This window comes from Mesomycoplasma sp. (assembly GCF_056854695.1).
Genome location: NZ_JBXGGF010000001.1, coordinates 1 through 57,671 on the forward strand (window position 1 = coordinate 1; position 57,671 = coordinate 57,671).

Here is a 57,671-nt window from a genome sequence, read left to right on the forward strand (position 1 = left end):
AATTTATTGATGTATTCATCACCTTCTTTGATGAAATCTTCTTTTTGAGGAGCCATTTTGATGTCACTAATCGCAATAGAAGTCCCAGAAATAGTTGAATAATGGAATCCTAAATCTTTAATTTTGTCCATCATTGATGAAACCATATTAATGTATTTGAATCAAATACGTTCTAAAAGTCATACTTTTTCATATTCTTCCATAACTTTGATTGCTGAACCACCACTATGTTTGTGACGACGGAAAAGCTGGTCAAATTCATAAATTGTAAACTCAGCCAACTTAGAAATGTGCGAAATAGGAAGTTTCTCATTTTGATAATCACGCAATTTCTCATAAGCTAAAATACAATTTTGATAATTTTCAAAATCTAATTGATTAATTACATTTGCAACATCTTCTTTGGCCAAAAGTCCATCATAAGTATCAAAAATTTGACGAACAATTTTAGCAATATGTTTTTTAGACAAAGCATTATTAATTGGTGTATTTTTAATTTTTTCAACAAAATTAGTTCCATATGGACAAACATATTTTCTAATTTGGTCTTCGTAATTTAAAAATAATTCATCAACTTTATCATCAAAAATAAATGGAAAGTTTTCAGGAAAAATATTGTTTAAAATGAATTTTCCAACTGTTGAAATAATGTGTCCTGGGTTGTTTTGCCCAATTGTTGGCTTAACTTCCACAAATGGAAGTGCAACACGAGCATGTAACTCTACTGTACCAAATTCATAGGCTTTAATTAACTCATCAAGACTTCCAAAAAATCTACCTTCACCTTTAGCACCTTCTTTTTCTTGGGTTAAATAGTAAAGTCCCAAAATCATATCCTGGCTAGGGTTAACAATTGGTTCTCCATCTTTTGGACCTAAAATGTTTTTGTTTGCAAACATTAATTCTTTAGTTTCACGAATAGCTTCAGGAGAAATTGGCACGTGAACAGCCATTTGGTCACCATCAAAGTCAGCATTAAATCCGGCAGTTACAAGTGGGTGAAGTTGAATAGCTTTTCCACGAACTAAGACAGGTTCAAAAGCTTGAATTGAAAGACGGTGAAGTGTTGGTGCACGGTTTAAAATAATTGGTTTATTTTCAATAACTTTAGCTACTGAAGGTCAAATTTGTGGATTTTGCTCTTCAATCATTTTACGAGCATTTTTAATTGAAGATGCAACTCCATTTTCAATTAAAGCTCGAATAATTCAAGGTTCAAATAAAGTTGCTGCCATACGACGTGGCAACCCTGCTTGATGCATTTTTAATTTTGGACCAACAACAATAACTGAACGCCCTGAATAATCAACACGTTTTCCTAAGAGGTTTTGACGGAATCTACCTTTTTTACCTGTAAGTGAATCAGAAATTGATTTAAGTGGACGGTTGTCTTTGGTTGTAACTTGATTACTTGATTTTTTTTGATTATCAATTAAAGCATCAATCGCTTCTTGTAGCATACGAAGTTCGTTTTGTAAAATTAAAACAGGAGCCTCTGAATCTTTTCATTTTTTAAGACGGTTGTTTCTAATAATAATACGACGATAAAGTTCGTTGCAATCACTAGTTGAGTGACGTGATCCATCCAATTGAACTAAAGGTCTAAGATCGGCAGGAATAACTGGTAAGTTTTTAATAATCATTGATTTTGGATCTTGTCCTGAACTAATGAAATTATTAATAACTTGTAGTCTTTTATAAAGTTTGTCTCTTTTTTGATTCTTTAAAATTAATTTTTTATTTTGACCAATTTGAGAATGAATTTCTTGAATTTCAGCCTCAACTTTATCTCTTTCAGCTTTTAAATCAAGATTATCTAAAAGATATTCTATAGCTTCTGTTCCTGTTGAAATTTTAGCTTCACTGTATTGTTCAACAATCTCATTAAGTTCGTAATAATCAATTCCGTATTCACGCCCAATTTTTGAAGTAACAGTTTCATTTAATTCATCAATAGCATCTGAAATAGAAATATATTGCTCACTACCACTTTCATAACGTGAACGAATTTCAAGAAGCGCATCTCTGTAAATAACACCAGCTTCTGAAATATCAATAATTTTATTTTTTTGCAATGATTTAAGACCACCGGTTTCTAAAACAATGTGAGATTTATAATAAATTAATTGTTCTAAACTGGTTTTAGAAACAGCACTACGTGCTTTTTTATCTTCAGATTCAATAACTTTCAAGCCTAAAAGTTTTGAAATAATGCTATGATCGATTTTGAAATATCAAAGGTGCAAAATAGGTGCATTTAGTTTAATGTGACCCATTGAGTAACGACGAGCAATTTTTGGTAAAATTTGAGATTTATTAATTTGACACTCTTTAGTAGCTGGACAAATTTGATTTTCATTTGATTTTTTATATTTTTTCCCACAAATCGAACACTTATAGTCAACTAGTGGACCAAAAATCAATTCATCAAAAAGACCACCACGCTCTGGTTTGAAGGTCTTATAGTTTATTGTTTCAGGTTTTGTAACTTCCCCTCTTGATCAGTCCAGAACATCTTGAGGTGTAGCTAGTGCTAATGAAATCTTTTCAATGCTATTTTCAGAAATTTTCGCATATTGACGTGAAATTTTTTTATTTTCCATAGTAATTACCTCAATAATTTAATATAAATCTTCTTCAAAATCTTCATTCTCTTCATCTACGTCTTCAAAATCAGATTCTAAGGATGTTCTACCTTCATCACCAAAAGCTTCATCAAATGGGTATTCATCATCAATATGTTCTACAAATTCAACTGGTTTTTTAGTTGGTGAAAGCACATTGAAATCAGCATCAAGTGCATTGTCTTTTTTATGAACTTCTAATTTAATTAACAAACCACGAAGTTCATAAGCTAAAACATTAAAGGATTCAGGAGTTCCTGGACGTGGAAGTTTCCCACCTGAAATTAAGTTGTTATAAAGGCTATTACGTCCAACAATATTATCTGATTTATAGGTTAGAAGCTCAGATAAAACAGTTGTTGCTCCAAAAGATTCAAGGGCTCAGGTTTCCATTTCACCAAATCTTTGACCTCCGTTTTGTGACTTACCTCCAAGTGGTTGTTGAGTTGTAAGTGAGTAAGGACCAACCGCACGGGCATGCATTTTGTCATCCACCATGTGTTGCAATTTAAGCATATACATGTATCCAACAGAAACTTCTTTATCAAAAGCTTTACCAGTAATTCCATCATAAAGTTTAAATTTCCCTGATTCAGGAATTTTAGCTTCTTGGAATAATGATTTCATAGTATCTGGTTTAATCCCATCAAAAACAGGAGTTACAAATCTAGTATTTAGATTTTTAGCAACCATTCCAAGGTGCAACTCAAGAACTTGCCCAATATTCATCCGAGATGGCACCCCTTGTGGATTTAAAAGAATATCCACTGGAGTTCCATCTTCTAAAAATGGCATATCTTCAACTGGCAAGACAATTGAAACAACTCCTTTGTTTCCGTGCCGACCAGCCATTTTATCTCCAACTTTAATTTTACGTTTTTGGGCAATTAAAACTTTAACAAGCATTCCCACACCATCTTCAAGTGTGTCGCCATTTTCGCGTGAAAGAACTTGAACATCAATTACAGTTCCACCTTCTCCGTGTTTTACACGAAGTGAAGTGTCTTTTTGTGCAAGTGCTTTTTTACCTCAAATAGTAACAATCAAACGATCTTCAGGAGTTGGATTGTCTTCACCTTTTGGTGAAGTACGACCAACTAAAATATCACCAGTGTTAACCTCAGAACCAACACGAACAATTCCATTAGCATCAAGATGTGATCTTGATTTTGCTGATGTGTTTGGTACTTCGGCAGTTAAAATATCAGTTCCAGCTTTTGTAGAACGGAATTTAATAGTTTGTTCTTGAATGTGGATTGAAGTAAAGACATCATCTTTAACTAAACGTTCACTAATAATGATGGCATCCTCGTAATTGTAACCATGTCATGTTGTAAAAGCTACTAATACATTTTTTCCAAGAGCTAACTCACCTCGATCTGTTGAAGGACCATCACAAATAAGTTGACCTTTTACAACTTCTTGACCAACTGATACAATAGGTCTTTGTAAAATCAAGGTTTCTTGATTAGATTTTTCAAAATGACGTAAATAGTACAAGTATTCTTTATCTTCTTCATCAGTAATAATGATTTTTTTTGAATCAACATAAGTAACTACTCCGTCTGTTTCAGAACGAATATTTGTTGATGAATAAAGAGCAACATCAGACTCAATACCTGTGGCAACAAAAGGTGCTTCAGCTTTAATTAAAGGCACTGCTTGACGTTGCATGTTAGAACCCATAAGTGCCCGGTTCGCATCGTTGTTTTCCAAAAATGGAATTGCACTTGCTGAAATTGAAGTCATTTGCATTGAAGAAACGTCAATATAATCAATTTCATCGGCATCAACAACAATAAAAGTTTGATTTTTTCTAACAGTTACTTTATCAGCAATAATTTCGTTTTTGTCATTAATTGCTAATGAAGATTGAGCAAAGGTTAGTCCAAATTCTTCAGCAGCTGTCAATCAATGTGGTTGTGAGTAATCAACAACTCTATTATTTACTTTAAAGTAAGGAGTTAAAATAAATCCATAAGGATTAGTTTTTGCAAAAACACTATAGTTTAAAATTAAACCAATGTTTTGACCCTCAGGTGTTTCAACTGGACAAATACGTCCATAGTGAGTTGCATGAACGTCACGAACCTCAAATTGAGCAGTTTCTCTATTAAGACCACCAGGTCCTAAAGATGTAACTCTTCTTTTACTTGCCATTTCACCTAATGGGTTAATTTGATCCATAAATTGTGAAAGTTTAGATGAGTTGAAAAAGTTTTTAAATTGGTTATAAATTGGTTTGTTATTAATAACACTTTTAACTGTAATTTTATCAATTTCGGCTCTAGATGAAATACGCTCTTTGGTATTTTTTTCCATTTTATTAAGAGCAATTAGAAATTGATTTTGTAATAATTCACCAACACCAACAATTCGTTTATTGATTAGCGAATCTGGGTCATCATTTTTACCAATATTTGCAATTAAGTTAAAGTAGTATGAAACAATTGCAACTATATCTGAAATCAAAAGAGTTGTTTCATTTGAAGTTGGATCATTACCAATAACAACTATTGGTTCCTGAGTTTGTGACATAGCTCTTTTATTTGGTCAAACCTTAACAGAAATAATCTTTGTACGACTAGATAAATCGGTATTTCTATTAATTTGTAGTTGACGTCCATAAACAGTTTCATCAATTCCATCAATTGATGAAAATTCAAAAGTTCCATCTTCGAATTTTGCTTGAATGTCTACAGCGATTTGTCTTGTAATAAAGGTTTTTGCCGCATAAACAAGATCGCCATTTTTGTCAAATAAATCTTCCGCTAAATATGTTTGAGTAATACGCTCAATTAAATTGAGTTTATTATTAAGCATATAACGACCAGTTTTGGATAGATTGTAACGACGTTCATTAAAAATTATGGATGGAATAAAGTTTTTTAATCCATCTTCTGTAATTCTGTCGTCCTTGCGAACAATTCTATAAATTTGTTCAAGGTTTTCCTCAACGCCATTCACTTTGTGTTTTTTAAGAGACTCTAAAAGTGGTGCTGATTGGCCAAAATATTTTTTAATAGTTTCATCAACAAAACCAAAAGCTTTTAAAAATGTAATTAAAGGAATATTTTTGTGTTTATCTATTCGAATTTTAACAGTGTCAACACCGTGACCTGTAACTTTATGGAAAATTTCAATTCAAGAACCTAATTGAGGAATTATTTCAACCTTATTGAAAAGATCGTCTGCTTGACGATTTCGAACTCTCTCACGGTAGCAAACTCCAGGAGAACGGATTAATTGTGAAATAACAATTTTTTCAAAACCGTTAATAATAAAAGTTCCACCCTGAGTCATATAAGGGATTTCCCCTAAAAGAATTTCCTGTTCTTCAACTTCTCCATCTTCTGACTGAATTTTTCTAAGTGTAGCATAAACACGGCAAACATATGATTTGCCTTTTTGACGTGCTTCGCGAATGCTCAAAAATTCATTTTTTGGTCTTTCAACTCTAATAGAACCTTGCTTAAAACTAATTTCTAGTTTTCCATTTGTTGAAAAAACTGGATAAATTTTATTAAAAGCTTCAGTAATACCTTCTTCTAAAAACCAATGATATGAATCACGTTGAGAATCTAAAAAATTAGGTGTGGTAAGTGTTTGTTTGGTTTTTGCATAAAACCGTCTTTTAGTGGTTAAACCATAAGTTTTTTCACTATATAAATGATTCATAATATTCCTTTGTTTTTAATAGTGCAAAAATGGCATTATAAAAAACGCCATTTTTATTAATAAATGTATATTTTGCTTGCTTTTTCAAAATTATTAGTTAATTGAAACTTCAGCACCAACTTCTTGAAGTTTTTTAGCAATTTCCTCTGCTTCAGCTGGACTAACATTTTCTTTTAGAACTGCAGGAGCTGAATCAGCAATTTTCTTAGCTTCCATTAATCCTAAATTGAATAATTCTTTAACAACTTTAATAACTTTAACTTTTTCTTGTCCTGCTGATTTTAAGGTAACTGTTACTTCTGATTTTGCTTCAGCTTTTTCAGGAGCAGCTGCAACAGCAACAGCAGATGGATCAATTCCAAACTCGTCTTTTAAAGCTTGAACAAGTTCCATAACCTCTTTAATACTCATTTCTTTTAATGATTCAATAAATTGATCTTTTGTAATTTTTGCCATTTTTGTTCCTTTGAAAATAAAAATTTAAATGTAATATAGTTGTGTAAAATTAAATTTACTGATTAATCTTGCCTTCATCAACCAACATTTTCAAACCAAGTGAAAGTTGTTGTAATGGTGTTTGAAGAGATCTTGCAAGAATTGTAAGAGCCTCGGTGAAGTTAGGAAGTGTTGCCACATCTTTCATTTCACTAGAAGAAATAACTTGTCCCTCATAAATCCCACCTTTTAAAATCAAAAGTGGTTGCTCTTTTGTAGAGTTGAAAATAATTTTTGCAGGTGCAATAGGATCAGAAGTCCCAAATGCAAAAATATTAGGACCAACAAGTTCGGTTTCAATTGAAGAAAAACCTGCTTCTTTTGCCGCTATTTTAAAAAGTCTATTCTTGTAAACTTTTGTAACAACTCCAGCTGCTCTAAACTCATTTCTCAATTGCTCTAATTCAGCAACAGTTAGTCCACGATATTCTGCAATTGCAAGTGAAGAAGAATTTGTTAAAAGTTCTTTGATTTCTTTAACAGTTTCTACTTTTTTAGCACGAAAACTATTCAAATTTGCACTCCTTTCGCTTTTTATTAAAAATAATTAAAAGTGCAATACTATACATTCAAATAACAAATTAAGTTTTTCAACAGTTATTATCTCTATGTATTGCGGTTAATATTTTAACAAATTAAAGTAAAAAAAGCACAAATTTCTTTGCTTTTTGAAATTATATAGAAAACTGTAATAAAAAAAATTCAAAAGCTTTGTTTTCATCTATTACAAATTTTTTAATATCTGAATCTAATTTAGCTAGTCAAACTAACATTTTTTTAACTTTTTCTATTCCTACACTATTGTAAAATTGAACAGCTTTTTTTACTTGAAACACTTTTAAATTAAGTTTATTTGCTATCTCAACATCCTTTAAATGATTTCTATAATTTAAATAAATAATATATGACTGGTATAGTTTGTTGCTAACTTGCGTAACTAGTCAAGATAAGGGGACTCCTGATAACATTTTACTTTTGTAAAATTTAAAAATATTTTGAACATCCCTATTTACAAATGAATTGATAAATCCTCACAAACTTTCTCCTGAATAATCACTAACAAAATTATCTATAATTTCAGAAGATAATTGCAAATTCAAACCTTTTAATTTAGTTAGTTCATTAACAATAATTTGAGCATTTGCAGGCATCATTAACTCAATTTGAATAATTTGACTTTTTGTTAATGTTAATCCCATTTGTTTTGAATATTGTTCAATAAAAAGCCCTTTTTTTGATTCGTCAATACTTTTTGTTTCAAATGTTTCATTACTATTAGAAAACGCTTTATAAATATCCGATTTCAATAATTTGTTTTTTTCACTATTTTCTTCAAATAGGTAAGAAAAAATAAATACATGATTACTGTTTCTTAATTTTTCTATTATTTTTTCATTTTCTTTTTTGTCTTTGCTAAAAAAATAAAAATTTTTAAAAACACAAATTTTTTTATCAATAAATAAAGAATTATTTGTAATTTTATCAACCAATTCATTAATGTCGTCTGTGTTGTAAAAATACTCAATAAACCTTAATCTTGTTTGATCTATAATTGTCTTAATTTTTTCCTGAAGGAAAAAGTAGTCATTTCCATAAACAAAAAACATATTAAAAATATTATATTACTAAAAAATAATCAAGTTTGATTTATTTTTAAATTTATAATTCAAAATGGCAATTCCCTCATAAATTCAACACTTTCTATAAAATATTTACTAATTAATTCCAGTATTTCTTTGTTTCATAAAAAAAATAATAAAACCATGTAAAAAAATGTGAAAAAAGGTGAAAATACCAATAAAGTTAAAGGTGTAAATAAATTAAATTGTTTGTTATAAAAAATAGAAAATACAAAACTAGATAAATTAACAAAAATAAAATTCACTAATATTTTTATTCATTTTTCTTTGTATTGAATTTGATTTACAAACAAAATAATAAAACTTACACCAAAAGATAATATAAATGCTGGCGAATAAATTATAAAAATATTTGAGATTATTAAAATTAGCATTGTTCAAGAAAGTAAAGTCGTTTTGTTAAATTTTTTGTCTAAAAATATTTCATTAATTTCTATTAAAACTCAAAAAATCACACCTCTTAAAAAAGAAATAGGAAAATTTAATAAAAAACTTTGAAAAATAAGAAAAACAAAAAAGATAGATTTATAAATTACTTCTTTTACTTTTAATTTTTGAAATATTCAAAAAATTATTTGTTTAAAAAAATTAATGTGAAAACCTGATATAACAAATAATTGATAAACACCCAAATATATAAGATTTGATTTTAAAAAATTAGTATCTTCAGTCACAGAGCCCAAAAAAACCATAGGAATTAATTTAGAATAATTTTCACCACCTGAAAAAATGTATTTTTTAGTTGTGCTAATAAAATTTGTTGAACTTTGACTATCAATTAATTTGCTATTAACTATTTGATAAAATATGGATTTTGATTTTAAGTAAAGTATAAAAGAAGAATTTTGTTTGTTTTGAACAAAAATATTACTTAGAACTCCTTCGATTTTTACCCAACTATCTATTTCTAAGGATTTTCCTTTAATCAAAAATTTGCTATTTTCAGTTTGTAAAAAAGAACCATATGGATAAGATTCTACAATTTTACCTTCAAATATACGTTGTTTATAATTTAATTCTGGTTTGATTGTCCACATCAATAAAAAACTTATTGCTATAAAAAATAAGGCAAGCGCAACCTTCTTTAACTCACCTAAGAAAAAAAGTAATAAAAAACAAGAAAAAATACCAATCAATCACAAATATTCTTTTTGATCTAAAAACAAAATAAAAAAAATTATAGAAAATACCAATATTAATCAAGAGTAAAATTTACTTGTAATTTGTTTAAAAAGGTAGGTTCAATTTTTAATTTTTCTTGTATTTCAAGTCATGAAATTTTTTTACCTTTATTTTTAATCAAAAATTTTTTTATATTGCTAATTAATTCTTTTGGTATTTTTAATTTTTTTGATTTTTCTAAAGAAATTTTTGATAGATGTTCTTTTTCACTTTCTAACTTCAATTTAAATTCTTTGTCTTCAATAATTTTTTCATTTAAGTTATAACTACCTAAATTTACATCTAAATTAGGTTTGAAAGCAAAGAATATTTCTCTTAAAGTTGTTTCTTTATCAAAAATTTTTGTCCCCGGTTCTCTAACACCTTTCAAAATTGTGATTTTTATTTTGTCTTTATTAACCCTAATCTGTTTAGCATAATAAATAACACTTATAGCTGTAATTACACTAAAAGTCGAAATAATTCCAATAATTTTAATTTTTCTTTTCATATCTATATTTTTATTAAAAAAAATGCAAAAAAGTCTTCAAAATAAAACAAAAAAAAAAAAAAAAAAAGTATAATGTTTTTTTATTAAATTATTTACTATAAATTTAGTGAATTTGTTTTTTATTGTTGTTAAATTGCACAATAATAAAACAAAAAAACATTAAACAAATAACATGTAAAAGAATGTTATTTAAAAATTTTTTTGAATTTAAAATAAAGGAAAACTTAAGTTTATGAAACTAAAAAAAACTCTTTTAGCTTTACCAGTTGTAACAATGGCACCTATTGTTGTTCTCGCTTCTTGCGAAACTAATGATTCAAAAGAAAACAATAAATCTACACAAACAATTCAAACAACAAAAGAAAATGACCAAACAGAACAATCAAGATTAGAGACACAAAAAAGTGTAAACCAACTTGACACAACCGAGCAGTCAAAAAATACATCTACAAATATAGATAATAATTCTGAAAATAATGCAAACAATAATTCTTCAAGCCAATCAACTAGTGTGGGTGGTGCAACAAATGATAATTCTGGAAATGCAGCAACAAATTCAGAAAATAGCACATCTGGAAATACTGCAGAAAATACAACTAATGCTGTATCTGAAAGTAAAACAACCAATAATTCTTCAAGTAAATCGACTAATGCGGATGATTCAACAAATAATAATTCCACAAATGCAGCTACTAAAAAAATATTAGTAAGTGTAGGGAAAGATGCACTGAAAAAAGCAGCAATATCAGAAACTATAAAAGTCATTAAACAAAAAGGGGATATATCAAAAAAAGAAGTTGTAAAAGATTTAGCAATAGGAACATTGAAAAATGCTCCAAAGTCAAGTGTATTAACTCCCGAAAATAAAGAAATACTAAAACAAGCTGCTAAAGATACAGCTGCAACTTTGGCTCAAAAGGCGATAGAAAATCATAAAATTAAAAAAGAACAAAGACAAATTAAAAAAGCCGAGAGACAACAACGAAGAGAATTGAAAAAACACCAAGAAGGAAAAAATTAAAAAACAAAACTAATATCCAAAAAAACCTAGATTAATTTAGGTTTTTTTATTTCTAAAAAGCAATAAAATACTAAGAAAAATTAAAAAGTTTGTATAATTTACATTGCATAAGTCAATCGCTACCACAAGGTAGAGGAAAGTCCGCGCTAGCACTGTCTGAGATGATAGTAGTGTTCATGTTGAATCTAATAAATTCAAGCCTAGACGACTAGTGCCACAGAGACGAGCTTATTAAATTAAGGTGAAACGCGGTAAACTCCATGAGCTAGAAACCCAAATTTTGGTAGGGGAGCTCAACCTAGGAATTCAACAATGGTTGAGAAGTATTTTACTTAGATAAATGGTTGACTAATACAGAACGCGGCTTATTAATGCATACAAAAAGGCACTTTATGTGCCTTTTTGTATTTTTTATTCCAAAAATTTCATTTTTTTAAAGTGAGTTTAAACAAAAAAAATAAACATTAATATATAATTCCAAAATATTTTAAACATTATTTAAGGATTTTTTATGAAGCAACAAGTAGAGAGAGAGAGAGAGATTGGGCTAAATATAGTGAATTAGACAATCAAAAAGCATTTTGAAGTTATTTTGAAAAGGGAGTATACGAAGACCCTGAGCATATTATTTTAGATGAGCCATATTATGAAAAATATTTAATTCAAAGGACTGATGGAATTTATAAAGGTGTTCTTTTTGAATGTAAAAAACGTTTTTCAAATAAACAAACCTTAGAAAGTTCCATAGCACAAGGCATTTATACACTTAAAAAATTTAATGATGGTGGATTAATTCAAATACCAAGATATATTTGTATAGTTCTTTTTGAAACACAAAAATATTGATTAATTGATGCAAATAAATATAAGGATTTTATATATAATGGTGAACCTCTAGATAATTCTCCAAGTGGAGCTAATCCTTTAAGCATCGGAGGTGAGATTCAATATACTAAGGGTGGAGAGTGGTCGAATCCCAAAGAATTAATTAATAAACTTAATATTAATGATTTTTTACCAACCAAAATTAATAAGTTGAATTTTGCAAGAATTAATGATTATTTTTATTCAAATCAACCTGAACAATCTAATCATAATCCTAGTTATTTTATTAAAGATTTAGTTAAAGGTATTGATGTTGATTCAATTATTAATGAATTAAAAAAAGATAACAAGTTTGATTCGCAAAAACTACAAAAATTAAAAGAAAGTTTAATCTTACTTAATGAAGATCCAAAAATATTAAATTGAGTAGAACCTGTTTTTATCACTAATATAAAGAAAATTATTGCTAGCAAATGAGATCACATCGGTAGTAAACAAGTTATTAAGGATAGAGGTGCATTTTTTACACCTGATGTTTATGTTGAAAAAATTACAACTTATGTAAAAAATTTCATTAATGAAGAACCAAATAATCCATATTTAATTATTGATAGATGTGCTGGAACAGGGAATTTAGAAAAATTTTTAAGTGATGATATTTTAGCTAACACCATTTTAAATACTTTTGAATTTGCTGAATGAGTTTATATGGGGGAATTATTTAAAGAAAAAGTGAAAATGATTCGACCACCTTATAATAATGCGAGTTTAATTGATGTTTACATAGGTGATGACATATTAAATTCAGGTGATGCCCTTAGTGAAGGTTTTAATATATGATTGAGTGACTATTTATTAGATTGAAGAGCAAGAAATCCTAATGGTCGTGTTTTGTTTTTAGAAAATCCTCCTTTTAGAGATGAAACTGCAAATTCTCATGGTAGTGGTCATGCTGTTTCTAAAAATTATGTATTAGAACAAATTTATGCTACAAATAAATTTAAAAAATATCAAGTGCGTGACTTATCATTCCAATTTATCTATAGTGCTTCAATGCATATGCGTGAAAACGATCAATATTGTTTAATTTCACCTATTAAATATTGAAAATGAAATTACATTAATTTTGAATTTGTAGAAGGTTATTTATCAAATAGAAAAGATTATAATGCTACTGAGGGTGGTTTGCCTATTATTAGATGAAAAAAAACAAACAAATATAGTAGCACTCTTTATTTAGAAGGGGAAATAGTTATAAAACAAATTAATAAAAGAGTAAATGAATTTCAAATTAGTAATGATAAGAAAGACTGCTATGCTCAACTTTCAATTGGTAATATGTTAGAACCACAAGGAAATATATTAACTAATTTAAATAAAGGTTTAACTAATAAAATTTTTCATGTAAAAAATGATAATATTAAGCAAATTGCAGTTTTACATTGTGCAAATAGTTGGAAATCTAAATCTTATGAAAAAGATTACTTAACTATTATGAAAAGCGCCGATAAGCAAGAGTTAGCATGAAAAGATGAAGTATTTTTAAATGATTGTTTATTATGGATATTGATAAGTGATACAGTTAAATGTTTTAGCTTTCAAGATGATAAAGAACAAAAAATAAAATTAAATGAAATATGCATGGATGGATTAGCTGCAAAAGAATTGAATCGAAATTTATTTGAAGATGAACATTACAAATTAATAAAATCTTGAGAGAAAGTTAAAAATAAAGCGCAAGATAACGAAAATTATAACCAATCGTTTCAATATTCACTAGAGCAAATTCGAAAAGAATTAAACATAAAAATAGAAAAAAGAATTGACAATTATGGTAAAAGACACTATGATTATAAAGATGATATATTAAATTCTCATATCATAGATTTGAAACGAGTTCTTACAGATTTTTATTCAAAAAAAATAGAGAAAAAACTTTTCGAATATGAATTATTAAAATAAATAATTTTAAGAAATTTACAAAACTCTATATTTTTTTTAGTTAATCACAAAATCTTCACTAATATAGCTATGGGAAGTTCGATCCACTCCATCACCTTTTCACATCAAAATTGATGAACTAATTCCAAGTTGTCCAATAAGCATGATAAGCATAAATCCAACTTGAACTTCTCTACTCAAGTGTTGGATTAACCCTGTTGATAATCCTGAAGTTCCAAAAGCCGATGTAACTTCAAAAATTACATGATGTAATTGAAAAAGAACAGCGTTAGGGTTGTTTTTATTTGCTAAATTAATAACATCCAAGTAAGTGCTACTAAATAAAATTAAAGCAACACATAAGATAAAACTCATAAAGATAACAAATGTTGCAGTTGTGATTTTTTCACTTCCTATTTTTCTTTTAAAACAAAAAATTTGGTTATGATTTCTAAATTTAGCAATAATATTTAAAAACAAAATTCAAATAGTAGTTACACGAACACCACCGCCAGTTGATGAAGGTGATGAACCTATAAACATTAATATTGATGTTAAAAATAAGGAGGGTTGGCTTAAATTATCAACATCAAAAAAAGCAAAACCTGCAGATCTTGTTGAAAATGAATGAAACAGTAAAGTGTAACTTTTTGTAAATCAATTTCCTGAAGTTGTATTTCAGTAAGCTGTACTTCTTGTTTCTTCAAAAAGAAGAAACAAGACAAATGAAATAGCTGTAATTGAGAAATTACTAATTATGCATATTTTCGAAAACAAAGATAATTGCATTTTTGTTTTGTTTTTAAAAAATAATTTTTGTTTGAAATATTGTGAAAAATCATAAATAACTGGAAAACCTATTCCTCCAAAAACAATTAGAAAAATAAAGGTTGTTTGAAGAAAAATATCTCCATAATAGGGGCTGAAACTTGAACTGCCTACAATATCAAAACCAGCATTATTTAAAGCTGAGATAGTATGGAAAAATCCATATCTAAAAGCTAAATTAGTATTTTTATATGGACTATTGCCAGGTTCTAATTTATTTTCACCTGGATTATAAAAATAAAAATGCAAAGTTAAAATTAATGAAAAAATCAAGATTGTTATTAAAAAGAAAGTTACTGTAGTTTTTATAACATTTTTGAGTTCACCAATATTGTTTGAAGAACGTTCAATTTTTAAAATTTCTCGTGACTTTAGGCCTAATTTTCTTCTAAATAATAGATTAAAAAAATAAAATTTAATAGCAAAAAAACCTGTTCCACCAACTAAAATCAAAATAGCAATCAATGCTTGCCCAAAAATATTAAATGATTGTGAAACATTGACAAGTGATAATCCAGTATCACTAAAAGCTGAAACTGATGTAAAAAGAGATGTAAAAAAATCAACAGGATTATTTTTATTTGCCTGTGCAACTGGTGTCGACAAAATACCCGCTCCCACCAAAATAATACTGATATAAACTAAAAATATAATTTGGATGGTTTTAATTTTTGAAAACAAAAATCGGGTTTTTTTCCAAAAATAAATTGCTTTTTTCATTAGTTCTTGTTAATTATAAATAATAAAAGCAATAAAAAATCATATTCAAATAACAAAAACTTTATTTTTCTTTTAAAATTTAACACAAATGAAAAAAGCAAATATTTGTGTTATCGGCGCTGGGCGCCTTGGAAGGGCTGCAATTGCCAAGTTATCAGAATCTAATCATAACATTATTGTTATAGATAAAAATGAGGAAAATCTTAAATTTATAAAAAAATATGCAACTATAAATCCAATTATTATGGATGCTAGCGATATTGAAACTATGAGATCTGAAGTCGGATTAGAAGATATAGATGCTATTTTAGTGACAACTTCTGATAATACAGAAATTATCGCAACCATTTTAGAAATTCAATCTGAATCTAATTTACTAAAAAGTGCGCAAGCTAAAATAGTTGCAAGAGCAGTTAACAAGAGACATGCTAGGGTTTTAAAACGAATTGGAGTTGATTGAATTATTAGTCCTGAAGAAGAAGCAGGAACTAAAATGGCAATTTTATCTACTGATGAAAATGTTTTAAGATACGCAGATGCTCTTAAAGAAGTTAGTGAACACTTTTTTATCGGTAGTGTTCACGTTAAATCTCCTGATTTTATTAACAAAAGCATTAGAGATATTAATTTGAGAAATTATGATGTTAGTATAGTTATTGTTGAAAGAAATCATATTTCTTTCTTACCTTCAGGAGATACAGTAATTAAATATGATGACAAAATTACTGTTATTGGTAACATCAAAAATGTTACAAATGTTCTGGCTAAATTAGAGCAAGAAAAAAAAATATAACTTTTTTTTACAAAAAATTTTTTTTGTGTTAGAATATTGATTAAGCAACCAAAGCAAAGGGGATCACCTGATACCATTCCGAACTCAGTAGTTAAGCCCTTTTACGCCGACGATACTAGAAATAGGAAAATAGGGAGTTGCTTTTTTTTATTTTCTAAAAAAGGTTATTTATGACTTTTAGTCAAGAAATCAAACAAGAACTCCTAAATAATAAAATGGGCAAAAAACAATTTATTTCATTTTTACAAGGAATAATTTTTTCTGCTTGCAAATTTGAATCAGAATCTAAATTCATAATAAGACTAAATAAACCTAATATTACTCAACAAATTAGAAATTTACTCGATTTTAATAAAATTAATTATGAATCTGATAGTCATAATAAAAATTGAATTGCAATAAAGTCTAACTATATTAATATAGAGCAAAATCCTGAAAATGTAACTTATTTTTTTGCAGGTTTATTTTTGGGTGGTGGCTCCATTTCTAAACCTTCTTCTCGTTTTTATCACTTAGAAATTTCTTTTCTAAATCAGGATAAATTTGAGAAAATAAAAGCACTTTTCCAAAAAAATAATTTAGATTTAAATTTCCATAGCACACTTGCTCATAATAAATTTGTTTTATATCTTAAAAAAATAAATGAAATTATTTATTTTTTAATGGCTATAAGAGCTACTGAACAAGCTAGTAAGCTTGAAGAAATTCGAATTGAACGTGACTATAGATTAAATAGCAATAGATTAACTAATTTTGATATTCATAATTTAAAAAGAGTTGCTCAAGCAGCTACCAAACATATTGAAAACTATAAGATTGCTTTAAAAAACCACAAGCAAAATCTTTTTAGTAAAGAAGAATTAACCTTTTTTGAACTTAGAAAAAACAACCCAGGTCTGACTTTGGAAGAAATTAAAGAAATTTTAAAAAAAGAATATAATATAACTAAGTCAAAAAGTGGTTTAAATCACTGACTTATGAAATTAAAAAATGTAATAAAAGAAATTTAGGAGGAAATATGGCTTTTCAAGTGTTTCAACGAAAATCTTACTCAATGGCATCAGTTGATACTAAAGTAAAAACAAATAGATTACTTGGTTTTTCTTTGCTTTGACTGGGTGTTGCAATTGCTTTTGTAGCATTATTGAGTTTTTCAATTTTATCTATTCCAACATTATTTACTTTTTATGCTGGAATAATGACAAATATTGGGACAAAACCAGCTTATTTTATAGGAATTATGATTATTTCCTTAGCCGCTAATGTTGGTATTATTTTTTATATGAATAAAACAGCAATACAAGAAAAACCTAGCACTTTTTTTCTAGCTTTTCTATTTTTTGTATTTGTTTTTATAAATTCGCTATGAATACCTTTGATTTTGGCAATTCAAATTTTGCAAGAAAAAGGTAGAAATATTTTACTAGCTCTCTTAGGTGTGGGTGGAATAACAACACTTATGGGTGTTTTAGGTTATTACCAAATTATTAATTTTGGAAAACTAGCTCCACTATTAATTATTTTAGTAGTTGCTGAATTAATCACAGGAATCACAATGTTTTTTGTAACTAATTCTATAGTTACAACTATTTATTGAGTTTTAGGTTTTGGTGTTTCACTGGGATTTATGGGGTATCAATTTTGAATTATTCGTGAACAAGGGGCTCAAATTTTAGCCTACTATAACGATCCAAAAGAAATTCAAAGAATTTTTATTAGAGTTGGAATGCTAAATGCACTCAACTTATTTGTTGCAGTTGTTAGACTTTTTATGTTTATTTTAAGATTTTTAAATTGAAGGGATTAAATAAAAAATGAGCAAAATTATTAACGTTGATATCGAAATCACAAGCGGTTCAAACATTAAATATGAATTTGATAACAAAACTGGTAAACTAGTTGTTGATAGAATTTTAAGAGATGGCTTTGTTTATCCTGCCAACTATGGTCAAATTCCAAACACTATTGACTGAGATGGTGATGGTTTGGATGTTTTGGTATTTTCTCAAGAAAAATTTTTACCAGGTGTTCAACTCAAGGGTAGAGTTGTTGGCGCTATGCAAATGATTGATAGTGGTGAAACTGATACAAAATTAATAGCGGTTCACAATGATGACTATAGACTTGACAACATTAACTCACTTGATGATTTACCAAAAGAATGACTAGATTCTATCGATTATTTTTTCAGTAATTATAAAAACTGAAAAAAACCTGGAATTACAAAAGTTTTAGGTTTTCAAAATCAAGAATGAGCACTAAAAGAGTTAGAAGAATGTGAAGAACTATTTGAAAAATATAGCAATTTAGACAAAGATGACTTTATTACAAAAATGAAACTCAAACATCCTGAAAAATATGTATAATTAAAATATTACATTTTTTTTACACAAAAATGTAAAATTAAAAAACTTATTATTTTTAAATTTGGAAGGAAAAAATGAAATTCAAAAAATTTTTAATCCCTGGATTAACAGTTATTTCTAGTGCTGCTACATTAATTTCTTGTGGAGTGCAAGGTCCTATTTCCGATTATTCAGGAATTCAAGCAACCGTTGATCAAAGAAGAGATGAAATTAAAAACGCTTCAAAAGGTGACCACTTCAATATGAATGTTGCGGTTGTAACTGCAGGTGGATTTGTAACAGACAAAACATTTAACCAATCAAGTTGAGAAGCTGCTCAACAAATTGCAAGAATCGGTGGTTTTAATGCTGTACCTTTTGAGTCTAAAAGTGTTGTTGACTTAAACCAAACATATAATAATCTAATTAACTCAAATAATAATGTGTGAATCCTTTCAGGTTTTCAGCATGGTGATAAATTTTCAGAATGATTAAAAAATGACCAAAACAAACAAAACTTTATTAGCAAAGGAGTTATTGTTATTGGAATTGACTGAAATCTTCCAAATGGAACCGTTCCTGAAGGACAATTTATTTCAATTCATTACAATGTTGAAGAATCTGCTTGAATTATGGGATATGCAGCAGCTGATTTTTTAGCTAAAAAATTCCCAAATGATGCGAACAAAAGAACAACTACTACTTTTGGTGGGGGAGCATTTAATGCTGTAACAGATTTTATTGCTGGTTATCTAGCAGGAATCAAAGCATTCAATGATCAACACCATGAAGAAGAAACAAGAATTACAAGTCCATCAATTTCATTAAATATTGGTTTCTGAGATACTACTCCAAGTAGACAACAAATCCAAGCTATTTTAGGTTCTATAGGTAATGAACCTATAAATAATAAAGATGTTAAAAAAGATAAAGATAAAGATAAACCAACAATTATATTTCCGGTTGCTGGACCGCAAACTAATGTAGTTCTTCAGGAAATTAAAAATGACAACGAAGTAAAAAATGACAGTAAAATCGAAGACCGTTATGTAATCGGTGTTGACACCAATCAATCTGTAGTTTACGAACAACAAAAAAATAAATTCTTTTCATCTGTTGAAAAAAAGATTGGATTTTCAGTATTTAACATTTTAGCTGATATTTTCACTAAAAAAACAACATACTTAAATGATTTCCAATTTCAAACCAAAAACACAACAGTTAAACTTGGTTACTACAAAGGATTTGTTGGACTTTCTGAAACCACTTTAGAGGGTGATGATAAAACAAAAGCTAATCAGGCAATTCAAGAAGCTAAAAATAAATTTAAAACATTAGTTAAGGAAGATGATCCAAATCCACGAACTACTTTAAACATTGTCGATACTAGTGACCCAAAAGAAATTCAATCAGAATTAGATGGTCTTGTTGCTAAAATAAACAATAAAGCTGCATAATTAAATTAGTAAATTTAAAAGAAAATTTAGTAAACATTTTTAAAAAATCCAGTTAAATAAAAAAACTGGATTTTTTATTTTTATAATGTAAAATTTAAAAATTATGAGTAAGACAGATTTTGTTATTGAGTTTATTGATGTTTCAAAAAAATTTGGAAATTTTTATGCTAATAAAAAAATAAACATAAAAATAAAGAAAAACACTATTCATGCTATTATTGGAGAAAATGGCGCAGGGAAATCAACTTTAATGTCAACATTATTTGGTATTTACACCCCTGATGAAGGAATTATTAAAATTAATGGTGATAATTCCTTCATAACTAACCCTACAATTGCGAGCGAATTTGGAATTGGAATGGTTCATCAACATTTTAAACTTGTTGATGCCTACACAAATCTACAAAATATTGTTTTAGGAAATGAATATAACAATTATGGTTTTATTGATTGAAAATTAGCCATTAGCAAAATCCAATCTTTACAAAAAAAATATTCTTTATTTTTTGACTTAAATGAAAAAACGGGAAAAACATCTGTTGCAGTTAAACAAAAAATAGAAATTTTAAAGGTTTTGTATCGTGATTCTGATATTTTGATTTTTGATGAACCTACTGCAATTTTAAATCCACAAGAAATTGAAGCTTTTTTAGAAAACTTAAAGTTTTTCGCTTCAACTGGAAAAACTATTATTTTTATTTCACATAAACTTAATGAAATTAAAGCAGTCGCTGATGTCGCCACTGTGTTAAGACATGGTGAAGTTGTTGCTAATTTTGAAAATCTCGACAACATTAGTGTTGAAGATTTATCTATTGCAATGGTTGGTGAAAAAGTTGTAAATACAATCAATGTTGATAATTTAATTAAAAATGAAGTTGGAGTTGAAATTAGGAATTTATCAGCTTCACACACAAAAAAAATTGAAAATATCTCTTTCCAAATAAATAAAGGTGAAATTCTGGCAATTGCTGGTGTAGAAGGCAATGGACAAGAAGAATTAGAACTTTCTATTGCAGGAATCATCAAACCAAAAAGTGGCGAAATTTGAATTAATACAGATAGAGTTCATCTCACAAAATCAACAAAATTTATAAAAAATAAAAAAATAGATATACAAAAACAAGAAAATTTCAAAGTAGATATTGCACAACTAGAACCAAAAGATAGAATACCTTACTTATCATACATTCCTGGAGATAGGCATAAATATGGTGTTGTCTTAGATATGGATAACCTAGATAATTCTATTATTAGAAACTTATATAATCCAAAGTTTATTAATAAAACTTTTCTGAAGAAAAATTTAATCAAATCTTTTTACAAAAAAATAGTAGAAAGATTTGATGTTCGTGGTGACCAAGAGGGAAGTAAAAACATTAGACTTTTATCGGGTGGAAATCAACAAAAAGCAGTTGTTGGGCGTGAAATTTTTTCAGAACATGATTTTCTTTTAGTTATTCAACCAACTCGTGGTTTAGATATTGGTGCTATAAAATTAATTCATCAAGCAATTTTAGAAGAAAAAAAACAAGGGAAATCTATACTATTAATTTCATATGAATTAGATGAAGTTTTAGCTTTAGCCGATTCAGTTGTTGTTATAAATAAGGGTAAAATTAGTCAAAAATTATTGCGCAAAGATATTGATAGACAAAAAATAGGTCTTTTAATGGGGGGTATTGATAGTGAAGTTAAATAATCAAAGTAATTTCAAAAATTTTTTAAAACCATTTTTTAATAGAATTAATAGCTTAGAAAACCAAGATGCAAAAACTAAGATTTTCTCTTCATTTTGAGCAGTTTTAATTGGTATTTTGATTTCAATGATTGCTATTGGAATTTTTGGTTACAATCCGTTTTATGTTTTTAAAACAATGATTTTCGATGTTGCTTTTGCAAAAAATCAAGTAAAAAATTTACTTTTAATAACTACAGTTTTTATTTTGGGTGGAATTTCCGTAGCAATTAATTTTAAAGCTGGTTTTTTTAATATTGGAGTTCCTGGTCAAATGATGGTTTCAGGACTAACTTCTTTGTTGATCGTTTTTAATCTTAATTCAAATATTCATGCTAAGTTATTTTTGGGTTTTTTAGTAGCTATTATTTCCTCAATGTTTACAGGTCTGCTAGTTGGTATTTTGAAAGCTTATTTTAAAGTAAATGAAGTAATTTCAACAATTTTAGTAAACTGAATTGTTTATTACATTTGTCAATTTATGTTAAGAGCTAGAAGTCTAAATGTTGTTTTTAGATCTCAAAATTCTCCAGACACAACTATTTCTGTTTTGGAAAAAGGTTTTGCTAATACTTTTTATGACACACAAGGTTTTGCTTGAATTATTTTTTCTTTAACAATTATTTTTGCAATTTTGATGTGAATTGTTTTTCAAAAAACAACAATTGGATTGAAGATAAAAATAATTGGACAAAATCAAAATGCCGCTATTTATAGTGGAATAAATAGTAAAAGAACAATAGTATTAACATTTTTGTTTTCTAGCTTTTTCACAGGTATCACAGGATTTTTGTGATACATCTTTAAGGACAAAGGTTTGAGTCTTGGGGATGGACCTCTACCGGAGGGCTTCAATACCATTTTAATTTCCTTATTAGCTTTTAATTCTCCTATAGGGATTGTTTTCAGTTCATTTTTTTACTCTATTATAAGTCTTGGATCGAGTGGTGTGCAAGCTTACGGAATTCAATTGAATAGTCAAACAACACAAATAATTGTTGGAATAATCATTTATTTAACCGCTATATCAGCTATTTTTATAAAATTTAAGCCACTACAATATTTAAAAAATATTTTTTACTTAATGAAATCTAAAAAATATTTTGGTATTTTAACAAAGAAAAAATTTAATTATGACAAATATAAGGGAAATATATGTATTCAATTTGAAAATAAACAACAATTACTCAAATCAAAAATCACTAAAACTCAAAATAATATAAATAACATTATAGAATTGATTAACAATAAACAAGCATATTTATTACATTTATATATAAAATTACAATTTGAAGAACTTAAGTGATTTATGTTCAAGAGAAGAATGATTATACTAAGAAATAAAAAACAAAAAGTTACTCAAAAAAAAATTTTGTCTGATATAAAAAGGAATTTCAATATAAAACCACCACTCAAAACACACAATATTGATGTTAAGTTAAAATACTTTGAACAAATAAGTCAAAAAAAACATGAAGCTCATATAAAATTAATTCAACTTGGTTATTTTGAAAAAAAGAATCATTTCAAACTTTTTGTTCAAAAGGTTTCTGAAAATAGAAAATTATTTAAATCAATTAGAAGTCAATTAATTGTCAAATATTCAACAGAAATAAGGGGTTAAAATGAGCGTTTTCGTTTCTATTCTTACTTTATTTGTTTTGTTTTTTTGCATAATTTCATTAGGTTCATTTGCAGGTTTGTTTAGTGAGAAAACCGGAATTGTCAACATAGCCATTGATGGAATGATGATTGTTGGGGCTACTTTTTATGGCTTATTTGCTACAAAATTTAATGTTGAAAGTCCTTATATGCAAATAATTTTATTACCTCTAGCAGGTTTGATGTCAGCTATTTTCGCCTTGCTTCATGGTTTTATAACTATAAAATTAAAAGGAAATCATATAATTTCTGGTGTTTCAATAAATTTACTAGCAGCAGCTATTTCAATAATTATGATTAAAGGATTAAGTGAAAATGGTAACTTTTTTGAATCACCTGTTAACGAATTAGCCTTGAGTGTTAAAAGTGATAATTGAAAAAATATAATTTCTTTAAAATTATTTTTAACTATACTAGTTTTGGGTTTGACTTTTATATTTTTTTCTTACACAAAAAAAGGACTTCACTTCGCGGCCGTTGGTGAAAACCCACAAGCAGCTGCTTCAGTTGGTATAAATGTTGACAGAATTAAATGAATTGGTGTTTCCACTTCAGGATTTATAGCTGGAATGGCTGGGGGTATTTTTTTTCAATATTCCGGTCTTGCATTTTTCGGAAATGTTCAAGGTATAGGTTTTTTAGCTCTAACAGTTTTAATTATGGGTAGATGAAAAACTATACTAATTATTTTATCCGCTTTTATTTTTGCATTACTTTACTCAATTTCAAACAATGTTGGAACTGGTATTGGAATTTTTCAACCACTAGGACAGTATTCAACAATAATTTACATAGCGCCTTATATTATCACTTTGTTCATATTGATGTTTACAGCAAAAAGTGATGGTGCCCCTAAAGCTATTGGGCAACCTTATGATAAATCCCAAAAATAAATTAAAAAAGTTATCACTTAAAATGATAACTTTTTTTTTTTTTTTTTTTTGATATTACTGATTTTTAAAATCATCAATAGCTTTTTGACAATCTTCTACAATTGAGGATATTTTAGCGGAGTCATCAATGATTGCTCCAGATGCATTCAAGTGACCTCCACCACCCCATTTGGTTGCAACCTCTCTAACATTTGGTCCTGATGAGCGAAATTCAACCCTTCATTTTCGACTTTCTTCTTGGACAAAAGAAAGTCAAATTTTATAACTACCTATATTTGCCAATAAGTTGGGTCTTGTTGCACTTTGAGGATTGAGTTCTAGTTCTTTTTGTTGATTCAAGTCCATAATATAGTAAATAACATTTTTGTGTGTTTGTTTTTTAGATAAAACAAATGATTCAAGATCCAGATCTGCTTTACTTTTTTTATTTAATTCTTGGTGAATTTGATTAAAATCCAAACCTGTATCAATTAGGGTTGCCGCAATTCTATGAGTTCTAGCAGTTGTTTGCTTGTATAAAAATCTACCAGAATCAGTGTAAATTCCAAGATACAAAGGTTTTGCACATTCCGAATCTATCATTCATTTAGCATCAATGGCTAGTTGACTAATTTGTTCAGCACAAGCTACAAAAGATGAATCAATTCATTTTTGCGCTTCTTCTCAACTATCATCATTTGGATGGTGATCAATTCTTAATATTTCTGCAAATTTATGCTTTTCAAAAAGATATGATGATTCAATTCTTTCAATATTATTTACATCAACAATTATAGCAAGGGCATCACTTAAATCTATATCATCAACATCATTGTGTTTGATATTCAAAAAAGGAAAACTACCTTTTGAATCACCAACTATATAAACTTCTTTGTTTGTGTAATTTAATTCAATTAGCCTTTTAAGTCCGAGTTGTGAACCCAAACAGTCACCATCAGGTCTGATATGATGAAAAATTACAATTTTATTGTATTTTTCTATCAAATCAATAGCTATTTGTGAACTACCTACCAGCATTTTTCTCGAATTCTTGGACTAAATTAATTGATTTTTGAATAATTTCACCCATTTGTTTCTTTTTAAAAATATTAACTCCAGAAGCCATATCATGACCTCCACCACCATATTGTTGAGTAATAGTGTTTACTTTTGGTCCGTTGGAACGTAATCTAACCCTAATTCTATTATCATCAGCTTCAATAAAGAAAATTCAAATTCTAGCATCGCCAATATTTGCTAAAATATTGACTGATGATCATTGTTCCTCTGTTAACTCGAATTTTTCTTGTATTTTTTTTGTAACATTAAATCAAATTACTTTACCTTTTTTTTTATAATTTTGTAAAACATAACTAACAAAAGAAACTTCTTTTTCACTCCGTTTTGACAAATTTCAATTTAAATTATTGAAATCAAATTTTGTTTTAAGTAAATAAGAAGATACATCGAAAGTTCTAGGAGATGTCGAACTAAATAAGAATCTACCAGAATCGGTAATTATTCCTAAATAAACAAATTTAGCAATTTCTGCATCTATTTTCCACTTATTTTTCATTAAAAAATAACCAATCATTTCTGAAGCAGCAACAAATGATGTATCAATCCATTCGTAATTAGCGTAATCTTCATTATTTGTTGGGTGGTGATCAATTTTAATTATTGTTGTGAATTTTTTTTCTAAAATTCTTTCATTTTTACAAACACGATCAAGGTTAGCTGTATCAACCGTTATGGCTAACGAATTTTTAAAATATTTTGAGTCTATTTGAGTTTCATCGGTTTTATAAAAGTTCATGAACTTTAAGACTTCTCCTGGTTCTCCAATGAAAAAAACATTTTTATCAGGAAAGTTTTTCTTTATAGCTGTTCCCAGCCCATTTTGAGAACCTAAACAGTCGCCATCAGGTCTTACATGGTGATACACGAAAATATTTTTGTGAGCTGCGATTATTTCTGCTATTTTTTTATATGAACCAATTTTCATTTTAATCTCCTCTATGGTAATTTCTGTTATTCTTTATCGACAAACCTCTATAAATTTGTTCTAAAACAACTAATTTAAAAATTTTGTGATTGTAAGTTATTCTACCAAACGAAACGAATTTAGACATAGGTTTTTCTCTTTTCATCAAATCTTCATCAATACCTTCAGCACCACCTATAATAAAAGTTAAATTCGATTTATCAAGATATTTTGAAAACTCAATAGAATTAACACTTTCTCCTCGTTCGCTAAAAATGATTATTTCACTATTTTTAGGAATTTTACTTACAATAATTTTGGTTTCACTTTCTTTTTTCTTTTTCAAATTAATTTCTTTAGATTCCGTTAATTTTATTATATTTATATCACATTTAAATTGTTTTATTTTATTAATTTCGTGTTGATAAATATGTTGATAATCTGTGGAATTTGAACCAAAATGCAATAAATTAATTTTCATTTTTTATATATTTTCTTCTTTTTTATTAGTTTTTAGATAAAAAAGAAGCATTTGAATATCTGCTGGTGAAATCCCGCTAATTCTACTAGCTTGCCCAATTGTTGTAGGTTGAATTTTTTCCAATTTATCCAGTGCTTCTAAAGATAAATTGTCGACTTTTTTATAATCAATATTTGTTGGTATTCTTAAAATTTCTAGTTTTTTCATTTTTTCAGCTGTTGTATTTTGTTTTTCAATATAACCTTTCAATCTACAAGCAACTGTCAGTTCATATCCATATTCAAAATCACCTAAAACATCTTTAAAATCAACATCAGGTCTTGAAATTAATTTTAATTTAGAAATTCCATTTTCAACTTCGTATTTTTGGCTTAAAAAGTCTTTTGGAGAAATAAAATCCGTTGCTAATTCTCTTATTTTTTCATCGATTAATCTATATTTTTCAAGAATTTTTTCATATTTTTCTTTTGAAATCATCCCAGAATAGAAAGCATAACCACTCATTCTTAAATCAGCGTTATCATTTCTTAAAATAAGTCTATACTCGGCCCTTGATGTTAACATTCTATAAGGTTCTTTCGTACCCTTTGTTATTAAGTCATCAATGAGAACACCTATATAACCATCGCTTCGTAAAATTTCTATACTAGATTTGTTTTCAAGTAAAAGCGCAGCGTTAATTCCAGCTATTAAACCTTGTGCAGCAGCTTCTTCATAACCACTTGTCCCATTAATTTGACCAGCTAAAAATAATCCTTGAATTTTTTTTGTTTCAAGTGATCTTTTTAATTCTAAAGGGTTGATTGAATCATATTCTATAGCATACCCGTAATACAAAACTTTAGCATTTTTAAGTCCTGGTACTGATTTAATCATTTTGTCTTGCACATCTTCTGGCATTGATGTTGATAAACCATTAATGTACATAACATCTTGTTTTTCTGTTTCGGGTTCAAAAAATATTTGATGTCTTTCTTTATTTGAAAAACGAACAATTTTATCTTCAACAGATGGGCAATAACGTGGGCCAACACCTTCAATTAATCCTGAATACATGGAAGATTTATCTAAATTTTCATTAATAATTTTATGAGTTTCTGGTGTTGTGTATGTTAAATAACAACTAATCTGTTCGTTCAATCTTTGTTGAGAGTCGAAAGAAAAAACATAATCCAAAAGTGGTATTTCTTCTTTTTCAACTTCACTAAAATCTATCGATTCCGTCAAAATTCTAGGTGGTGTCCCTGTTTTTAGGCGTTGAATATCAAAACCCAAGTTTTTCAAGTGTTGTGATAAGTCTGTTGAAGTTTTTTGATTCTCTGGACCTGAAATTTTTATTTCAGAACCTCTTAAAATTCGAGAATTCATGTAAGTTCCTGTTGTGATAACTACTGTGTTTGCAAAGATATCACCACTTTTTTCAGTAACAACACCTTCAATTTTGTTGTCTTTAATTTTTAATTTTAAGACTAAATCTTCAAAAATTTCAATATTTGTCTCATTTTGTACATGTTCTAAGACAATTTTTGAATATTTATCCTTATCAATTTGAGCTCTTATAGATCTAACAGCTGGTCCTTTTGATTCATTTAGCATTTTAACTTGAATCATAGTTAAGTCTGCGAATTTACCTTGCACACCACCCAAAGCATCAATTTCACGGGTTATAATCCCTTTTGCAGGACCACCAATTGAAGGGTTACAAGGTAAAGAAGCCATTTTATTTTTATTTATAGTGACGAGAGCTACTTTAAAACCTTTCTTCGAAATAGCAAAAGCCGCCTCAATCCCTGCATGTCCAGCGCCCACAACTATTGCATCAAATTTATTATTCATCTTCAGATACAACCTTTATTAATTTTTTACCTATTCATAAAAAATCACCGTTTTTAACTTTTGTTCCACGAGTGGTCACTTGTTTTTGATTAATTAACACCGTGTGAGTTTTTAAATAATATTTACTTTGTCCACCCGAATCAACAATATCTATTTTTTTTAACAATTGACCAATTGTTATGAAATTACCTTTAATTTTTACAATCATTATTGATTAACAAGACCTACTAACTGTTTTATAGATTTATTACTTTCAGAAATGATTAATAATCTGGTTGTTCTTTCATCAATGAGAATATCGACATCATTTTCAAAAACAGATATTGCTTCCTTTAAAAATCTGTAGTTAACATAAAACAAAACATCTTTTCCATAATATTTTATTATATTTTCGGTTCTTACTTTTGAGCGCCCACTTTCTTGTTTACTTATAGAAACTTTAACTTCAGAAGAACTTAAACTAAATGATATTGCGTTATTTTTTTCAGGAAGAATAATTGTAGCTTTATCAATTAAATCTAAAATCTCCTTTTTGTTAATTGTTAATCTATACTTTAGTTGTTCGGGTGTAGGAAAAATTGTCGAAATATCTTTATAAGGCATGTTTAATATTCTAGATTGGATTGTCAATCCGTCAAAAGTGTAATTAATTTTAGTTTCACTTATATAAAAATCAATATTTTCCGAAATTTCATTTAGTATAAAATCTTTTAAATTTTTAGCATTTATAGATATGTTAAATTCTACATCAGAGTCTAAAGCGATAGTTTCACAGGCGAATCTATTAGTGTCTGTCGCAGCTAATGTTAAAAGTGAGTTTTGTGAGTTTAAATTTATCGAAGACAAAATAGGGTTATTTATAGCTGGAGAAGCAGCAAAAGCTGTGTTTTTAATAGCTCTTTTAAAATCCTTTATATTTATATTAACTTTTTTTCCGATAGATTCAAAATCAATCTCAGGAAAAATAGATTGATCTTTTAAAATTTTCACAATTTTAGTGTTTTTTCATGAAATCTCAATTTCATTTTCAATAACTTTAAATGTAATTTTATCTTCACTTTTTTTAACAATATCTTTTAAAAAAACACCATCTAGTAAACAAAATCCAACTTCCTCTATTTCCAATTTATCTTGAGATATAAAAGATTTAAAAGACAATTCACCATTAGTTGTTATTAATGTGAGTCCATTTCTGTCAGCTAAAACATAAAAAGATCCAAATGGGGAGTTTGAATTAGGAATCAAACCAACAGAACATCTATCAATTTGTTTTTCGATAATATTTTTGCTAATTGTAAATTTCATTTTATTTCCTTTTTTATTTATATTATATTTTAATAACTATTATAAAGTGATGTTGAAATGTGGAAAACTTGATTTTTATAACGAAATAAAGGCTTTTTTGCTATTTTTTTATGTTGATTACTTATTGAATTAATGTTTTTTAAATGTTTTTAATTTATTAGTTATTTCCTGAATGGTATAAGAAATGTTGGTGATTTTATTTTTGTTGTTTTTGATTTTTTTACATGTTGATATTATTGTGGAATGATCTCTATTACCGAATAACTTACCAATCTCAACGTAGGTTAAGTCTAACATTGATTTTATTAATCAAATAGAAATATCTCTAGCAAAAACGATATTTTTCTTTCTACTTTTACTTAAGATATCCTTTTGATTCACTCCTAAATATTCACAAGTTGCCTTTATTATTGTTTCATGATTTATTTTTTCACTAATTATTTTTTGATTTGGAAAAATTAGTGAAATAGTTTCTAAATCAAAAACAATATTGTTGATATTAGAAGAATTTAATTCATTCTTTAGGTAAAAAGTTATTCTTTCAATAGCACCTTCTATTTGCCTAATTGAGTTGTTGAAATGTTTTGCCAAAAAATCTAAGGCAAGTTTGTCTCAAACATATTGTCCTAAAGATTTTTCTTCCAATTTGTGTTTTAAAATTTTTATAAAATCATCTTTATTCAACTCTTGCACTTCTACTGTTAAACCTCACCTAAAACGGTCAATTAATCTATCTTGAAAACCTATTAGTGACTCTATTGTTTGATCAGATGTAATTATTATTTGCTTATCTTCTTCTATAAATCTGTTAACAATTTCGAAAAGAACTTTTAATGTTTGGGTTCTATTCCCATAACCTTGAATATCATCTAATAATATTACATCATGAGTAGAAATTCATTCGATAAATTCATTGATTTTGTTGTAATTACTTTCTCTCATCCAAGTTGTAACATTGGAAGTGAATGTGTAATCATTAACATAAAACACTTTTTTACCTTTACTCACACACAAATTTCCTAAAGCGTGTAAAAAATGAGTTTTCCCTATTCCAGAATTTCCATAAATAAAAATGGGTGATGAAGATAGTTTACCTTTATTTTTAAACTCCTCAAGAATTCCAAAGATGGATTGGTTGAAATTACTTTTAACATAATTTTCAATAGTGTATTTTGGTAAGATGTTATTACTTTTAAAAACTTGAAAGATATCCTTTAATTTTAAAAATTTATCTTCTTCGGTTTGTTGTGTGTTATTTATTGGTGTTTGATCTTCCAAACCTACAAAATTTATTATTTTTAACTCATCAATTTCAACAAAGCATCTAGAAATTAAAGGTTTTCAATTTTTATTCAATTCAACTTTAACATCATAGTCACTTGTATCTAGTAGAACTTCAGTTTTAGTCTCAGAAACAATTTTTATATCCTTGAATAAATTTTTAAAAACCATTTTATCAACAAAGTCTTCGATAGATTTTAAAAGTAATTCAGTTTTTATTTTTAAATTAATATTGTTATTCATTTTGAAATTATATTTTTAAACTAAAATATTATAATAGTTATATTATCTTATTTTAGCAAAAAATATGTTAAAATTTTTTAACTCAAAACAAACTTAATTTTATTAAAACAAAAGGAGCAAAAATGAAAAGAACATACCAACCGAATAAACTAAAACACATTAAAACACATGGTTTTAGAAGTAGAATGAAAACCGCTGATGGTAGAAAGGTTCTTTCTCTACGTAGATTAAAAGGGAGAAAAAGATTAACTGTTTCAGATAAGTAATATTTGGAATTGATTTGTATAAATTCGAAATAATTAGAAAAAACTGAGAATTTCAAAAAATTATTGATAGTAAAAAACAAATAGTGTCTAAAAATTTAATTTTTTACTATCAACAACAAAGTTTTTTTGAAATAGGGATTTCAATACCAAAAAAATTCGCAAACTCTGTTCAAAGAAATTACTTTAAAAGACAAATAAAAAGTATTATTCATGAATTAATAATAGTTGGCTTTGTTTTACCTAAAGTTAAATGTGTCTTGATTACAAGAAAAACTTTTTTAAGTCTCAGTTTTATACAAAAAAAAGAAAAAATAACCAAACTTTTAGAAGAACTTAACAAAAATGCTAAATAAAAAAAATAGACCTAAAGCTTTTGAATTCTTTGATAATAAACCTAATAATTTTGGTTTTAGAAAAAAGATTAATTGAAAAAATATAAGAAAAATAATTAAGCTAATTATTTATATTTTAATATTCGGAATTACATTAACAGGGTGTATTCAATCTTTTGTTGTAAAAACATCTTTTAACGTTGGTGAAGGTGTGGAATTCTATCAAAACAATTCAGAGGTTACACCAAATTATACAATTTTAAGCACAAAGCAAAAAGGTGAATCCTATAAAATTACACCAGTTGCTAAAAGTAATAATTTTTTAATATCTGCTGACAAAGTCGAAAGTAATAATGATCAAAATATTCTTTCGCTTTTAAAAAAACAAAGTGAGGATAATGGTAATAATCAAGAATATTTTGGAAAATATAGTTCTTTAATTTTATATAAAGATAATAATAATTACGAATATTTAAGAGGTGATAAAAATAATGAATTTTTATTCATAACCTCTGGGGATAAAGAATACAAACAAAAGAATGAATGAACAGATATTAAAGTCCCATCTCCTAGATTTTATCTAAAAAATGGAGAGTTAGAAGTTGCTAAAGAACTTTTAAAACAAACTGCAAATACGGAGTTGAATAATAGTCCTTTTTTCTTTACAATAAACAATGATTTGCTACCATCATACAAAAAAAACGCTAGCTTTAGTAGAGACATAATTCAATCTATTTTTAACAAAATCAACAAAACATTGGGGATTACAAAAAATGAATTAAAATCAGCTATAGAGGAGTATGAAAAAAATCAAGGGGATAATATTTCAAATAAAAATAAAGAAATAATTAAGAAATATTCCTTATACTTTGCGAGTTTGCTTAAAGATTTAAACTACAATAAAATCAATTTGGACAAAAATTCATATGAGTTTAATTTAGATAATGTTAATGGAAATTATAAAAAGTTTGCCTTTCAAAACAATATAGCAAGTAGTCCAATTGTAACATGGCGTGATTCTTGAGCTTATGGACCTTTTTATTCTATATTTGTTTATCCATTATCTAAAATTATTTTAGGTGTGTCTGAATCTCAATCATTAATTCAGTGAAATGGTTGAATTACAATTTTAGCGATTGTTATGGTTGTTATTTTAACTAAAATCATTTCATTCATATTTAGGTTTAAAACCATTTTTGGTCAAAGTAAGCAAATGGAATTGCAAGCTAAAAAAGCAAAGATTGACGCTAAATACGAACCTTATAAAGATAACAAAGTTATGCAACAACGACAAAGACAAGAAGTCGCTGAATTATATAGAAAAAATAATTTTTCACCTTTTGCTCCTTTTTCCCAAGCTCTTGTGACAATGCCTATTTTTATTGCGGTTTGGCGTGTTTTACAAGGAATTCCTAGCTTAAAAGTTACATATTTCCTTGGTTTGGAACTTTCTGCAACATCTTATCAAAAATTATTTGCAGGAGAATGAGTTTACCTTCCGATAATGATAATTGTTGTTGTTACACAAGTACTACAACAATGAATTCCTAGATGATTAAATAAGAATAAAACACAGCGTATTATGAACACTTCTGAATCAGAAGCGATGAAGAAACAACTTAAAACTCAAAGAATAATGTCTATTGTATTTATTTTTATAGGACTTCTTTTTCAAGCTTCTTTACAAATTTATTGAATTATTGGGGCAATTTGAGAAATTTCACAATCTCTTGGTGTGCATTATCTCCAAAGATCGAAGATTTATAGGGAAAAAATGCAACCTTGATTAAGGAAAAGGAAAATATTGTAAATATAAAAAAACCACTAAAAAGTGGTTTTTTTATATTGAATAATTTTGTACTTTTGAAATTTTATTATTGTTTTTAAATCTACTTTTTGTTATTTAAATAAAATTGAAGTTTTTCTTTAAAATTAGTTAGCTTTTGTTGCTCTAAATGAATTTTTTCTTTAGGAGCTTTGCTTAAAAAACCTTTATTATTTAAAATAGATTCGGCTCGCTCAATTTCGCTTTTTAAAAACTCAATTTCTTTTTGAATTTTTTTGGCTTCATTTTCTTTTTGTTCATCAGTTAAATCTATAGCGATTTCAAAATGATTGGTTTTAACTACAGTTGTCTTATTATCTTTTCATAACCCAAAAGTCAATTTATTAATTACTGAAATTTGATAATCATTTAATTTAGAGTTTAAAACGCAATAATGAATTACATTTTTATTAGATATACTATAAGATTCTCGATATTTTCTAATGCTATCTATAATCTCGATAATATCATCAACTTCTTTAGTATATTTGTACTTGAATAACTTAGGAAATCTTGATTCTAATAATTGCTTATTAAAAATATTTTCAAATAAATAATCTGTGATAAATGGTAAAAATGGATGCAAGATCAATAATATTTTCTTTAGTATTTTTGTAGGATAAAAACCATTTGCATTTATTTTTATAAACTCAACATATTTAGAAGAAAACTCGTTATAAACAAAATTTTGAATTTCTTTTCCAATTAAAGTGAAATTGTAATTTTTTATATATTTGTTGATTTTTTGTTTTAATAAATACAGTTTATTTTCCATTCACAAATCTGTATTGGTTGGGGTGGTTTTATGACTTGGTAAAGATGTGATATATATTGCTATATTTCATAATTTATTATTTAAAGCTCATCCTAATTTTAATTTTTCTTTATTGAATCGGATATCTTGCCCAGGTGTTGAGTTGAAAATTAATGATTGCCTCAAAACATCAGAACCATATTCTTCGATAACATCCATAGGATCAATCCCATTTCCTAATGATTTTGACATTTTTTGACCATTTTCATCACGAATTAATCCATGAATTAAAACTTTTGAAAAAGGTTTTTTATCCAAAATATTTAAAGAAGAAAAATACATTCTAGCTATTCAAAAAAATAAAATATCTCACCCAGTTACCATTAAACTAGTGGGGTAATATTTATTTAATTTATCAGTTTGTGGTCATCCCAAAAAAACAAAAGGACTAATTCCTGATGAAAATCATGTATCTAGAACATCCTCTTCTTGTTTTCAACCTTCCCCTGGAGACTTGATTTGAACTTTCATTTCGCCACCTTTATATCAAACAGGTATCTGGTGACCCCATCAAATTTGACGTGAAATTGTTCAATCATGAACGTTCTCCATTCATTTTCTGATTTTGGATTCAAAAACTTTTGGGAAAAAATTCACTTTATCTTTTGAGTCTAAATGATTCAACATTTTTTTTGCTAATGTTTTCATCTCAACAAATCATTGTGGTTTTTTGAGAATTTCCACTATTTCACCACTCCGTTGTGAAATACCAACATTAGAAATTATGTCTTCTGTTTTGATTAAATATCCTTGTTTATCTAATAAATTTGCAATTTCACTTCTTACTTCAAAACGATCTCGCCCTTCAAAACCTACCACAATATCTGTTAATTTACCAAAATCATCAATACATTCAGGGGCTTTTAAGTTGTGCTTTTGCATAATATCAAAATCAGCTAAACTATGAGAAGAAACTTTCATAGCTCCTGATCCAAATTCGACATCAACATATTCATCTGCAATAATTGGTAAAAGTTTTTTTGAAAAAGGATTTATAGCATTTTTCCCAATTAATTTCTTATATCTTTTATCATTTGGATTTACAGCGACAGCAACATCTCCGGGCAAAGTTTCAATTCTGGTTGTTGCTACTTCTAAAAAATCTGTTTTACTATTTTCTAAAAAGTAACGCAAATAATACATTTTTTGTTCAACTGGTTGATTAAACACTTCAATATTAGAAATTGCGGTTTGAAATTTAACATCCCAATTTATTGCTCTGTCACCTTTGTACAAAAGTCCTTGATTATACAATTGAACAAAAAATTCACTCACAGCTTCTTTGGCATCTTCATCTAGTGTAAATCTTTCTTTAGTGTAGTCATAAGCTATACCTAATTTATTTCATTGAGAAATAATTTTTTTATATTGCTCATCTTTTCACTCATAACATTTATCAATAAATTTTTGGCGACCTAAATCTTCTTTTTTAAAACCGCTTTTGTTGAGTTTTTCTTCAACTTTGGCTTGTGTTGCAATACCAGCATGATCTACAGCTGGTAATAATAAAACATCATAACCTTGTAATTTTTTAAATCTAATAACTGTATCTTGTAAATAAGTATTTCAAGCATGTCCTAAATGTAATTGTCCTGTTACATTAGGTGGTGGAGTAATTATTGAAAAAGGTTTTTTTGGATTTTCAGTAGCCACAAAAAAACCTTTTTCAATTCAATTATTAACTCTATTTAATTCTACTGATTTGTGATTGTATTTTTTATTCATCATAACTCACCTCTTTATTTATTATACTTTGATTACTTGAACATCTATAGCGGATTTATCCATAATATTTATATCAATATTTTCAGATAAATCCTCAAAAGAAATTCATTGCAACCGTTTTTTTTCAAAAGTATTAAACATATCATCACCATTTTTTTTAATTTGATTTAATCCAATAGGGAAAAAAGAATTTTTTTTAATATTTGATAATTCATTAGTGTAAAAATTACCATTATTAAAAAAATAATTAGCAAAAAATGTGTTAAATTTAGGTTGTTTTTCTACATTTTTCTTAAACTCTATAAGTGTGCCTTTTTCTATAAATATAGCTGAAAAATTACTTTTAAATTGAACTGGTTTTTTTTCAAATAAAAATAATTGAGAATTATTGCTATCGCTATTTATAGATGTAAAAAAAATATCTATAAGTGAATTTTTAAAATCTTCATTAAAGAAAAATGTGTCTGAGTTTAATAAAAATAAATCAAAATTACCTATTTTAATTTTAACTAATTCTATCTCGAAAAGTTCATCAATATTTAAATCTTCATTTTTTGTAAAAAGAAAATTAAAATTTATTTTATTCTTAAAACAAAAATCATAAAATAAAGTTTTATTTAAAAATTCATTTAATTTGTTCTTATCAAATATATTGAAAAACAAATTTAAATCTTTCATTATATAGTTTAAAAAAATAATAAAATTATAGTTTTCACTATTATTGTTTTTGATGTTTTTTAATATTTGATTAACTTGTCAAATTATTTTCTTGCTTTTTAAAAATAAAGGTATAGATCAATTCGAATATTTTAAATTTATTTGTATTTTATCCTTTTGCCAAAGTAAATTTGCTTTTTCTAATCTTAAAAAATTCGCTTTAATGTTTTCATAATAAATATCGTGGTTAGATAATTTATCATCAACTTTAATAAATGGGATATTTTTGCTGTAACTATTATTTTGTTTTTCTTCATTTTTATTTTTTGTGTTAGAAAAATTTTGTTTATTTTTTTGAAAAAAATTTATAAAAAAACTATAAAAAGTTTGTTTAAACAAAATTTCAACTTTATTATAATTTCCAAAGTCAGATTTCTCTAATAACTTTAATACTCATTTTTGAAATTTTTTATATAAATAAATAATTTGGCTAGAATTAAAATGAGTAAAAAATTCTTCATGTTCTCAAATATTTTTTAAAAATAATGAATATAATTCAATTAAAAATAAAATATTTTTTTTCTCTAAATTGTTTTCTTGTTTTAAAAGTTCTTTACTATTATCAATAATATCTATAATGTTTTTTGTTATTGATTTGTAAACTAAAGTGAAATTATTTTTGTTTTTAATTTTGTTTAAAAAAAATACTTCTAATTCTTTAATTTTCGCAAACAAAATATTAGACTTATTTGAATCATTGTTTCAAATTTGTTGCTTTTTACTGTAAAAAGAAAAAATTCTTTTATGCAAAAATTTATATTTATTTTTTATTTGTGATAACTTTTTTGATAACTCTTCATTTGATACTGTTTGAACATCTATGAAATTTAAATAAGATATTAAATTTTTTAAAAATTTATAAATTTCGAGAGATATGTATTCAGATAATTCTTTAATGTGTTTTTTATTATTCGCGCTAATTTTTTGGTTTTCTCACAGAGGCAACAAAGTATCTACAACCAAATTGTGTTTAATTTTATCGAAACTTTCTTTTGTTAAAAAATCAGAGTAAACCTTATTTTTTTTTGGATTAAAAATTTGATCATTATAAGTTATGAAACCCTGGTATTTTTTGTTTTTTTCAAAAAGGATTTTAAAATTTTCGAAAAGATTTTTTTCAGATGAAAAAAAAATTAAATTTTGGTTTAAATCTAATGAAAAATTAAAATAATTTCAAAAATCATTTTTTATATTATGGAAATTTATACTTTTTAAAATATTGTTATGTAAACTCATTGCTTAAATATTGTAAGAAATTTTTTTATGAACAAGAGGAACAATAACTCTAGCTGTGAAATAAATTACAGATAAATTTGTTCAAATTTTAATAGGCGAAGTTATTAAGTGAGTCAGCAAGGCTGTAGAAAAATCAACTAAAGCTCCAGATTGAACATCCCCCTTTGCAGCAATAAGGCTAGTGATTGGTTCATGAACAGCTGAAAAAGCAACAATTGGAACTATTGTTAAATATCTATCATTTTTAAGAAAAAAATTCGAAAATCTTGCAACAAATAAAAATACAGTCATTGTTGATGTACCAAATAAAATTAAAATAATAAAACCTATTTTACTTTTAACTAATTTAAATTTAGAAAAATCCACATCAGAAAATGACACACCTAAAATTATAGAAAGCATTATTATTGTTAAAATTAATGTACTTGTAATTCAATAAAAATTAATTAATGCTTTTTCATTTTTTCAGTTATTAACTTTTTTTAGTTTGGTTTGATAAAGTTTAATTTTTTTATTTTTTTGTTCTTTTTTTCAAAGATCCTCAATTAACAAGGAATTAGATTTGAGATAATTAATTTTAGCTTCTAATCTTTTTATAACACTTGTTTTTTCGAATCAATGTCGACCCTGTTTTATAAATAATCAAAAAAATAATCCAGGAATCAACCCTGTTATAGCCATATAAATTGTGTATCAATAAGAATATACGCCAGGAATAAATAAAAAAGTCACTAAATCAGAAAGTAACCCAGTTAAAAAACCAATAATAGGACCAAAAATAAACCCTGTTATTTTAATAGGTAATCCAATAATTGATTGTCTAAAAGCTGGTAAGATGGTAAAAGGAGCCAATCTAACCGCGATAATTAGCATTATCACAGATATAGAAATAAAAATAGCAACAAAAGAAATTTGTAAATTATTTCATTTTTTTACTTTGATAGCTTTCATACCTCTCCTTTTAAACTAATATATTATAAGTGAAAAAAACTAGACTATTTGAATATCACCATTATTTGTTGTGATATTTATAGCTCATTTTGTTTTTAAATATAATATTTCAAACATAATTCATTTAACTATATCTGAAGAATAAAATATTAAAGATGTAGCAATTAATTTAAATCCTACATCAGGAATCAAAGGTAGTAATACAAAAACATTAATTGCTTGCCAAGCGGTTTGACCAATTGCGAGTGCAAAATTTCATATTCCAGTAAGGTTTGAACGCCCACCTGCTGCAACAATATTGATAGAAGTATTTAATTGAATTCAAAATGGGTTTAAAACAACAATCATTAATGAAACTCAAAATATTTGACTTAAGAAATATTGTACAGCTTCATTTTGTTCACTTTGAATAAGTTTGTTGTCAAGTGATAAATTTTTATTTTTAAAATATTCTGTTAATCCATCTTTAACTTGTTCTTGAATTCCACCAACCAACAACTTTGTGTGTGATAAAACAAAAACTATTATTAACGTGAATAGAGACAAAATGATTGAAAAAGTAAACATATATCCTTTTAACATTTTGGCTTCTTTAATTGCCTCATCAATTCTGTTTTGTCCTAATTTACGCCCAACTGAAATGGATATATTTGATTGAATTGAACCATAAGCTACAAAAAGGATATTTGCAATTGTTGATGTTATTCCTGATACTGTTAGAAAGCCTATTCCCCAATATTTGTATAAATGGTTTTCATTTTCTATCCCTAAACTTCCAGCTGGCATTCCGTTTGCTCAAAAAATGACTCTAATTGAAATTGATACACCAGCAACCACAGAAAAAAGTAATCCTCAAACACGTTTTCAGTATTGTTTTCAAATACTTTTTTTAATGTCAAAAATTTCTCAAATTACAATTCTTAATTCTTTTTTGTAAAAGAATTGGTATGTATATAAACCTATTGAAGTAACTACTCTCGCAATTACTGTAGCAATCGCAGAACCCACAACCCCTAAATATGGAATTAAAATAAGATTTAAAGTAACATTTAAAATTAAAGTTAAAAAAACAAAAGCCATAGAAGCTTTTATTGAACCACTTTCTCTTAATGATGCTGAAGTGGTAACTGTAAATGCAAATAAAATTCAAGAAAAGGCAATAACGAACAAATAATCATTAGCTAACTTAATGGTTTTTTCTATTTCTTGAATTCCACCATTTGAGCTTTGAACCAGTTTAATCATTTGGCTTGGTACACTTCAGGCAAATATAGCCATTAATAAAGCTAAACTAAAGTTTAAAATTAATCTAACATTATTTGTCATTCTAGCATGGACGAAGTCTTTTTTACCTCAATATTGACTAAAAATGATAGAACCAATTGCGTTTATTGATATTAAAAATGAAAAAATAATCCCAGTTCAAACATTAGCCAAACCGACAGCGGTTATTCCACCACTGATTCGTGAAACCATAAAATTATCAACAAAATTATTTAATGATAAAAATAAAGAACTTAATACAACCGGTATTGTAACTTTAGTTAAACTTATTCATTTGGCTTTTGAATCAGGAAAATATTGTTTAATCGCATTAAAATTAATTGTTTTAAACATTATTAACCATTTACAACTTTAATAATTTTAACTGAATATTTTTCAGATACATCAACTTCAACTTCATCACCTTCTGATTGACCTAAAAGAACTTCAGCCATTGGTGAAAAGTTGGAAATTTTATTTTCAAAAGGATTAGCATCCATTGAACTAACAATTTGAAAAGTTTGTCTTTCCTTAGTGTCTTGATTTTCAACTGTCACTAAAGAACCAATAGAAATTTTTGAACTTTTACTATCTGTAACAATTATTTTGGCCTTAGAAATAATAGCTTCTAAGTCACGAATTCTAGATTCTATAATTCCTTGTCGTTCACGAGCTGCATCATACTCTGCATTTTCGGATAAATCCCCTTGCTCACGAGCCTCTTTGATATCTTCAATAGCTTTGTTTCTTTCAACCCTAACAAGATGATCTAATTCTTGTTTAAATTCATTTAATTTTTGTTCTGTAAGAAGAATTTGATCAGAAAAATTATTATTTTTATTCATATATGAAATATTCCTTAAAAATTAATATAAGTTCTATATTTTAATATTTTTTTCCATTTTAACAATAATTAATGAGAAATAAATATCTAATTCATAGTTAATTTGCTCATCTTTTAAAAAATTTATTATTGCTCTTTTTTGTTTTTTATTATATTTAAAAATTAAAATTTTAGGTTTTTTATAATAAAGTGATTGAAAATCACTAAAATCAAGATTGTTTGCAAAAATAAAATCAATATTAAATTCAATGGAACTTAAATTAATATTTTGAAAATTATTTAAGTTAAAAATTTCTTTTTTATTTTTAAAATTTTCCTTATTAATGAAGTCATTGATAATAAAAATATTTTTGTCTTTTAAATTTTTAAAACTAGAAATAGCTGCAAGTCCATCTGTTTCTGCAAAAAATAAATTTTTAAATTCTGGATTATTTGCATAACCTAAGATAAGTTCTAATTCCTCAACTATAATATTAGTATCAAAAATTTTATTAATAAAATCACTATTTAATTTTACTGAATTCACTTTTTTAAGTTCCAAATTTTTTTGTTGATATTCTTTTACAACCTTATTTTTTTTTATTTGAGTTAGTAAAATGGATAAAACCATTATAAAAAGACTAATAAAAATACTAATAAGTAGACCAGTTTTAACTGAGTTTTCCATAATGTGAGTTAAATTTTACCTTTTATTTTTATTTGATAATTGAAAAATATTTTACTTTTACTTATAAAAAATGGATTTTTTTTCGTTTTTTTAAAAAAAAATAATTTTTTTACATTTTTTTTTTTACATTTTTCTTTTTTTATGTTATCATTAGTTCTTGCTTTTAAATAAAGCGAAAAAAATTAACAAATTATGAAAAAGCGAAAAAAAAAAAAAAAAAATTCTTTGCTTTTTAAAAAAATAATGTATAATTAATTTTTGCTTGTTTAAAGCCATTAGATCTTTCAAAACTAGATACATAATTCAAACCATTTTTAAATTAAACATACAATTTGAGAGTTTGATCCTAGCTCAGGATGAACGCTCGCTGTGTGCCTAATACATGCATGTTGAACGGAATATTTTAGCTTGCTAAAATATTTAGTAGCGAATGGGTGAGTAACACGTACCTAATCTACCTTTAGGTTCGGGATAACTTTTGGAAACAAAGGCTAATACCTAATATAGTTTATTTTCGCATGAAGATAAATAAAAAGGAGCTTTACAGCTTCGCCTAGAAATGAGGGTGCGGAACATTAGTTAGTTGGTGAGGTAATGGCTCACCAAGACGATGATGTTTAGCGGGGCCAAGAGGTTGTACCGCCACACTGGGACTGAGATACGGCCCAGACTCCTACGGGAGGCAGCAGTAAGGAATTTTCCACAATGAGCGAAAGCTTGATGGAGCGACACAGCGTGCACGATGAAGTCTTTAGGGATGTAAAGTGCTGTTATAAGGAAAGAAAAAATTAAATAGGAAATGATTTAATCTTGACGGTACCTTATTAGAAAGCGACGGCAAACTATGTGCCAGCAGCCGCGGTAATACATAGGTCGCAAGCGTTATCCGGAATTATTGGGCGTAAAGCGTCCGTAGGTGTTTTGTTAAGTTTAAGGTTAAATACTGAAGCTCAACTTCAGCCCGCTTTAGATACTGGCAAAATAGAATTATGAAGAGGTTAGCGGAATTCCTAGTGGAGCGGTGGAATGCGTAGATATTAGGAAGAACACCAATAGGCGAAGGCAGCTAACTGGTCATAAATTGACACTAAGGGACGAAAGCGTGGGGAGCAAACAGGATTAGATACCCTGGTAGTCCACGCTGTAAACGATGATCATTAGTTGGTGGTAATAATCACTAGCACAGCTAACGCGATAAATGATCCGCCTGAGTAGTATGCTCGCAAGAGTGAAACTTAAAGGAATTGACGGGAACCCGCACAAGCGGTGGAGCATGTGGTTTAATTTGAAGATACGCGGAGAACCTTACCCACTCTTGACATCCTTGCAAAGCTATAGAGATATAGTGGAGGTTAACAAGATGACAGATGGTGCATGGTTGTCGTCAGCTCGTGTCGTGAGATGTTAGGTTAAGTCCTGCAACGAGCGCAACCCCTTTCTTTAGTTACTAACATTAAGTTGAGGACTCTAGAGATACTGCCAGCGTAAGCTGGAGGAAGGTGGGGATGACGTCAAATCATCATGCCTCTTACGAGTGGGGCAACACACGTGCTACAATGGCTACTACAAAGAGAAGCAAAACGGTGACGTCCAGCAAATCTCAAAAAAGTAGTCCCAGTTCGGATTGAAGTCTGCAACTCGACTTCATGAAGTCGGAATCGCTAGTAATCGCAGGTCAGCTATACTGCGGTGAATACGTTCTCGGGTTTTGTACACACCGCCCGTCACACCATGGGAGTTGGTAATACCCAAAGTCGGTAAGTTAACTTCGGAGACTGCTGCCTAAGGTAGGACTGATGACTGGGGTGAAGTCGTAACAAGGTATCCCTACGAGAACGTGGGGATGGAACACCTCCTTTCTACGGTTATATTTTATAATATACAATATATTTTATTTATACAATTTTAATTACTAATATTTTTAAAAATGGTTATGTATCTAGTTTTGAGAGATCTAATGAAATAGTTCTTTGAAAACTGAATAGTATAATAAATTTACAAATATGTAATTATTTACATATTCCAACAATTTAAAATACCTTAAGATATTTATCTTTAGTATAACGATAGGCTATACAAAAGTTACAAATTAACTTTTTTAAATAAGTAAGAGTATTTGGTGGATGCCTTGGGTCTGAAAGTCGATGAAGGACGTGATTACCTGCGATAAGCTTCGTGGAGCTGGAAATAAGCTATGATACGGAGATTTCCGAATGGGGAAACCTAATTAAGTAAACCTTAATTGCTTTTTAATGAATCCATAGTTAAATAGACGATAAACGTTGTGAATTGAAACATCTTAGTAACAACAGGAAAAGAAAATAAATAATGATTCCCTTAGTAGTGGCGAGCGAATGGGGAAGAGCCCAAACCGTTTAACGGGGTTATAGGACATTTTAATTGAGTAAAAAAATTTTATAATAGCAGAAGAAGTTGGAAAGCTTCAACATAGAAGGTGACATTCCTGTATGCGAAATTGTAAAATCTCATAAATGTATCCTGAGTAGGGCGGGGCACGTGAAACCCTGTCTGAATTCGCCGGGACCACCCGGTAAGGCTAAATACTAATCAGACACCGATAGTGAACAAGTACCGTGAGGGAAAGGTGAAAAGAACCCCGAGAGGGGAGTGAAATAGATTCTGAAACCATTTACTTACAAGTAGTCAAAGCACGTTAATGTGTGATGGCGTACATCTTGCAGTATGGTCCGGCGAGTTATGTTAATATGCAAGGTTAAGCAGAAAAAAGCGGAGCCGTAGGGAAACCAAGTCTTAATAGGGCGAATTAGTATATTGGCATATACCCGAAACCAGGTGATCTATCCATGAGCAGAGTGAAACTTTGGTAAAACAAAGTGGAGGTTCGAACCGTAGTACGTTAAAAAGTGCCCGGATGACTTGTGGATAGCGGTGAAATTCCAATCGAACCTGGAGATAGCTGGTTCTCTTCGAAATAGCTTTAGGGCTAGCGTGTAGTACTATTTAATGGGGGTAGAGCACTGAATGTGGAATGGCGGCACCTAGCTGTACTGACTATAATCAAACTCCGAATACCATTAAAAACAAGCTATGCAGTCGGAACGTGGGTGATAACGTCCACGCTCGCGAGGGAAACAACCCAGATCGTCAGCTAAGGTCCCAAAATTGTGTTAAGTGAGAAAGGTTGTGAGATTTCATAAACAACTAGGATGTTGGCTTAGAAGCAGCCACCATTTAAAGAGTGCGTAATTGCTCACTAGTCAAGAGATCTTGCGCCAATAATGTAACGGGACTCAAACACAATACCGAAGCTACGGGTATGTTTTATAAACATACGTTAGGAGAGCGTTCTAATTTCATTGAAGCTAGAGTGTGAACACTAGTGGAGAGATTAGAAGTGAGAATGCCGGAATGAGTAACGATTCGAAGTGAGAATCTTCGACGCCTATTGGGGAAGGTTTCCTGGGCAAGGTTCGTCCACCCAGGGTTAGTCAGGGCCTAAGGAGAGGCAGAAATGCGTATTCGATGGACAATAGGTTAATATTCCTATACTTGGTAAAAAAATGATGGAGTGACGAAAAAAGATAACCTTACTTCTTATTGGATTAGGAGGGTAAGCAGTTAGAAAGTTAAATAGGCAAATCCGTTTAACATTAATTTTGAGCTGTGATGCATAGTGAACAGGCAACTAAGTAATGAATTAGGCGATTCTATGTTTCCAAGAAAAGCTTCTAGTGTTAATTTTTTATCAACCTGTACCGAGAACGGACACACGTCCCCAAGATGAGTATTCTAAGGCGAGCGAGAAAACCAATGTTAAGGAACTCTGCAAAATGACCCCGTAAGTTCGCAAGAAGGGGTACCCATTTATGGGTCACAGTAAAATAGGGGGGGCAACTGTTTATCAAAAACACAGCTCTCTGCTAAGTTGCAAAACGATGTATAGAGGGTGAAGCCTGCCCAGTGCCCGAAGGTTAAGCAAAGATGTTAGCTCTGCGAAGCATTGAAGTGAAGCCCGGGTGAACGGCGGCCGTAACTATAACGGTCCTAAGGTAGCGAAATTCCTTGTCAACTAATTATTGACCTGCACGAAAGGCGCAATGATCTCCCTACTGTCTCAACATTGGACTCGGTGAAATTATGGTACCAGTGAAAACGCTGGTTACCCGCATCAAGACGAAAAGACCCCGTGGAGCTTTACTATAACTTCGTATTGAAAATTGGTTTAATATGTGTAGGATAGGTGGGAGACTTTGAAGCATGGACGCTAGTTTGTGTGGAGTCAACCTTGAAATACCACCCTTATTAAATTGATTTTCTAACCTGCTTCCATTATCTGGAAGAGAGACAGTGCGTGGTGGGTAGTTTGACTGGGGCGGTCGCCTCCTAAAGAGTAACGGAGGTGTTCAAAGCTACACTCAATATGGTCAGAAACCATATGTAGAGCGTAAAGGTAAAAGTGTGGTTAACTGCGAGACCTACAAGTCGAGCAGGTGCGAAAGCAGGACTTAGTGATCCGGCGGTACATTGTGGAATGGCCGTCGCTCAACGGATAAAAGCTACCCCGGGGATAACAGGCTAATCTTCCCCAAGAGATCACATCGACGGGAAGGTTTGGCACCTCGATGTCGGCTCATCGCATCCTGGAGCTGGAGTCGGTTCCAAGGGTTTGGCTGTTCGCCAATTAAAGCGGTACGTGAGCTGGGTTCAGAACGTCGTGAGACAGTTCGGTCCCTATCTGATGTGGGCGTTGGAATATTGATGAGAGCTGCTCTTAGTACGAGAGGACCGGAGTGGACGTACCGCTGGTGTTCCAGTTGTCTTGCCAAAGGCATAGCTGGGTAGCTAAGTACGGAACAGATAACCGCTGAAAGCATCTAAGCGGGAAGCTGCCTCAAAGATGAGTATTCCTTATGAAATTCCTTATAGACGATGAGGTTGATAGGTTGGCGGTGTAAGTGTAGTAATACATTTAGCTTACCAATACTAATAAATTCAACATTTAAAAAAGTTATAAATAACTTAAGGTTATTTTAAAACTTCAATGCCCAACATTGATATTTATATATACTATTCAGTTTTGAAAGAACTATTTAAATACATATATATAAATTAACTTGTAAAAGTTAATTTTTTTTATTTATTTTGTAAATTATTTATATTTTTACAAAATAAATATTTGATAAAATATAAGGTTAATAATTTTAACCAATTAAAAAGGAGATTCTTTTATGTTGCCACAATATTTTCAGTGACAAGGTAACCCAAATACATTAGAATATGCTAAATTATTTTTTTATATTCCAGTTACTTTTGCTATTGTTATTCTAATTAGTATATACCTTTTTCGAAAGTCGCTTAGAACATGATATGCTAATCAAACTCGAGATATTTTTGCTTCAAATTTTAAAAAAATTAAAATAATTTTTTTAAGTATTGGTTTATTTATTTGATTATTTTCTTATGTTTCTAGAATTGTTTTATTAGAAGTTGAAGACTATTTTAATAAATGAGAATATTTACCTTTGCACATGTGTCGAATTTTAGTTTTGGCAACAGCTACAGCTTTATTATTTAATAAAACACATTATGTTAAATATTGAGTTGTACCAGCTTTTATAGGTTCATCTTTGGCTCTGGCCTCACCTCAAATTAGTATCTCCACAGAAACCTACTTTAAAACTATAAATAGAATTTTTCCTAATTTAGTTTTAGATAAGGAGAAATTTTCTTCGATTTTTCCTGGTTTACACTGAAGTTATGACTCACACTTTTTCTGAGAATTTTTAATCACTCATTTAATTTGTTTAGTGCTACCAATATTTTTGCAAATTATTCAACCTCCTAAACACAAACTCACAACTCAAGTATTATTAAAATCTATTTTAATCACATTTGTATATGCTCTATTTATTTTTTTCTTAAGTTGAATATTTTTTGCATTATTAAGAAGTGATAGTGTAGACACAAAAACTTTTATTGCTTGAAATCCAAATTGACTTTACCTTGGAAGAGTAGGTTTGGGCGAATTGAAATTAATTGGGCAATGACCTTATGTCTTATTTAGTTTAACAATAATCTTTTTCATTCTTTTCTGAATAGTATTTGTCTTAAAAATGTTGCTTGAAAAATTTTCTTTCAGTATTGAACATGATATAAATGGGAAATTTAAATACATTTTTACCAAACAAAATTGAAAAAGCGTTCTTAATAAAAATCAGTTCAACAAACAAGCATTTAAAATTTTTAATTTAAAAAAATCATAAAAATAATGTTATGAATACAAATAGAGAAAAACTTATTGATTTTATAAATCAAAAACAAAGCCAATTTAGACGCAATCAAATTATTGCTTACTATGCAGCTTTAGTCGTTAGATGAATATTATTTTTTGCTAATATAATTGTTCTTGCTTTAGCAATTGCTGTTGTTATTGTTGAAGTTCATAGATACAATAATATTCAGTCAGAAACAAAAACAATTATTGGTGATTTGGGTTTCACTATTGTTTTGGCTTTGTTTATTATTTTAACTTTTTTTATCAATATTTTTCTATCAGTTTATAGAGTAGTTATGAAATATAAAGATTATAAAAAAGCTCAACGAGAACTTAGTTATATTTATTTTAGAGTTGCTCAAGATCCTGATTATTCTTACTCAGATTTTCAACAAGATTATGACAAAATTAGTGATTTTTATTTTGCTAAAAAATCTGTTTTAAAATTTAAAATTATTAAAAAAGCTATTTTTGAAGGAAAAAAATGATTATAACAAGCTCAAAATTAGAGACTGATGCTTTATCTTTTGCTAAATTTTTATACAAAAAAACATTAACTAAAGCAAAAATTTTTCAATTTTTATTTTGATTATTTTCTTTATTTAGTATTTTTTTTGCCTTTTTTTCAACATTAATGGGAATTTTTAAACTAGCATCGCCAAAACTTGAGACACTAAAAACTTTTGCTAATTTATTTTTATATATTGATGACCAAGGCAACAAAGTAGATCAATGACCCATTTTTATTTTATGAATAAATTTATCCATTAGTTTAGTGAATGCTTTATTTGCTTTGTTTTTGATTAAAAACAGATGGCTAAGAAATCAAGAAATTAATGATTTTTTAAAATTAGAACTAATTTTGTATGAAAATAGACTTGGAAAATACAAAAATTGTGAAAATCTTCAAATGGAACTTTTCAACGCAATTTTCTTAAAAATTTCTCCACCCAAAAGTTTATTAAATATTTATCAATCAAAAAAAAAAAAAAAAACTACGAAATAATCATGAATAAAAATGAACTATTGCAAAAAATAGAATCAAAAGTTATTCAATTACAAACAAAAGCAAGAATATCTAAATTAATTTTTTTAAGTTGTAGTATTTTATTAATAGTTATGTCTGTATTTAACGGCATTCTTTCGGCTTATGCTATAACTAAAAATCCTAATCCAACTGCCATCAACTTATTTGTTGCAATTTCATTTATAAACGCAATTGTAACTTTTGTTACCAGTTTGTCTAGTTTTTTTGTATTTGAAAATGTTTATACAAAAAATAGTGCTAAAATTGATTTTTTTGAAAAAAAGAAGATAGAATTAGCAAACCCAGATTCTAATGTTGATATTATAGCTGAAGAATTAATTATTTATAAAGGTGAGTAGATATAAAGAGGTGTTATGTACAAAAAATTTTTTGAGGGTATTATTGAAGTAATAACAGGTCCTATGTTTTCAGGAAAATCTGATGAATTAATTAAGCGCATAAGAACATTATCATATGCTAACATTAACACTTTGGTAATTAAGCCTAAAATAGACCAAAGATTTTCTAGTTGTGAAATTATTTCACGTTCAGGATTAAAAATACCAACTTTTAGTGTAGAAAATGTTGATGAAATTCAACAATTATTTGAAGCCGCAGAATACCAAGCAATAGCTATAGATGAAGTTCAATTTTTTCAAGATGATATTATTGAATTTTTAGATTCATTAGCAAATAAAGGGATTAGGGTCATGGTGAGTGGTTTGGATCAAGATTATTTACGTCAACCCTTTGGTCCTATGCCAAAATTAATGGCATTAGCAGAAAATATTACTAAATTACAAGCGGTTTGTGCCATTTGTAAACGTGCTGCCACAACATCAACTCGAACACATAGAAATTTTACTGATCAAACTCTTATTGGGGATTTAGAAGAATATGAGGCACGTTGTAGAGATTGTCATAGCAAAAAATCAAAAATAAAAAAAATTTAAAAAAAATTTGTTTATTTTTTAAAAAAAGAGTTATAATTATGGATATTGAGAATTTAAATAATCTTTCAAAATTTGATAGTTTATTTAAATAGATTTGCCAAAATCTTCAATATATTAACCATCTATAATCATTTATAAACTTCTTAATAGGTTTATAAATGATTAACAATGCAAGTGTAGTTTAATGGCAGAACTTCAGCCTTCCAAGCTGATTGTGAGGGTTCGATTCCCTTCACTTGCTCCATATCAAAAAAATTGACCTAAAAAATAGCTAAAAGCTGTTTTTTTTATTTTTGAATTTTTTAAACAATAAAAAAGGATTAATAATGGTATCATTTGAAGCTAAAGTGATTGATGCACAAGGTTTTCATGCTAGACCAGCATCTAAAATATCACTATTATGTAAACAATTTCAGTCAGAAATTAAAATGTTTAATGGAGATAAATCTGGTAGTGCTAAATCTATTATGAATATTTTGGGATTAGGTGTGAAAGAAGGCACAAATATCAAAATAGAAGCACAAGGAGAAGATGAAGAACAAGCTATTCAAGAAATTAAAAACTTAATGATAGAAGAAAAGCTTATTTCTTTATAATATAAATAAAACTATTTTTTGCTTTTAAACCTCAATGACTTTTGAATCATTGAGGTTTTTATTTTTTCTTTTAAAATTAATGAAGGAATGATTAAAAAAATACTCGAAATTACTAAAAGAACCCTCAAAGCAATTAAACCGGAATTACCCGTCAAATTATATGTTAACAAAATTAATATAAAACTAAAATTAATAACGGGATAGTAAAAAATAAAATTAAAACTTACAATTTTTAATTTTATTCACAAAAAGGATATGGATAATGAAAAAATAAAACATAAAAAAGAAATTAGGAATAAATAACCAAATTTTATTTTTTCTTCTTTGTAAAAATCAGGAGAAAAAAGTCCAAACAATAAAATAATCGGTATGAAAAAAATTAAAATAGCAAAAACAAAATCAGGTATTTTGGTTGTTTTTTTAAACACGTTCTTTATCTACTTGCTCAATAAAATCTTTTAATGTTGTAAAAAAAGATTGTTCCTGACCATATTTACGATAAGTAATTCCATTTTTTGCTATTTCATCATCTCCAATAATAATTTGATATTTTACTTTTTGAATTTGTGCCTCTCTAATTTTTTTAGATATTCTTTCATTTCTATCGTCCAATTCTACTTCAAAGCCAAAATCAAATAATTTTTGATAAATTTCCTTAGCATATTTGGAATGTTCATCTTTAACAGGAATAACACATATCTGATTTGGTGAAAGTCAAAAAGGCAAAACTCCTTTAGTTTGTTCTAGAAGGACAGAAATAAAACGTTCATAAGTTCCAATTAATCCTCTATGAATTAAAATAGGTGTTTCTTTTTGGTTTAACTCATTAGTAAAACTAATGTTAAATTTAGTAGGTAACAAAAAGTCTAATTGAAGAGTTGAAACTGTTATTTCTTTTTGCATAACGGTTTTTATTTGAAAATCTATTTTAGGTCCATAAAATGCAGCTTCACCAATTTTTTCTACATATTTTATTTTATTATCATCTAAAATTTGTTTTAAACTAGATTCAGCATTAATTCACATTTCTTCATTATCAAAAAACTTTTCTTTATTATTAGGATCTCTTTTTGAAAAAGAAATATAGTCTATTTCGATATCAAATAATTTAAGTCCTTCGAAAATCATTTTAAATAAGTGACTAAATTCAGAATAAACTTGATTTTTAGAAATAAAAATATGTCCTTCTGTAAGTTCCATAGAACGCACACGTTCTAAACCAGTTAAAGCTCCTGATTTTTCATATCTATATAGTCTAGACTGTTCAGAAATCCTTAATGGTAATTGCCTGTAACTAACATTTAATTGCTCAAACAAAATAATATGATGAGGGCAAGTCATAGGTCTTGGATATAAGTTATCATTTTCCATTTTTATAGGATTAAACATGTCATCTTTATAGTGTGCTAAGTGACCTGAAATTTTGTATAAATAATCTTGACCAAAATGTGGTGTTGATACTTCTTTAAAACCGTATTTTCTGTCCAAAAATAAAATTTTTTCTTTTATTTTATTATGAACTTTCATTCCATTTTCTAATCAAACAGGAAAACCTAAACCAAAATATTTACTAAATGTAAATATTCCTAAATCTTTACCAATTTTTCTATGATCTCGCTCTTTTCTGTCTTTTAAAATAGCTAAAAATTGCTCTAAATCTTCCTTAGTCTCTCAACAAGTTCCATAAATTCTTGTAAGCTGTTGATTTCTACTATCAGATTTTCAGTAAACACCACCAACATTTAGTAATTCAAAATGTTTAATATTTTTTGCTTCAAAATCACTTATTTCAAAGATAGAAAAATCTTCAAATAATACTTTTTCATTACGATCAAAAATACCAAAAAAATTAATTGTGTCTAAATTTGTTTTTGCATCATTTAATAATTCTTGTCTATATTTTTGATTTGAAAAATCTACTGTTTTATTATTATTTTTTTTAATAACTAAATCACTTTTTGAAAATTTAGATATTAACTTTGAAATCTTAGGCAAATCTGTATTTGATAAAGGTTGTGGAAATTCAAAATCACAATAAAATCCTTCGTCAGAAACACCACACATTCCTAGTTTGGATTCAGGGAAGTTTTTCAAAATAACAAAAGATAAAAAGTAAGATGTATATATATTTAATTCTTTATTTAATTTCATTTTAAAGCCCCATTAAAGATTTTATTTTATTTAAATTTTCATTTGCAATTTTATTTACTTTAATAGCACTGGTAGCGGCTATATTTTCTATATTTTCTATATTTTTATAGTATTTTTGTTGTAAATCTATTAAAAATTCTTTAACTAGATTTCCAACTTTTTCTTTTAAAAATTTATAATTTTGACCCTCAAAATATTTAATGGTTTCCTCTTTAGTCAAATTAGAAAGACCAATAAAAATATTCAACAAATTAGACACACCCGGTTTTTCGTCAGAAAAATAAATTTTATTTTCAGAATCTGTTACTGCTTTTTGTATTTTTTGATAAGCAATTTCAGGATTATCAAGTAAAAAAATAGCAGAGTTTAAATTATTTGTAGATTTTGACATTTTTTTAGTAGGGTCTGTTAGTGACATTATTTTCGCCGTTTCTTTGGCAGTGATTGCTTGAGGCAAATTAAAATTAGTTCCGTAAAGATTGTTAAAACGTGAAGCAATATTTCTTGTTAATTCCAAATGTTGCAATTGATCTGCACCTACAGGAACATATTTAGGGTTATAAAGCAAAATGTCAGCAGCCATTAGAACAGGGTATGTTAGCAAACCGGTGGGTACTTTTTCAGTTTTATTATCTTGTTGAATCTTACTTTTATCTTTAAATTGTGTCATTCTAGAAAGTTCACCTATTGTAGTTCTTGATTGCAACAATCAATAAAGCTCTGAATGAGCATGAATTTGTGATTGAAAAAAAATATGTGTTTTTTCAGGATCTATACCACAAGCTAAGTACATTGCAAAAATGCTTTTTCTATTTTGATTCAACTCGCTAGAATTTATATCTATAGTTAAAGCATGCAAATCTGCTACAAAAATAAAAGATTCATGTTGGTTTTGAATTTTTAAAAAAGGCTTAATAGCACCCAAAAAATTTCCAAGTGTTAATTTTCCAGTTGCTGTAATTCCACTAACTAATCTATCTTCCATAACTGATTAATTTTAGCATAAGTGTCAAATAATAGTTATAATTTATAATTATTCAAGAAACATTGTTATGAAAAAATTTTCGTATTTTATTTATAAATTTATTCAGTTTTTTACTTTTGGCAAATTTAGCAAAATGATGACCAAAAAATATAACAAGCCAAATAACCATATTCAATACACAGATGATATTAAATTTGATATTAACAAATTAGTGAATTTGTTACTAGGAAGTAAAAATATAAAAAAAACTGAATTTACTTTTTCCAGAGTAACGATTTTTTTAAACACATTAGAAAACATAAATATAGATGAGTTAAAAAAAATAAATGGAGTTTCTGGTGTCTTTGTTGGCGCAAACTATGTAAGTTTAATTGTAGGTTCAACATCTAAATTTATTTCTGATTCACTTAATAAATTAAATTAATTTTAAAATAAAAAAGAGATTGTGATGAACATAATGAGCAATGATAATATTGATGGTGGAAAATTAAATAAGACAAAACCTTTTGAACGATTATTGACAAATCTTATTGATATTCGAAAATCCGATTCTGCAATTTATACAAAGGTTGATGATAAATTTTATTTTGATTTATTTTTATTACTAAGTCCTTCAAATTTGGAAAAGGTTTTACATGAGAAATCCACCTCTGTTCCATTACAAAATAACAATATTGATGAAATTATAAAATTTTTATCCAATGCTTCAGAACTCGAAGATATTAAATCCCTTGCTAATGAAATGGATTTAAATTGAAATTCTACTATTATAAATAAATTTTCAGTAGACTTTGAAACCACTAAACAAGAACAAATAGAATTATTTACCAAAAAAAAACAAACAAGTCTTGCGAATTGAAAAAGTTTTATTAAAAAAGCTAATGATATCAATAAAAACAGAAATATTTGGCTAATACACATAGGTTTTTTATATATATCTTTATCTATAGAGGATAAAAAAATTTTTGCTCCACTTTTTGTGAAAGAAGCGAATATTGTTCTTGGAACAACTGGGCCAATTCTTATTACCGACAGTTCAATTAAAATTAACCATAAAATTATTGCTTTTTTAAAAAAAATTAATATTGAATTTTCTTTAGATTTTAATTTTAGCGAATTATCTATTCACAATTTAATATCGATATTTAAGGACTCAGTTAAAAATGATTTTAAAATCCCTGATTTAACATATAAAGTTTCAACCAATTTACTTTTTGGAAGTCAAATAAAATTTGAACCTGGTTTTGTGTTAGGTTTGTTTAATGTTAGTGGTGGTTACCAACACACAATTTTAGAAAAAATGATTCAAAGTGGTGAAATTCAAAACCAACTTGAAGTACAAATTAATAAGAATTACTGCAAAAATCAAGTTGAAAACACCATATTTTCAAAAAATTTGAGTGGTTTTTTTAAAATTCAACCTACTAATTTTGTCCAAGATTATGCACATATTTCTTCATTAGTACAAAACACTATTATTTGAGGCCCACCAGGCACAGGAAAATCTCAAGTTATTGCAAACATTATTGCAAACATTATAATAACTAAAAAAACAGCAATAGTTAGTTCACAAAAACAAGCAGCTTTAACCGTTTTAAGAAAAAGATTAAAGAAAATGTCTTTATTTTGTTTATTTGTTGTTAATGATAAAAGTGAAAATTATAAAAATTTTTATGATCCTATCCAGCAATATATAGAGTTAATCGAATATTTTGAAAAAGCAGAAGATGTTGATTCTATTCCTATATTTTCAGAATTTGATAAGGAATATGTAAGTATTATTAATAAAATTTTTTCAGATAATAATTTAGTTGATACTAAATTGAAAGCATATAATACTATAAAAAAAGCTAATTCTATTTTTAGTTTAAAAATTGCTGAAATTATTTTTAAATTAAACAAAAAAATAAATATCAATCCAAGCCAATCTCCCAAAACAATAAAAAAACTTCGGGCAAATATCTTGGAAGAACAACTAAAAAGAAAACCTAAATGATATGAAAAAATATTAGAAAATTTTAAAAAAACGTTTGAAGAAGATATTATATTAATTCTAGATAAATTGCAAAATTACAATGGGAACCTAAAAGATATTTTTGAGGAAATTGAAAATTTAGAGCTTTCTAACTTGATGGAAATTCATGATTTTTTAAGCTTAACTTTCCCTGAAATAAGTCAAGTTAGTGATGATGAAAAATTATTTATGTATCATTGTAGCAAAATTTCTAAAATGGTCAATTCTACAATAAACAATAATCCAAAATTAAAACAACTCTATAAAAATTTTAGGATGAGTGTTAAGCAAGATAAGAAAATTTCACCACAGCAATTTTTGCTAAAACACTTTGAAATAATCAATATTTTGTTTCCTATTTTAATAATAACACCAGATATCGAATTAACTATGTTTGAAAATGACAAAAAACCATTTGATTATTTAATTGTAGATGAAGCATCACAAATGTTTTTGGAAGAAGCATTCCCATTGATGTATTTGGCTAAAATTAAAATATTTGCAGGTGACAAACAACAAATGCAACCTGTGCGTTGGTTTGCTAGTAAGTTTTCAGACCAATACGAAGATGACGCATTTGGGAATATTGATTCACTTTTAGAATACGCGCATTCTATTGGTGTTTTTAGTGTGTTATTGGATAAGAATTACCGTTCAAAAAATGCCGCTTTAATGACATTTAATTCTAAAAATTTTTATGAGTCGGATTTAAAAGTAGCTAATCATTTTAACAAATATATTAATAAAAGTATAGAAGTTATCAATGTTGATGGTCAATGAAATAATCAAACAAATGTAAAAGAAGCTAAATTGGTAGTTGAATTAGCTCAAGAAAATATAAATAAATATAAAAAGATTATTTTATTATCTTTTAATGCTGCACAACAAAATATTATTGAAAAAATTATTTTTGACTCATATCCAGATTTAGAAAAATCAATTTCTAAAGGTGAGTTGATTGTTAATAATCTTGAAAATATACAAGGTGAAGAAGCAGATTTATTGATTATTTCAGTTGTTTACGATTCCACAACCTCTTTAACATCAACTTATATAGCGAGAAAGGGTGGAAAGCACGCTTTAAATGTGGCCACCTCTAGAGCAAAAGAAAAAATGATTATTTGCAAATCAATTTTAAGTGATAATATTGTAAACAACTCTAATTCTAAAGATCTTGATATTTTTCAACAATGAATTCGATTTTTAGATTTATCAGCCGAACAACAACTAAGTTATGCTGATAAAGATTTAGATAAATTGAATAAAAGTAAACTAAATAAACGATTTTTAAATTTTCAATCAGATTTTGTTTCAAAACTTTCGCAAACATTCAAAAATTTAAAAATTGAAATAGATTATAAAATAGGAAATTTAACAATCGATGTTGTTATTCTTGATAAAAATAATAAAATTATTATTGCTTTTTGTTTGGTGGCTTTTGAAAAAACAACAGAGATAGATTATGCGATTTTGAAGGATAATATAAACTTCATTAAAGCTAAAGATTATCCTGTGGAAATTATTGACTATATTAGTTGAAAAGTAAATAAACTATTAGTGCTTAAAAAAATTTATGAAAAAATTAAGGAACGTGTTGGAAGCTAATTC

At 27.7% G+C, this 57,671-nt stretch carries 46 protein-coding genes, 1 tRNA gene, 3 rRNA genes and 1 other RNA gene (1 of these 51 running past the window's edge); 27 read left to right on the plus strand and 24 right to left on the minus strand.

Going from position 1 to position 57,671, the window contains the following annotated elements; translation table 4 throughout:
- From ACJHWB_RS00005 to ACJHWB_RS00035, 7 genes are all read right to left on the minus strand, one after another.
- Positions 1-2,603: DNA-directed RNA polymerase subunit beta' (locus ACJHWB_RS00005; protein WP_483132484.1), on the minus strand; the 2,603-nt coding region annotated here is incomplete at its 3' end.
- Between the two features lie 18 nt (positions 2,604-2,621).
- Positions 2,622-6,302, minus strand: a complete 3,681-nt coding sequence (gene rpoB / locus ACJHWB_RS00010) for a DNA-directed RNA polymerase subunit beta (RefSeq protein WP_483132485.1) — start codon at positions 6,300-6,302, stop codon at positions 2,622-2,624.
- Positions 6,303-6,395: 93 nt separating this feature from the next.
- On the minus strand, positions 6,396-6,758 hold the full coding sequence (gene rplL / locus ACJHWB_RS00015; RefSeq protein WP_483132486.1) for a 50S ribosomal protein L7/L12: 363 nt from the start codon (positions 6,756-6,758) through the stop codon (positions 6,396-6,398).
- A 55-nt stretch (positions 6,759-6,813) separates the two neighbouring features.
- Positions 6,814-7,311 carry a 50S ribosomal protein L10 gene (gene rplJ / locus ACJHWB_RS00020; protein ID WP_483132487.1) on the minus strand — a complete coding sequence of 166 codons (498 nt, stop codon included), beginning with the start codon at positions 7,309-7,311 and terminating at the stop codon, positions 6,814-6,816.
- Between the two features lie 160 nt (positions 7,312-7,471).
- Positions 7,472-8,404 carry a DNA polymerase III subunit delta gene (gene holA / locus ACJHWB_RS00025; protein ID WP_483132488.1) on the minus strand — a complete coding sequence of 311 codons (933 nt, stop codon included), beginning with the start codon at positions 8,402-8,404 and terminating at the stop codon, positions 7,472-7,474.
- Positions 8,344-9,573, minus strand: a complete 1,230-nt coding sequence (locus tag ACJHWB_RS00030; RefSeq protein WP_483132489.1) for an MAG0480 family ComEC-like protein — start codon at positions 9,571-9,573, stop codon at positions 8,344-8,346. Before ACJHWB_RS00030 ends, holA begins: the two co-directional genes overlap by 61 nt.
- Before the next feature lie 59 nt (positions 9,574-9,632).
- Positions 9,633-10,109 carry a hypothetical protein gene (locus tag ACJHWB_RS00035; protein WP_483132490.1) on the minus strand — a complete coding sequence of 159 codons (477 nt, stop codon included), beginning with the start codon at positions 10,107-10,109 and terminating at the stop codon, positions 9,633-9,635.
- A 232-nt stretch (positions 10,110-10,341) separates the two neighbouring features.
- Between ACJHWB_RS00035 and ACJHWB_RS00040 the strand changes: the two genes are divergently transcribed.
- The 3 genes from ACJHWB_RS00040 (at position 10,342) to ACJHWB_RS00050 (ending at position 13,917) form a co-directional block, all read left to right on the plus strand.
- Complete coding sequence (locus ACJHWB_RS00040; RefSeq protein ID WP_483132491.1) at positions 10,342-11,130, plus strand: hypothetical protein; 789 nt, start codon at positions 10,342-10,344, stop codon at positions 11,128-11,130.
- Between the two features lie 104 nt (positions 11,131-11,234).
- Positions 11,235-11,503, plus strand: an RNA gene (rnpB, locus tag ACJHWB_RS00045) — RNase P RNA component class B.
- A 662-nt stretch (positions 11,504-12,165) separates the two neighbouring features.
- Positions 12,166-13,917, plus strand: coding sequence for a hypothetical protein (locus ACJHWB_RS00050; RefSeq protein WP_483132492.1), 1,752 nt, complete (start codon positions 12,166-12,168; stop codon positions 13,915-13,917).
- Positions 13,918-13,953: 36 nt separating this feature from the next.
- Here the strand turns inward: ACJHWB_RS00050 and ACJHWB_RS00055 are convergent, their stop codons facing one another.
- Positions 13,954-15,444, minus strand: coding sequence for a potassium transporter TrkG (locus ACJHWB_RS00055; RefSeq protein WP_483132493.1), 1,491 nt, complete (start codon positions 15,442-15,444; stop codon positions 13,954-13,956).
- A gap of 88 nt (positions 15,445-15,532) precedes the next feature.
- On the opposite strand from ACJHWB_RS00055, the gene ACJHWB_RS00060 reads away from it, so the two are divergent.
- The 9 genes from ACJHWB_RS00060 (at position 15,533) to ACJHWB_RS00100 (ending at position 24,332) form a co-directional block, all read left to right on the plus strand.
- Positions 15,533-16,237 carry a potassium channel family protein gene (locus tag ACJHWB_RS00060; RefSeq protein WP_483132494.1) on the plus strand — a complete coding sequence of 235 codons (705 nt, stop codon included), beginning with the start codon at positions 15,533-15,535 and terminating at the stop codon, positions 16,235-16,237.
- 40 nt (positions 16,238-16,277) lie between these two features.
- Positions 16,278-16,383, plus strand: a 5S ribosomal RNA gene (gene rrf / locus ACJHWB_RS00065).
- 24 nt (positions 16,384-16,407) lie between these two features.
- Positions 16,408-17,247, plus strand: coding sequence for a DNA-binding protein WhiA (gene whiA, locus ACJHWB_RS00070; RefSeq protein WP_483132495.1), 840 nt, complete (start codon positions 16,408-16,410; stop codon positions 17,245-17,247).
- 8 nt (positions 17,248-17,255) lie between these two features.
- Entirely contained in the window at positions 17,256-18,044 is a 789-nt protein-coding gene (locus tag ACJHWB_RS00075) for an MAG0110 family membrane protein (protein WP_483132496.1), read from the plus strand.
- Positions 18,045-18,051: 7 nt separating this feature from the next.
- Complete coding sequence (locus ACJHWB_RS00080) at positions 18,052-18,603, plus strand: inorganic diphosphatase (RefSeq protein ID WP_483132497.1); 552 nt, start codon at positions 18,052-18,054, stop codon at positions 18,601-18,603.
- A 74-nt stretch (positions 18,604-18,677) separates the two neighbouring features.
- On the plus strand, positions 18,678-20,039 hold the full coding sequence (locus ACJHWB_RS00085; protein WP_483132498.1) for a BMP family ABC transporter substrate-binding protein: 1,362 nt from the start codon (positions 18,678-18,680) through the stop codon (positions 20,037-20,039).
- A gap of 103 nt (positions 20,040-20,142) precedes the next feature.
- Positions 20,143-21,741: an ABC transporter ATP-binding protein gene (locus tag ACJHWB_RS00090; RefSeq protein ID WP_483132499.1), complete on the plus strand. Its 1,599-nt coding sequence runs from the start codon at positions 20,143-20,145 to the stop codon at positions 21,739-21,741.
- On the plus strand, positions 21,728-23,401 hold the full coding sequence (locus tag ACJHWB_RS00095; RefSeq protein ID WP_483132500.1) for an ABC transporter permease: 1,674 nt from the start codon (positions 21,728-21,730) through the stop codon (positions 23,399-23,401). Before ACJHWB_RS00090 ends, ACJHWB_RS00095 begins: the two co-directional genes overlap by 14 nt.
- A gap of 1 nt (position 23,402) precedes the next feature.
- The gene (locus ACJHWB_RS00100; RefSeq protein WP_483132501.1) at positions 23,403-24,332 is read left to right on the plus strand and encodes an ABC transporter permease; all 930 of its coding nucleotides are present in this window, start codon (positions 23,403-23,405) and stop codon (positions 24,330-24,332) included.
- 54 nt (positions 24,333-24,386) lie between these two features.
- Here ACJHWB_RS00100 and nrnA (ACJHWB_RS00105) read toward each other — a convergent pair whose 3' ends face one another.
- The 7 genes from nrnA (ACJHWB_RS00105) to dnaA all read right to left on the minus strand — a co-directional run bounded on the left by nrnA (ACJHWB_RS00105) (position 24,387) and on the right by dnaA (position 31,441).
- Entirely contained in the window at positions 24,387-25,349 is a 963-nt protein-coding gene (gene nrnA / locus ACJHWB_RS00105) for a bifunctional oligoribonuclease/PAP phosphatase NrnA (protein ID WP_483132502.1), read from the minus strand.
- Positions 25,336-26,316, minus strand: a complete 981-nt coding sequence (gene nrnA / locus ACJHWB_RS00110; protein ID WP_483132503.1) for a bifunctional oligoribonuclease/PAP phosphatase NrnA — start codon at positions 26,314-26,316, stop codon at positions 25,336-25,338. The genes nrnA (ACJHWB_RS00105) and nrnA (ACJHWB_RS00110) overlap by 14 nt, the downstream gene beginning before the upstream one ends.
- Position 26,317: 1 nt before the next feature.
- On the minus strand, positions 26,318-26,776 hold the full coding sequence (locus tag ACJHWB_RS00115) for a 23S rRNA (pseudouridine(1915)-N(3))-methyltransferase RlmH (protein ID WP_483132504.1): 459 nt from the start codon (positions 26,774-26,776) through the stop codon (positions 26,318-26,320).
- Between the two features lie 3 nt (positions 26,777-26,779).
- On the minus strand, positions 26,780-28,612 hold the full coding sequence (mnmG, locus tag ACJHWB_RS00120) for a tRNA uridine-5-carboxymethylaminomethyl(34) synthesis enzyme MnmG (protein WP_483132505.1): 1,833 nt from the start codon (positions 28,610-28,612) through the stop codon (positions 26,780-26,782).
- On the minus strand, positions 28,605-28,820 hold the full coding sequence (locus tag ACJHWB_RS00125) for an RNA-binding S4 domain-containing protein (protein WP_483132506.1): 216 nt from the start codon (positions 28,818-28,820) through the stop codon (positions 28,605-28,607). The genes mnmG and ACJHWB_RS00125 overlap by 8 nt, the downstream gene beginning before the upstream one ends.
- A complete protein-coding gene (locus tag ACJHWB_RS00130; protein WP_483132507.1) occupies positions 28,820-29,917 on the minus strand; it encodes a DNA polymerase III subunit beta family protein in 1,098 nt (365 codons plus the stop codon). Before ACJHWB_RS00130 ends, ACJHWB_RS00125 begins: the two co-directional genes overlap by 1 nt.
- A gap of 129 nt (positions 29,918-30,046) precedes the next feature.
- Positions 30,047-31,441 carry a chromosomal replication initiator protein DnaA gene (dnaA, locus tag ACJHWB_RS00135; RefSeq protein ID WP_483132508.1) on the minus strand — a complete coding sequence of 465 codons (1,395 nt, stop codon included), beginning with the start codon at positions 31,439-31,441 and terminating at the stop codon, positions 30,047-30,049.
- Positions 31,442-31,563: 122 nt separating this feature from the next.
- On the opposite strand from dnaA, the gene rpmH reads away from it, so the two are divergent.
- The 3 genes from rpmH to yidC are packed head-to-tail and all read left to right on the plus strand — an operon-like array spanning position 31,564 to position 33,849.
- Positions 31,564-31,707 (plus strand): 50S ribosomal protein L34, encoded by a 144-nt coding sequence (gene rpmH / locus ACJHWB_RS00140; protein WP_022934813.1) that lies wholly within the window; start codon positions 31,564-31,566, stop codon positions 31,705-31,707.
- Between the two features lie 14 nt (positions 31,708-31,721).
- The gene (rnpA, locus tag ACJHWB_RS00145) at positions 31,722-32,060 is read left to right on the plus strand and encodes a ribonuclease P protein component (RefSeq protein ID WP_483132509.1); all 339 of its coding nucleotides are present in this window, start codon (positions 31,722-31,724) and stop codon (positions 32,058-32,060) included.
- Positions 32,050-33,849, plus strand: coding sequence for a membrane protein insertase YidC (gene yidC, locus ACJHWB_RS00150; protein ID WP_483132510.1), 1,800 nt, complete (start codon positions 32,050-32,052; stop codon positions 33,847-33,849). The genes rnpA and yidC overlap by 11 nt, the downstream gene beginning before the upstream one ends.
- A 79-nt stretch (positions 33,850-33,928) precedes the next feature.
- On the opposite strand, the gene ACJHWB_RS00155 is transcribed toward yidC, so the two are convergent.
- The 6 genes from ACJHWB_RS00155 to ACJHWB_RS00180 are packed head-to-tail and all read right to left on the minus strand — an operon-like array spanning position 33,929 to position 42,081.
- Positions 33,929-36,403, minus strand: a complete 2,475-nt coding sequence (locus ACJHWB_RS00155) for a valine--tRNA ligase (RefSeq protein WP_483132573.1) — start codon at positions 36,401-36,403, stop codon at positions 33,929-33,931.
- Positions 36,404-36,424: 21 nt separating this feature from the next.
- Complete coding sequence (locus ACJHWB_RS00160) at positions 36,425-38,356, minus strand: hypothetical protein (protein WP_483132511.1); 1,932 nt, start codon at positions 38,354-38,356, stop codon at positions 36,425-36,427.
- A gap of 3 nt (positions 38,357-38,359) precedes the next feature.
- Positions 38,360-39,307, minus strand: a complete 948-nt coding sequence (locus tag ACJHWB_RS00165) for a substrate-specific component FolT of folate ECF transporter (RefSeq protein ID WP_483132512.1) — start codon at positions 39,305-39,307, stop codon at positions 38,360-38,362.
- Between the two features lie 39 nt (positions 39,308-39,346).
- Complete coding sequence (locus ACJHWB_RS00170) at positions 39,347-40,924, minus strand: MATE family efflux transporter (RefSeq protein WP_483132513.1); 1,578 nt, start codon at positions 40,922-40,924, stop codon at positions 39,347-39,349.
- A gap of 2 nt (positions 40,925-40,926) precedes the next feature.
- A complete protein-coding gene (gene greA / locus ACJHWB_RS00175; protein WP_483132514.1) occupies positions 40,927-41,415 on the minus strand; it encodes a transcription elongation factor GreA in 489 nt (162 codons plus the stop codon).
- 33 nt (positions 41,416-41,448) lie between these two features.
- Positions 41,449-42,081, minus strand: coding sequence for a hypothetical protein (locus tag ACJHWB_RS00180; protein ID WP_483132515.1), 633 nt, complete (start codon positions 42,079-42,081; stop codon positions 41,449-41,451).
- 328 nt (positions 42,082-42,409) lie between these two features.
- On the opposite strand from ACJHWB_RS00180, the gene ACJHWB_RS00185 reads away from it, so the two are divergent.
- From ACJHWB_RS00185 to ACJHWB_RS00225, 9 genes are all read left to right on the plus strand, one after another.
- Positions 42,410-43,940 (plus strand): 16S ribosomal RNA (locus ACJHWB_RS00185).
- A gap of 237 nt (positions 43,941-44,177) precedes the next feature.
- A 23S ribosomal RNA gene (locus ACJHWB_RS00190) occupies positions 44,178-47,070 on the plus strand.
- Together the 16S and 23S rRNA genes form the textbook arrangement of a ribosomal RNA operon.
- Before the next feature lie 221 nt (positions 47,071-47,291).
- Positions 47,292-48,326 carry a YwaF family protein gene (locus tag ACJHWB_RS00195; RefSeq protein WP_483132516.1) on the plus strand — a complete coding sequence of 345 codons (1,035 nt, stop codon included), beginning with the start codon at positions 47,292-47,294 and terminating at the stop codon, positions 48,324-48,326.
- A 10-nt stretch (positions 48,327-48,336) separates the two neighbouring features.
- Positions 48,337-48,831 carry a hypothetical protein gene (locus ACJHWB_RS00200; protein ID WP_483132517.1) on the plus strand — a complete coding sequence of 165 codons (495 nt, stop codon included), beginning with the start codon at positions 48,337-48,339 and terminating at the stop codon, positions 48,829-48,831.
- Positions 48,822-49,343, plus strand: a complete 522-nt coding sequence (locus ACJHWB_RS00205) for a DUF4231 domain-containing protein (protein WP_483132518.1) — start codon at positions 48,822-48,824, stop codon at positions 49,341-49,343. The genes ACJHWB_RS00200 and ACJHWB_RS00205 overlap by 10 nt, the downstream gene beginning before the upstream one ends.
- A gap of 2 nt (positions 49,344-49,345) precedes the next feature.
- Positions 49,346-49,723 carry a DUF4231 domain-containing protein gene (locus ACJHWB_RS00210; protein ID WP_483132519.1) on the plus strand — a complete coding sequence of 126 codons (378 nt, stop codon included), beginning with the start codon at positions 49,346-49,348 and terminating at the stop codon, positions 49,721-49,723.
- Between the two features lie 15 nt (positions 49,724-49,738).
- Positions 49,739-50,317 carry a thymidine kinase gene (locus tag ACJHWB_RS00215; RefSeq protein WP_483132520.1) on the plus strand — a complete coding sequence of 193 codons (579 nt, stop codon included), beginning with the start codon at positions 49,739-49,741 and terminating at the stop codon, positions 50,315-50,317.
- Between the two features lie 170 nt (positions 50,318-50,487).
- Positions 50,488-50,561, plus strand: a tRNA-Gly gene (locus tag ACJHWB_RS00220).
- An 82-nt stretch (positions 50,562-50,643) separates the two neighbouring features.
- Positions 50,644-50,913 carry an HPr family phosphocarrier protein gene (locus ACJHWB_RS00225; RefSeq protein ID WP_483132521.1) on the plus strand — a complete coding sequence of 90 codons (270 nt, stop codon included), beginning with the start codon at positions 50,644-50,646 and terminating at the stop codon, positions 50,911-50,913.
- A gap of 11 nt (positions 50,914-50,924) precedes the next feature.
- Here the strand turns inward: ACJHWB_RS00225 and ACJHWB_RS00230 are convergent, their stop codons facing one another.
- Genes ACJHWB_RS00230 through trpS form a run of 3 tightly spaced genes read right to left on the minus strand, consistent with a single transcriptional unit; the run spans position 50,925 to position 54,049 of the window.
- Positions 50,925-51,341 carry an MAG3450 family membrane protein gene (locus ACJHWB_RS00230; protein ID WP_483132522.1) on the minus strand — a complete coding sequence of 139 codons (417 nt, stop codon included), beginning with the start codon at positions 51,339-51,341 and terminating at the stop codon, positions 50,925-50,927.
- Positions 51,334-53,064 carry a threonine--tRNA ligase gene (gene thrS, locus ACJHWB_RS00235; RefSeq protein ID WP_483132523.1) on the minus strand — a complete coding sequence of 577 codons (1,731 nt, stop codon included), beginning with the start codon at positions 53,062-53,064 and terminating at the stop codon, positions 51,334-51,336. The genes ACJHWB_RS00230 and thrS overlap by 8 nt, the downstream gene beginning before the upstream one ends.
- A gap of 1 nt (position 53,065) precedes the next feature.
- Positions 53,066-54,049, minus strand: a complete 984-nt coding sequence (gene trpS / locus ACJHWB_RS00240) for a tryptophan--tRNA ligase (RefSeq protein WP_483132524.1) — start codon at positions 54,047-54,049, stop codon at positions 53,066-53,068.
- Between the two features lie 67 nt (positions 54,050-54,116).
- Between trpS and ACJHWB_RS00245 the strand changes: the two genes are divergently transcribed.
- The 3 genes in view from ACJHWB_RS00245 to ACJHWB_RS00255 are tightly spaced (at most 33 nt apart) and all read left to right on the plus strand, a layout consistent with a single transcriptional unit that may run on beyond the window.
- Positions 54,117-54,473, plus strand: a complete 357-nt coding sequence (locus ACJHWB_RS00245; RefSeq protein ID WP_483132525.1) for a PTS sugar transporter subunit IIB — start codon at positions 54,117-54,119, stop codon at positions 54,471-54,473.
- A 33-nt stretch (positions 54,474-54,506) separates the two neighbouring features.
- A complete protein-coding gene (locus tag ACJHWB_RS00250; RefSeq protein ID WP_483132526.1) occupies positions 54,507-57,668 on the plus strand; it encodes a DEAD/DEAH box helicase in 3,162 nt (1,053 codons plus the stop codon).
- Positions 57,658-57,671, plus strand: partial view of a ribonuclease HIII gene (locus tag ACJHWB_RS00255; RefSeq protein WP_483132527.1) — the beginning only. 739 nt of this gene lie beyond the right edge of the window; the window shows 14 of its 753 coding nt (coding positions 1-14); it begins with the start codon at positions 57,658-57,660; its stop codon lies beyond the right edge, outside the window. The genes ACJHWB_RS00250 and ACJHWB_RS00255 overlap by 11 nt, the downstream gene beginning before the upstream one ends.